55 protein-coding genes and 2 tRNA genes (1 of these 57 only partly in view) are annotated in these 55546 nt (G+C 71.8%); 34 read left to right on the forward strand and 23 right to left on the reverse strand.

What is annotated here, in order from left to right; all coding sequences use genetic code 11:
• The first annotated feature begins 101 nt into the window (after positions 1 to 101).
• From HQQ79_RS06080 to HQQ79_RS06120, 9 genes are all read left to right on the forward strand, one after another.
• The gene (locus HQQ79_RS06080; protein ID WP_027466591.1) at positions 102 to 596 is read left to right on the forward strand and encodes an HNH endonuclease; all 495 of its coding nucleotides are present in this window, start codon (positions 102 to 104) and stop codon (positions 594 to 596) included.
• Positions 597 to 766: 170 nt separating this feature from the next.
• Complete coding sequence (locus HQQ79_RS06085; protein WP_173032957.1) at positions 767 to 1663, forward strand: CPBP family intramembrane glutamic endopeptidase; 897 nt, start codon at positions 767 to 769, stop codon at positions 1661 to 1663.
• A complete protein-coding gene (locus HQQ79_RS06090; RefSeq protein ID WP_173032959.1) occupies positions 1660 to 1824 on the forward strand; it encodes a hypothetical protein in 165 nt (54 codons plus the stop codon). The genes HQQ79_RS06085 and HQQ79_RS06090 overlap by 4 nt, the downstream gene beginning before the upstream one ends.
• A 15-nt stretch (positions 1825 to 1839) precedes the next feature.
• Positions 1840 to 2496, forward strand: a complete 657-nt coding sequence (locus tag HQQ79_RS06095) for a CPBP family intramembrane glutamic endopeptidase (protein ID WP_173032961.1) — start codon at positions 1840 to 1842, stop codon at positions 2494 to 2496.
• Between the two features lie 372 nt (positions 2497 to 2868).
• Entirely contained in the window at positions 2869 to 3741 is an 873-nt protein-coding gene (locus HQQ79_RS06100) for an EamA family transporter (protein WP_173032963.1), read from the forward strand.
• Positions 3742 to 3923: 182 nt separating this feature from the next.
• Positions 3924 to 4865: a phosphate/phosphite/phosphonate ABC transporter substrate-binding protein gene (locus HQQ79_RS06105; RefSeq protein WP_173032965.1), complete on the forward strand. Its 942-nt coding sequence runs from the start codon at positions 3924 to 3926 to the stop codon at positions 4863 to 4865.
• 35 nt (positions 4866 to 4900) lie between these two features.
• A complete protein-coding gene (gene phnC, locus HQQ79_RS06110) occupies positions 4901 to 5737 on the forward strand; it encodes a phosphonate ABC transporter ATP-binding protein (protein ID WP_111032350.1) in 837 nt (278 codons plus the stop codon).
• The gene (locus HQQ79_RS06115) at positions 5734 to 7479 is read left to right on the forward strand and encodes an ABC transporter permease subunit (protein WP_173032967.1); all 1746 of its coding nucleotides are present in this window, start codon (positions 5734 to 5736) and stop codon (positions 7477 to 7479) included. The genes phnC and HQQ79_RS06115 overlap by 4 nt, the downstream gene beginning before the upstream one ends.
• Complete coding sequence (locus tag HQQ79_RS06120) at positions 7476 to 8576, forward strand: TIGR03364 family FAD-dependent oxidoreductase (RefSeq protein ID WP_128780569.1); 1101 nt, start codon at positions 7476 to 7478, stop codon at positions 8574 to 8576. The genes HQQ79_RS06115 and HQQ79_RS06120 overlap by 4 nt, the downstream gene beginning before the upstream one ends.
• 48 nt (positions 8577 to 8624) lie before the next feature.
• Here the strand turns inward: HQQ79_RS06120 and HQQ79_RS06125 are convergent, their stop codons facing one another.
• The 3 genes from HQQ79_RS06125 to HQQ79_RS06135 are packed head-to-tail and all read right to left on the reverse strand — an operon-like array spanning position 8625 to position 11501.
• Entirely contained in the window at positions 8625 to 9734 is a 1110-nt protein-coding gene (locus HQQ79_RS06125) for an alpha-D-ribose 1-methylphosphonate 5-triphosphate diphosphatase (RefSeq protein WP_173032969.1), read from the reverse strand.
• A gap of 7 nt (positions 9735 to 9741) precedes the next feature.
• Positions 9742 to 10809: an alcohol dehydrogenase catalytic domain-containing protein gene (locus HQQ79_RS06130; protein ID WP_173032971.1), complete on the reverse strand. Its 1068-nt coding sequence runs from the start codon at positions 10807 to 10809 to the stop codon at positions 9742 to 9744.
• The gene (locus HQQ79_RS06135; RefSeq protein ID WP_071244062.1) at positions 10806 to 11501 is read right to left on the reverse strand and encodes an HAD family hydrolase; all 696 of its coding nucleotides are present in this window, start codon (positions 11499 to 11501) and stop codon (positions 10806 to 10808) included. The genes HQQ79_RS06130 and HQQ79_RS06135 overlap by 4 nt, the downstream gene beginning before the upstream one ends.
• Before the next feature lie 175 nt (positions 11502 to 11676).
• On the opposite strand from HQQ79_RS06135, the gene HQQ79_RS06140 reads away from it, so the two are divergent.
• From HQQ79_RS06140 to HQQ79_RS06150, 3 genes are all read left to right on the forward strand, one after another.
• Positions 11677 to 12402, forward strand: coding sequence for a GntR family transcriptional regulator (locus HQQ79_RS06140; protein ID WP_173032973.1), 726 nt, complete (start codon positions 11677 to 11679; stop codon positions 12400 to 12402).
• A 48-nt stretch (positions 12403 to 12450) separates the two neighbouring features.
• Positions 12451 to 13554 carry an epoxide hydrolase family protein gene (locus tag HQQ79_RS06145; RefSeq protein WP_173032975.1) on the forward strand — a complete coding sequence of 368 codons (1104 nt, stop codon included), beginning with the start codon at positions 12451 to 12453 and terminating at the stop codon, positions 13552 to 13554.
• Between the two features lie 13 nt (positions 13555 to 13567).
• Positions 13568 to 13642, forward strand: a tRNA-Arg gene (locus tag HQQ79_RS06150).
• 90 nt (positions 13643 to 13732) lie between these two features.
• Here HQQ79_RS06150 and HQQ79_RS06155 read toward each other — a convergent pair.
• Positions 13733 to 14185: an HTH domain-containing protein gene (locus HQQ79_RS06155; RefSeq protein ID WP_173032977.1), complete on the reverse strand. Its 453-nt coding sequence runs from the start codon at positions 14183 to 14185 to the stop codon at positions 13733 to 13735.
• Positions 14186 to 14289: 104 nt separating this feature from the next.
• On the opposite strand from HQQ79_RS06155, the gene argG reads away from it, so the two are divergent.
• The 3 genes from argG (at position 14290) to HQQ79_RS06170 (ending at position 16800) form a co-directional block, all read left to right on the forward strand.
• On the forward strand, positions 14290 to 15732 hold the full coding sequence (argG, locus tag HQQ79_RS06160) for an argininosuccinate synthase (protein ID WP_042540079.1): 1443 nt from the start codon (positions 14290 to 14292) through the stop codon (positions 15730 to 15732).
• A 259-nt stretch (positions 15733 to 15991) separates the two neighbouring features.
• The gene (locus HQQ79_RS06165; RefSeq protein ID WP_155896891.1) at positions 15992 to 16159 is read left to right on the forward strand and encodes a hypothetical protein; all 168 of its coding nucleotides are present in this window, start codon (positions 15992 to 15994) and stop codon (positions 16157 to 16159) included.
• Positions 16160 to 16200: 41 nt separating this feature from the next.
• Positions 16201 to 16800: a copper resistance CopC family protein gene (locus HQQ79_RS06170; RefSeq protein WP_173032979.1), complete on the forward strand. Its 600-nt coding sequence runs from the start codon at positions 16201 to 16203 to the stop codon at positions 16798 to 16800.
• A 192-nt stretch (positions 16801 to 16992) separates the two neighbouring features.
• Here HQQ79_RS06170 and HQQ79_RS06175 read toward each other — a convergent pair whose 3' ends face one another.
• Positions 16993 to 18423, reverse strand: coding sequence for an MATE family efflux transporter (locus tag HQQ79_RS06175; RefSeq protein WP_173032981.1), 1431 nt, complete (start codon positions 18421 to 18423; stop codon positions 16993 to 16995).
• Positions 18424 to 18655: 232 nt separating this feature from the next.
• The gene (locus HQQ79_RS06180) at positions 18656 to 19093 is read right to left on the reverse strand and encodes a MarR family winged helix-turn-helix transcriptional regulator (RefSeq protein ID WP_027466582.1); all 438 of its coding nucleotides are present in this window, start codon (positions 19091 to 19093) and stop codon (positions 18656 to 18658) included.
• 454 nt (positions 19094 to 19547) lie between these two features.
• Here HQQ79_RS06180 and nadE point away from each other — a divergent pair, with 454 nt between their 5' ends.
• Complete coding sequence (gene nadE / locus HQQ79_RS06185) at positions 19548 to 20375, forward strand: ammonia-dependent NAD(+) synthetase (protein WP_071244153.1); 828 nt, start codon at positions 19548 to 19550, stop codon at positions 20373 to 20375.
• Positions 20376 to 20552: 177 nt separating this feature from the next.
• The gene (locus tag HQQ79_RS06190; RefSeq protein WP_071244079.1) at positions 20553 to 22010 is read left to right on the forward strand and encodes an SPFH domain-containing protein; all 1458 of its coding nucleotides are present in this window, start codon (positions 20553 to 20555) and stop codon (positions 22008 to 22010) included.
• A 33-nt stretch (positions 22011 to 22043) separates the two neighbouring features.
• Here HQQ79_RS06190 and HQQ79_RS06195 read toward each other — a convergent pair whose 3' ends face one another.
• Entirely contained in the window at positions 22044 to 22433 is a 390-nt protein-coding gene (locus tag HQQ79_RS06195; protein WP_071244081.1) for a hypothetical protein, read from the reverse strand.
• A gap of 72 nt (positions 22434 to 22505) precedes the next feature.
• Entirely contained in the window at positions 22506 to 23456 is a 951-nt protein-coding gene (locus HQQ79_RS06200; protein WP_173032983.1) for a phosphotransferase, read from the reverse strand.
• 248 nt (positions 23457 to 23704) lie between these two features.
• On the opposite strand from HQQ79_RS06200, the gene HQQ79_RS06205 reads away from it, so the two are divergent.
• Complete coding sequence (locus HQQ79_RS06205; RefSeq protein ID WP_254066170.1) at positions 23705 to 25687, forward strand: MDR family MFS transporter; 1983 nt, start codon at positions 23705 to 23707, stop codon at positions 25685 to 25687.
• Positions 25688 to 25764: 77 nt separating this feature from the next.
• Complete coding sequence (locus HQQ79_RS06210; RefSeq protein ID WP_173032987.1) at positions 25765 to 26358, forward strand: TetR/AcrR family transcriptional regulator; 594 nt, start codon at positions 25765 to 25767, stop codon at positions 26356 to 26358.
• A 222-nt stretch (positions 26359 to 26580) separates the two neighbouring features.
• On the opposite strand, the gene HQQ79_RS06215 is transcribed toward HQQ79_RS06210, so the two are convergent.
• The gene (locus tag HQQ79_RS06215) at positions 26581 to 26856 is read right to left on the reverse strand and encodes a GlsB/YeaQ/YmgE family stress response membrane protein (protein WP_027466577.1); all 276 of its coding nucleotides are present in this window, start codon (positions 26854 to 26856) and stop codon (positions 26581 to 26583) included.
• A 103-nt stretch (positions 26857 to 26959) separates the two neighbouring features.
• Positions 26960 to 27229 carry a glutaredoxin family protein gene (locus HQQ79_RS06220; protein ID WP_017888006.1) on the reverse strand — a complete coding sequence of 90 codons (270 nt, stop codon included), beginning with the start codon at positions 27227 to 27229 and terminating at the stop codon, positions 26960 to 26962.
• A gap of 74 nt (positions 27230 to 27303) precedes the next feature.
• On the opposite strand from HQQ79_RS06220, the gene HQQ79_RS06225 reads away from it, so the two are divergent.
• The 7 genes from HQQ79_RS06225 to HQQ79_RS06255 all read left to right on the forward strand — a co-directional run bounded on the left by HQQ79_RS06225 (position 27304) and on the right by HQQ79_RS06255 (position 34479).
• Positions 27304 to 28269, forward strand: coding sequence for a PrsW family intramembrane metalloprotease (locus HQQ79_RS06225; RefSeq protein ID WP_173032989.1), 966 nt, complete (start codon positions 27304 to 27306; stop codon positions 28267 to 28269).
• A gap of 42 nt (positions 28270 to 28311) precedes the next feature.
• Positions 28312 to 30021 (forward strand): adenosylhomocysteinase, encoded by a 1710-nt coding sequence (locus HQQ79_RS06230; protein ID WP_173032991.1) that lies wholly within the window; start codon positions 28312 to 28314, stop codon positions 30019 to 30021.
• The gene (locus HQQ79_RS06235; RefSeq protein ID WP_173032999.1) at positions 30018 to 31403 is read left to right on the forward strand and encodes an amidohydrolase family protein; all 1386 of its coding nucleotides are present in this window, start codon (positions 30018 to 30020) and stop codon (positions 31401 to 31403) included. Before HQQ79_RS06230 ends, HQQ79_RS06235 begins: the two co-directional genes overlap by 4 nt.
• Complete coding sequence (locus HQQ79_RS06240) at positions 31400 to 31918, forward strand: cupin domain-containing protein (protein ID WP_254066069.1); 519 nt, start codon at positions 31400 to 31402, stop codon at positions 31916 to 31918. Before HQQ79_RS06235 ends, HQQ79_RS06240 begins: the two co-directional genes overlap by 4 nt.
• Positions 31919 to 32001: 83 nt before the next feature.
• Positions 32002 to 32823, forward strand: a complete 822-nt coding sequence (locus HQQ79_RS06245) for an ABC transporter substrate-binding protein (RefSeq protein WP_027466573.1) — start codon at positions 32002 to 32004, stop codon at positions 32821 to 32823.
• Positions 32824 to 32827: 4 nt separating this feature from the next.
• Positions 32828 to 33706: an amino acid ABC transporter permease gene (locus HQQ79_RS06250; RefSeq protein ID WP_173033001.1), complete on the forward strand. Its 879-nt coding sequence runs from the start codon at positions 32828 to 32830 to the stop codon at positions 33704 to 33706.
• Complete coding sequence (locus HQQ79_RS06255) at positions 33703 to 34479, forward strand: amino acid ABC transporter ATP-binding protein (RefSeq protein WP_173033003.1); 777 nt, start codon at positions 33703 to 33705, stop codon at positions 34477 to 34479. Before HQQ79_RS06250 ends, HQQ79_RS06255 begins: the two co-directional genes overlap by 4 nt.
• On the opposite strand, the gene HQQ79_RS06260 is transcribed toward HQQ79_RS06255, so the two are convergent.
• A complete protein-coding gene (locus HQQ79_RS06260; RefSeq protein WP_173033005.1) occupies positions 34476 to 35441 on the reverse strand; it encodes an NAD(P)H-quinone oxidoreductase in 966 nt (321 codons plus the stop codon). The genes HQQ79_RS06255 and HQQ79_RS06260 overlap by 4 nt on opposite strands.
• Positions 35442 to 35590: 149 nt before the next feature.
• On the opposite strand from HQQ79_RS06260, the gene HQQ79_RS06265 reads away from it, so the two are divergent.
• On the forward strand, positions 35591 to 36043 hold the full coding sequence (locus HQQ79_RS06265) for a hypothetical protein (protein ID WP_173033007.1): 453 nt from the start codon (positions 35591 to 35593) through the stop codon (positions 36041 to 36043).
• A gap of 101 nt (positions 36044 to 36144) precedes the next feature.
• Here the strand turns inward: HQQ79_RS06265 and HQQ79_RS06270 are convergent, their stop codons facing one another.
• From HQQ79_RS06270 to HQQ79_RS06285, 4 genes are all read right to left on the reverse strand, one after another.
• Positions 36145 to 37023, reverse strand: coding sequence for an aldo/keto reductase (locus HQQ79_RS06270; RefSeq protein WP_111058093.1), 879 nt, complete (start codon positions 37021 to 37023; stop codon positions 36145 to 36147).
• Between the two features lie 76 nt (positions 37024 to 37099).
• Positions 37100 to 38347 (reverse strand): FAD-dependent oxidoreductase, encoded by a 1248-nt coding sequence (locus tag HQQ79_RS06275; RefSeq protein ID WP_173033009.1) that lies wholly within the window; start codon positions 38345 to 38347, stop codon positions 37100 to 37102.
• A 144-nt stretch (positions 38348 to 38491) separates the two neighbouring features.
• Complete coding sequence (locus HQQ79_RS06280) at positions 38492 to 38959, reverse strand: DUF6264 family protein (protein ID WP_111058095.1); 468 nt, start codon at positions 38957 to 38959, stop codon at positions 38492 to 38494.
• A 10-nt stretch (positions 38960 to 38969) separates the two neighbouring features.
• Positions 38970 to 39842, reverse strand: a complete 873-nt coding sequence (locus HQQ79_RS06285) for a CoA ester lyase (protein ID WP_017887994.1) — start codon at positions 39840 to 39842, stop codon at positions 38970 to 38972.
• A gap of 310 nt (positions 39843 to 40152) precedes the next feature.
• Here HQQ79_RS06285 and HQQ79_RS06290 point away from each other — a divergent pair, with 310 nt between their 5' ends.
• Positions 40153 to 43833, forward strand: coding sequence for an AAA family ATPase (locus tag HQQ79_RS06290; RefSeq protein ID WP_232536667.1), 3681 nt, complete (start codon positions 40153 to 40155; stop codon positions 43831 to 43833).
• Positions 43834 to 44135: 302 nt separating this feature from the next.
• Entirely contained in the window at positions 44136 to 44720 is a 585-nt protein-coding gene (locus HQQ79_RS06295) for a CDP-alcohol phosphatidyltransferase family protein (protein ID WP_051596961.1), read from the forward strand.
• 99 nt (positions 44721 to 44819) lie between these two features.
• Here the strand turns inward: HQQ79_RS06295 and mscL are convergent, their stop codons facing one another.
• From mscL to HQQ79_RS06310, 3 genes are all read right to left on the reverse strand, one after another.
• On the reverse strand, positions 44820 to 45314 hold the full coding sequence (gene mscL, locus HQQ79_RS06300) for a large conductance mechanosensitive channel protein MscL (protein WP_027466563.1): 495 nt from the start codon (positions 45312 to 45314) through the stop codon (positions 44820 to 44822).
• A 77-nt stretch (positions 45315 to 45391) separates the two neighbouring features.
• Positions 45392 to 45682, reverse strand: coding sequence for an FmdB family zinc ribbon protein (locus HQQ79_RS06305; RefSeq protein ID WP_111058097.1), 291 nt, complete (start codon positions 45680 to 45682; stop codon positions 45392 to 45394).
• Position 45683: 1 nt separating this feature from the next.
• Entirely contained in the window at positions 45684 to 46268 is a 585-nt protein-coding gene (locus tag HQQ79_RS06310; protein WP_071244110.1) for a 5-formyltetrahydrofolate cyclo-ligase, read from the reverse strand.
• A 115-nt stretch (positions 46269 to 46383) separates the two neighbouring features.
• Between HQQ79_RS06310 and galU the strand changes: the two genes are divergently transcribed.
• The 4 genes from galU (at position 46384) to HQQ79_RS06330 (ending at position 49392) form a co-directional block, all read left to right on the forward strand.
• The gene (galU, locus tag HQQ79_RS06315; protein ID WP_027466560.1) at positions 46384 to 47274 is read left to right on the forward strand and encodes a UTP--glucose-1-phosphate uridylyltransferase GalU; all 891 of its coding nucleotides are present in this window, start codon (positions 46384 to 46386) and stop codon (positions 47272 to 47274) included.
• 88 nt (positions 47275 to 47362) lie between these two features.
• Complete coding sequence (locus HQQ79_RS06320) at positions 47363 to 48022, forward strand: GNAT family N-acetyltransferase (protein ID WP_173033011.1); 660 nt, start codon at positions 47363 to 47365, stop codon at positions 48020 to 48022.
• 117 nt (positions 48023 to 48139) lie between these two features.
• Positions 48140 to 49243: a hypothetical protein gene (locus HQQ79_RS06325; RefSeq protein ID WP_173033013.1), complete on the forward strand. Its 1104-nt coding sequence runs from the start codon at positions 48140 to 48142 to the stop codon at positions 49241 to 49243.
• Between the two features lie 73 nt (positions 49244 to 49316).
• Positions 49317 to 49392: transfer RNA gene (locus HQQ79_RS06330), tRNA-Ala, on the forward strand.
• 72 nt (positions 49393 to 49464) lie between these two features.
• On the opposite strand, the gene HQQ79_RS06335 is transcribed toward HQQ79_RS06330, so the two are convergent.
• Entirely contained in the window at positions 49465 to 49848 is a 384-nt protein-coding gene (locus tag HQQ79_RS06335; protein ID WP_027466558.1) for a hypothetical protein, read from the reverse strand.
• 107 nt (positions 49849 to 49955) lie between these two features.
• On the opposite strand from HQQ79_RS06335, the gene HQQ79_RS06340 reads away from it, so the two are divergent.
• Positions 49956 to 51014, forward strand: coding sequence for an amidase domain-containing protein (locus HQQ79_RS06340; RefSeq protein WP_173033015.1), 1059 nt, complete (start codon positions 49956 to 49958; stop codon positions 51012 to 51014).
• 105 nt (positions 51015 to 51119) lie between these two features.
• On the opposite strand, the gene HQQ79_RS06345 is transcribed toward HQQ79_RS06340, so the two are convergent.
• From HQQ79_RS06345 to HQQ79_RS06360, 4 genes are all read right to left on the reverse strand, one after another.
• Complete coding sequence (locus HQQ79_RS06345; protein WP_173033017.1) at positions 51120 to 52340, reverse strand: hypothetical protein; 1221 nt, start codon at positions 52338 to 52340, stop codon at positions 51120 to 51122.
• Between the two features lie 150 nt (positions 52341 to 52490).
• The gene (locus HQQ79_RS06350) at positions 52491 to 54371 is read right to left on the reverse strand and encodes a glycoside hydrolase family 2 protein (protein ID WP_173033019.1); all 1881 of its coding nucleotides are present in this window, start codon (positions 54369 to 54371) and stop codon (positions 52491 to 52493) included.
• 104 nt (positions 54372 to 54475) lie between these two features.
• Entirely contained in the window at positions 54476 to 54931 is a 456-nt protein-coding gene (locus tag HQQ79_RS06355) for a MaoC/PaaZ C-terminal domain-containing protein (protein ID WP_173033021.1), read from the reverse strand.
• A gap of 20 nt (positions 54932 to 54951) precedes the next feature.
• Positions 54952 to 55546 carry the 3' portion of a CHAD domain-containing protein gene (locus HQQ79_RS06360; RefSeq protein WP_173033023.1) on the reverse strand. 878 nt of this gene lie beyond the right edge of the window, so the window shows 595 of its 1473 coding nt (coding positions 879–1473); its start codon lies beyond the right edge, outside the window; it ends in the stop codon at positions 54952 to 54954.

The following is a 55546-nucleotide window of genomic DNA, read 5'->3' on the forward strand; positions in this document are numbered from 1 at the left end:
TGGTTCCAGGGGTGTGAACAGGTCGTCCTCACCCGTTCGCGTCGTCGGTCCGACGCACCCGCAGCGCCTGGAAGCCGTCCAGGCACGTCGGAAGGGAACCCATGCGCACTCTCGTCCTCAACGCCGGTTACGAGCCCCTCGCGGTGATCTCGTTCCGACGAGCCCTCGTGCTGGTCATGAACCAGAAGGCCGCCATCGTCGCCGCCGACGTCGAACACCCGGTCACCGGGTCGACGTCGAGCTACGACCGTCCGTCCGTCATCATCCTCACCCGCTACGTGCGCATCCCGCACTCCAGGCTCGTGCCGGTGTCCCGTCGCGGTGTGCTGCGCCGGGACGGCAACCACTGTGCCTACTGCGGCCGGCACGCCACCACCATCGACCACGTGCAGCCACGGTCGCGCGGTGGGCAGGACTCGTGGGAGAACCTCGTCGCCTGCTGCCTGGCCTGCAACAACACCAAGGGCGACCGCACCCCGCAGGAGATGGGGTGGCGCCTCCGGTTCCCGCCGAAGGTGCCGCACGGGTCCTCGTGGGTCGTGCGCGGCATCGAGCGTCCGCAGGCGGAGTGGGACGAGTACCTCGTGGCCGCGTAGCGGCTGTCGGTACGCACCAGGAGACGGACTGGAGGCCCGTGGCGACGCCGCCACGGGCCTCCAGTCCGTCCGTCGCGCGTCCAGGGCCGCCGGAGCGTTCCGGGCTCGCACTACGCTGACGTGAGGACCATTCACCAGACGCCCCGACGACCGAGACCCGCGAGGACAGCATGGCCGCAGGAACAGAGCGCTCGACCGACACGGCAGCGGGACGGAACCCGTGGCAGCGGTTCTGGAACCGTGGCGGGTGGTGGCGCGCGGTGCTGGCCGTCGTCCTCTACCTGGCGGTCTACGAGGGGCTCGGCTGGCTGAACGCCCACACCCTCGCCAGCGGCATCACCGCGGACGAGGTGTTCGCCACACCCCGCGGGGTCATCGTGGGCGTCGCCCTGCCGATCATCGCGATGGGGCTGCTCACCCTGGTCTTCGTCCGCACGCTCGGATGGGGACGCGAGGTCTTCGGTCGCCAGCCACTGCCCGGACGCGGGTGGATGTGGATCGCCGTCGTCCTGCTGCTCGTCCCGATCGTGATCCGGCTCGTCGCGACGAACTGGTCGTCGTACTCGGTCTCCGTGGTCTTCGCGGTGCTCTTCCTCGGTCTCTGCATCGGGTTCGCCGAGGAGCTCATCGCCCGTGGCGTCGCCGTGAACCTCCTCCGACGCGGGCACCACACCGAACGCACCGTCGCGCTGCTGTCGTCGCTGCTGTTCGGGTTGATGCACGCCTCGAACGCCATCGGAGGGACACCGCTCATCACGGTGGCCGTCACGGTCGTGTACACGTTCGGTGCCGGCATGATGTTCTACCTGTCGATGCGGGTCACGGGCAGCATCGTCCCCGCGATGCTCCTGCACGCGGCGACCGACCCGACCACGATCCTGGCGACCGGTGGCATCGACACCACCGCTGCGGCCGCCGGTGACGCCGGGCTGATCGGTTTCGCGGGGATCTTCAACTTCGCCTACCCGGTGCTCGCACTCCTGGTGCTCTTCTTCATCACGGGCCGCGTCAGCAGCCCCGAGACCGGGACCTCGACCGAGACCGACCAGCAGGGAGTGGCCGCATGACCGCCCCGGTCGACGGGCGTCGCGAGGTCCCGCGGCTGTTCTGGATCGTGCTCGTCGCCTGCGTGGTCTACGTCCTCATGGCCGCCGGGGTGGGGAACCTGCTCAGCGCCGTCGTCGACGGGGAGAACCACCCGATCGCGGACTGGCTCGCCGGCACCTGAATCCCGGTCGGCATCATGATCGTCGCCGGAGTGTTCTTCGCCCGACGTTCGGGTTGGTGGAGCGACATCTGGCGAGAACCGGCCGTCCCCGTCGGCCGACCCCGGCGCTGGTGGTGGCTCGCCGTTCCGGTGCTGTCCCTCGTCTCGACAGTGATCCTGTACAGCCTCGTGCCGTGGTCCGAGGCGTCGGTCGGGATCATCGTCGTCGTGCTCATCGGTGCGCTCGGCGTCGGCGTCGGCGAGGAGCTGTTCTTCCGCGGGATACTCGTCACCGCGCTCCGCGCACACCACTCCGAGTTCGTCGTCCTCATCGTCTCCTCGGTGATGTTCGGCCTCGCCCACGTGGTCGGCTTCGTGATCGCCGGACTCCCGCCCGGCCTGGTCCTGTTCCAGGTGGCATTCCTCAGCATGGACGGAGCGCTCTTCTACGCGGCCCGCCGCGCCACCGGGAAGCTGTGGGTGCCGATGCTCCTGCACGGGCTCAACGACGCCGCGCTGTTCCTGCAGACGGCGGGCCGCAACCACGAGGGCGCCGAGCCCCCGGCAACCACCGGAGTCATCGAGATCATCCTGATCGCGCTCTCGGTCGCGATCGCGATCAGCGTGGCGCGCGAGACACTCCGCAGCCGCCGGGAACGCCACACAACCACCGGCGGCGGCGAGACCGCATGAAGTGACCGCGACTGACGGGCATCGAGCGCCGGGGGGCGTCGAACGCACCAGGTGACGGACGGGAGGCCCGTGACGGCCCCGCCACGGGCCTCCCGTCCGTCGTGCGTCGTCGGGCCGGATGCGCCACGGCGACGGACCGGAACGCTCGCAGAACGCCACCTGAACGCAGGCTCGCGCCTGTCCGGACAGGTTGGCGGCCGGGTGGGCCGCGCTGCTAGCGTCCGTCCCGACAGCGCCTAGGGTTCCGGGACTCCCCGTCCGACTGGTCCGAGCGGCGCCACGGTCCGCCACCGAACGCGGGCCGTCATCTGAACGGACAAAAGCCTGGAGGACCTCGCCCGTCGCGCCGCGCGCCGGGCAGAAGGTCCTGCCGTGACACCGCTCGCCGTCCTCCTCGTCCTGTCCGCCGCCGTCGCCCACGCGGGGTGGAACGTCATCGCCCACGGGGTGAGCCGGATCGGGATGCCGTTCCTGTGGCTCGGCGCGGTGTCGAGCGTGGTGGTCTGGATCGGTGTGGTCCCGTTCACCGGGGGACTCGGTGACGCGGGCCCCGGAGGGTTCGGGCTCGGCGTCGCCGCGTCCGGGGTGCTGCACGTCCTGTACATGCTGGTGCTGCAGCGGGGGTACCGGGTCGGGCGGCTGTCGACGGTGTACGCCACGGCGCGCGGCACCGGGCCGACGATCAGCGTCGTCCTGGCGATCGTGCTCCTGGGCGAGCGCCCGCACTGGATCGCCCTGGTCGGCGGGCTCCTGGTGCTCGTCGGTGTGGTCGCCGTCGGGCTCGCCGACCGGGGGACGACGCCGACGGAACTCCCGCGGAGGCGGATCGACCCCGGGCTCGTCGCGGGTCTGCTCACCGGGGTGGCGATCGCCGCGTACACGATCTGGGACGCCTACGTCGTCCGCGACCTGGGTGTCGCGCCGGTCGCGTTCATGGTCGGGTGCACGGCCGTCGAGGTCGTGTTCTTCGGACTCGCCCTCGGGTCGCGGCGGCGCGAGGTCCTGCCCGTGCTGCGGCAGCACTGGCCGCGGGTGCTCGCGTTCGGGGTGCTGTCGCCGCTGTCGTACATCCTCGTGCTGGTCGCGATCGGCATGGCGCCCGTGGCGCTCGTCGCGCCGATGCGCGAGGTGAGCGTCGTGCTCGTCAGCCTGTTCGGGGTGCTGGTGCTCCGCGAAGGCCGTGCGCTCGCCCGGGTCGGTGCCGCGGTGGTCGTGCTCGGCGGCATCGCGCTGCTCGCGCTCTGACAGCGGCGACGGCGACGGTGGCTGCGGCGACGGCGGCGGCCTGTCCGGACAGGTGCCAACCGAGTTCACCTGCCGTCCACGCCGCGTGTACCGGGACGGAACTCCGCTCCACCGGTCGGCTGCGACAGTTGCGGTCGTCCGCACCGGACCCGCCCCCCCCCCGAATCGCCCGAAAGGTCATCATGCCCATCTCCGCACGCAAGTCGCTCGTCGCGCTGGCCGGCGCCCTGGCCCTCGTCGCCACGCTCAGCTCCTGCTCCGCAGGCTCCACCGCCGCGACCGGTGACGGCAGCCCCGCAGGCGGCTCCGACGCCGTGCAGTACGCCGCGGACGAGAACACCATCGTGTTCGGCGTGGTCCCCGACTCCGTGGACACCGAGACGAACTACCAGCCGCTGATGGACTACATCGCGAAGGAGACCGGCAAGAAGGTCGAGTACCACGAGTCGACCGACTACGCCGCGCTCATCGAGGCGTCCGTCGCGGGCAAGATCGACGTCGCGTCGTTCTCCGGGTTCACCTACGTCACGGCGAAGAACAACGGCGCGAAGATCACCCCGATCTCCTCCATCATCACCGCCGAGGGGCAGAAGCCCGGGTACTACTCCGAGGCCATCGTGCCGAAGGACAGCGACATCGACTCGCTGAAGGACTTCGCCGGCAAGAAGGTCTGCTTCGTCGACCCCTCGTCGACCTCGGGCTACCTGTTCCCGAGCTACAACCTGCTCAAGGCGGGCGTCGACCCGAAGACCGACGTCACCCCGGTGTTCGCCGGCAAGCACGACGTCAGCGTCCAGAAGGTCGCGGCGGGCACCGAGTGCGACGCCGGGTTCGCCGAGGACAGCGAGGTCGAGAAGAACGACGACGTGCGCGTCGTCGCCAAGACGATGGTCCCCGGCGCCCCGATCGTCGTCTCCGACACCCTGCCGTCGGCCGAGAAGGAGACGCTGACGAAGGCACTGTCCGACGTCACCATCGACCAGATCATCGACGCCGGTGTCACCAGCGCCGACAGCGACGGCTTCCGCAGCGTCTTCTACGGCACCAAGCCCGTCGACGACGAGTACTACGACCTGATCCGCGACATCTGCAAGACGACGAAGTCGACCACCTGCCAGGCCTGACCCGGCGACCGCGAGACGGCAGCCCGAGGAGCACCATGACGAACCACGCACCGGTCGGTACCCCGGCCGTCGAGATCACCGGTCTGACGAAGCGCTTCGGCGACACGACGGCGTTGCGTGACGTGTCGCTGCGCGTCGGGCAGGGCGAGGTCGTCGTGCTGCTCGGGCTGTCGGGCTCCGGCAAGAGCACCTTGCTCCGGCACGTCGACGCGCTCGAGCTCCCGACGTCCGGCAGCGTCCGCGTCGACGGGACCGAGGTACACCGCCTGACCGGGCGTCGTCTGCGCGAGCTGCGGAGTCGCGTCGGGTTCGTGTTCCAGCAGTTCGAACTCGTGCCGGCGCTCACCGTGCTCGAGAACGTGCTCACCGGAGCGCTCGCGACCCTCCGTGGCCCGCGGCTCGGCCTCTGGTCGTACCCGCGCGGCCTCCGTCGCACCGCACTCGGGCACCTCGACCGCGTCGGGCTGCTCGACCGCGCCTACCAGCGGGCCGACACCCTGTCGGGCGGGCAGCAGCAGCGCGTCGCGATCGCCCGGGCCCTCATGCAGGACCCGACGGTGCTCCTGGCCGACGAACCGGTCGCCTCGCTCGACCCGGAGTCCAGCGGGCAGGTCATGCGCCTCATCCGCGAGATCGCCGCCGACCGTGGGCTGACGGTGCTCTGCAGCCTGCACCAGGTCGACCTGGCCCTGTCGTGGGCGGACCGGATCATCGGGCTCCGGCACGGCGAGGTCGTGCTCGACACCAGGACCGACGGCCTCGGCAAGGCGGAGGTCATGGAGATCTACGGGCAGGTCGCGACGAGCACCGACGAGTTCGCCACCATCGAGGCCGAGCTGCACGCACTCGACGCGGGGGAGCGGACCTCGTGACGACGCTCGACACCCGACCCGGAACCGCGGCGGCGCTCGCCGAGGACGTGGCCCGTCGGGCACCCCGCCGCCGGGTCTCGCCGGAGCGCACCGCGGCGGTGCTGACCCTCGTCGGCCTCGGCGTGCTGGCGTGCGTCGCGGTCGCGCGGGTCGACATCTCGATCCCGAACATCATCGCGTCGTGGTCGAACGCCGAGCACTTCTTCCAGCGTGTGGGGACCATTCGGTTCCCGGAAGCCCCGGTGCTCCTGCAGCAGACCGCGCTCACCGTCGGGCTCGTCCTGCTCGGCACCCTGCTCGCCGCCGCGCTGAGCGTTCCCGTCGCGTACCTGGCGGCAGCGAACACCAGCCCGGGCCGCGGATGGGTGGCTGCCGCGCGGTTCGTCAGCGTCCTGACGCGGGCCGTGCCGGACGTCGTCCTCGCGATGGTGTTCGTCCTGGTCTTCACGATCGGTCCGCTGCCCGGGATCCTGGCGATCGGCATCCACTCCATCGGGATGATCTCGAAGCTCTTCGCCGACGCCATCGAGCAGATCGACGAAGGGCCGCGCAACGCGATCCGGGCAGCCGGGGGGAGCCGTGCGCAGCAGTTCACCGCCGGGGTGCTCCCGCAGGTGCTGCCGTCGTGGGTCGCGACGATCCTGCACCGCAACGACATCAACCTGCGCGGGTCGGTCATCCTCGGGTACGTCGGCATCGTCGGCCTCGGCCGCGAGATGTCCTTCGCGTTCAAGTCGCTGGACTACTCACTCGGCATCGGGTACGCCATCGTCATCTTCGGCCTGTGCGTCCTGATGGAGATCGTCTCCAGCTCGGTTCGCGCCGCCATGCTCGGTGTGGCCCCGGCCGGCCGCGGCATCGGTGCCACCGCTGCCCGTCGGTGGATGCGTCGGCGGGACCGCCAGCGAGCCGAGGCCGTACCGGCCACGCGGCGACCGGTCGCCGCGACTATCGAGGGCACCCTCCGGCGCCCGTGGACCCCCGTCCGGGTCCGGAACGCGATCTGGTGCTGGGTCGCCCTGGCCGTCGTCGTCGGCAGTGTCGTGGTCTGCGACATCGCCTGGGGTGACCTGGTCACCGTGTGGGGCAAGATCCCCGCCGTCGCCGTGCAGTTCTGGCCGCCGTCCTTCGGCAGCTACGGCGCCGGCATCATGTTCGGCGCGATGTTCGACACCGTCGCGATCGCCCTCGCCGCGACCGTCCTCGCGCTGCTGCTCTCGCTCGTCATCGGGTCCCTCGCCGCCCGCAACGTCGCTCCCGGGCGCGGGGTCCGGGGCGGCGCACGGCTGCTGCTCGTCGTCGTCCGCGGGATCCCGGAGACGATCCTCGCGGTCGTGCTCATCGTCGTGACGGGGCTCGGTGCGCAGGCGGGGACCCTCGCCCTGGCGTTCGGTGGCATCGGGCTCCTCGGCAAGCTGATCGCGGACTCGCTCGAAGAGGTCGCTCCCGGGCCCGAGCGCGCCGTCACGGCCACCGGCGCGGGTCGCCTGCAGCGCTACGCCTCGGCGACGGTGCCGCAGGGGTTCCGCGCGATGCTCGGGCACACCTTCTACCTGCTCGACACGAACATCCGTGCGGCGACGATCCTCGGCATCGTCGGAGGTGGCGGCATCGGCTACTACCTCCTCAATGCAGCGCAGGGATCGAACTACGCGTCCGTCACCGCGATCGTCCTGCTCATCCTGGTCACGGTGCTCGTCACCGAGGGCCTGGCCATGTGGCTGCGGCGGGTGTTCCGGTGAGCGCGACGGAACGGTACGACGTCGTCGTGGTCGGCGCGGGCATCGTCGGGCTCGGCATGGCCTACGAGGCACTCCGGCAGGGCGCCCGCGTCGCGGTGGTCGACCGTGCGGCCGCGGTCGTCGGTGCGAGTGTCCGGAACTTCGGGCACGCCTGCGTCACCCCGCAGACCGGGGAGGCGGCCGGGTACGCGCAGGAGGCACGCCGCCGCTGGCTCGAACTCGCGCAGCTCGCCGGGTTCACGGCGCGCGAACGCGGTGCACACGTCGTCGCCCGTCGCCCCGAGGAGCTGGCGGTGCTCGAGGAGTACCGCGACTCCGGCGCGGACCTGCGGCTGGCCGACGCGGCCGAGATCGCCGCGGCGGTTCCGGTCGACCCCGGCTCGGCCCTCGGCGGCGCGCACCTCGCGCACGACCTGCAGGTCGACCCCCGGGAGGCGGCACCCGCGATCGCGCGCTGGCTCGCCGGGCAGGGGGTCACCTTCCACTGGCGCACCCCCGCGCTCGAGGTCACCACCGGCGCCGTCCGCACCGGTCGTGGCGTCGTGGAGGGGACCCGGATCGTCGTCTGCACCAACCACGACCTCGACCAGCTCTTCCCGGAGCTCGCCGAGTCGATCGGCCTGGTCCGCTGCCGGCTCCACATGCTGCGTGCGACGATCCCGCTCGCCTTCCCGCTCGCCACACCGCTGCTGACCGGGTGGTCGCTGCTGCGCTACTCGGGGTTCGCCGCGATGCCCGGAGCGGGTGCCCTGCGGGACCGGCTCGCCGCCGACCTGCCCGAGGGGATCCGCTGGGACCTCAACCAGATGTACACGTCGCCGCCGGACGGCAGCGTCATCGTCGGCGACACCCACGAGCGCGGGGTCGATGCGCCGCCGTTCCAGGACGAGGACGGCTTCCGGCTGCTCGTCACCGAGACCGAGCGGCTGTTCGGTGCGCCGGTCTCCGTGGTCGACCGGTGGCAGGGCGTCTACGCCTCGGCCCCGGGGCGGGAGTTCCTCATCGACCAACCGGTTCCGGGCGTCGACGTCGTGACGGTCACCACGGGCATCGGTATGACGACCGGCCTCGGCATCGCGCCGACGGTCCTCGGCTGACCCCGGCGGTCCTCGGCTGACCCCGGTGGTCTTCGGCGGGGGAGACCGTCAGTCGCGGAACAGCCGCTGCCGGCCGTCGCGCCAGACACCGACCACACGGTCCTCGCGCACGGCGACGAAGTCCGCACGGCGACCCGGTGCCAGGAGCCCCCGGTCCGGGAGCCCGACGTGTTCCGCGGGGTTCCGGGTGACCGTCGCGACGAGCTCGGCGAACGGTGCGACCCCGGCGGTGGCGGCCGCTCGCAGCCCCGGCAGCAGCGACCCGAGCTGGTAGTCCGACGCCACCACGTCGGCCCGACCGGCCGCGATCGCCGCGCGAGCGGACAGCCCGGAGCCGTGCGACCCGCCTCGCCAGAGGTTCGGGGCACCGACGACGACCCCGAGTCCGGCGTCGATCGCCGCGGCCGCAGCGCCCTCGGTGACCGGGAACTCCGAGATCCGGGCGCCGAGCCGGCGGGCCTCGAGGACGGCCTCGGGCGTCTCGTCGTCGTGTGCTGCGACGACCACACCGGCCCGGTCCGCGAGCTCGGCGACGGTCGCTCGTCGCCGGCCGATGCCCTCGGCGCCGGCGTGGAACGCCGCCAGGCGGGCGTCGAGCTCCTCGTCGTCGGCGCGGTCGAGCGCGCGGTAGGCCCGTCTCCAGGCGGCGACGGTCGAGTACTGGCCGCGACCGGGGGTGTGGTCCATGTACGAGACCAGGGCGACCCGATCCGGATGGGCCGCCACGAGCCTCCCGGCCGCCGCCACGGCGTCGTCGTGGGTGACGTCGACGCGCAGGTGCACGCGGACGTCGACCGGCAGGTCGGACGTGGCGACCGCGTCGAGGACGGCGGCGGCGTGCTCGGCGCTGCGCGCCGGAGCCGTCGCGTGCTCCACCGAGCAGCACAGCAGGGCGGTCGTCACACCGGCGAGCAGGGCGTCGGCGGCGAAGGACTCGAGCGCGTGCCCGAGCGGCACCGGGACGCCGGGGCGCGGCTGCTCGAAGCGGGACAGCGAGTCGGCGTGCAGGTCGACCAGCCCCGGCAGGACGTCGACGTCGCCGAGGTCGACCACCGGTCCGTCCGACGCCTCGACGACCACGCCGTCGCGCACGGCGAACGACGAACCCGGGGTCCCGCCGTCGCCCCGGTGGACACGGGCAGCGGTGAAGGTCGTCACGCAGCCATCACACCACGGCGACCGCGGGGTCGACCCCGCGGCGCAGGAACCCGTCCGACGGCGGTGTCGTGACGGCGTGCCCGACCGCGTCGAGGCCGACCGACCGCTCGACCAGGTCCGCGAAGGGCAGCCCGCTGCGCGCGAGGAAGGCCACCGCGGTCGCGAGGTGCCGGGGCGCGTAGTTGTGGACCCCGACGATCCGGTTCAGCCGCCGCACGATCTGCTCCGGGTCGATGGTCACCGGACGGCTCGTCGAGACCGCTCCGACGAGCACCGCGACACCGTCGACGTCGAGGGAGTCCACCGCCGCCTCGACCGCATCGGGGTGGCCGGACAGCTCGACCGCGACGTCGAAGGACCCGATCGCGTCACCCGGGGCGACGGCCCGCGCCGCGCCGAAGCAGACCGCCCGGGCACGTCGTCCGGCGTTCGGGTCGGAGACGGTCACGGTGGCACCCGCGTCGACGGCCATCGCGACGGCGGTGATCCCGAGCATGCCGGCACCGGTGACCAGGACCCGTGCGCCGTCGAGCGGTCGCTGCACGGCGTCGAGTGCCGCGGCCACGGTCGCCGTGGCGCAGGCCGCCGGCGCGGCGACGGCCGCGGGCACGTGCGCGGGGACGACCGCGATCGCCGTGCCGGGGAGCAGGACGCAGTGCGTGGCGAAGCCTCCGTTCAGCGTCCAGTCCGCGGTGACGGCCTCGTGGCCGTACTTCCGCAGGGAGCGGCACTTCTGCGGGATGCCCGACGCGCACCGGTCGCAGTCGCCGCACGACGCGGCGACCGACCACACGACGCGGTCCCCGACCCGGACCGGCTGCCCCTCGACGGTGGTCGGCGGCACGGCGTCGACCGCGACGACGCGGCCGACCTGTTCGTGGCCGAGGACACTCGGCGTCGGACCCGGACGGTGGCCGAGCGCGGTGTGCAGGTCGCTGCCGCACACGGTGGCCAGCTCGACCTCGACGAGCACACCGCCGTCCGGCAACGTCGTCGACGGCAGCGACTCGACGGTGACCTGGGCACCGACGCCGTGCCACAGGGCGTACCGGGCGTCGGCGCGCACCGGCGTCACGCCAGGACCCGGGCGGCGTCCTCGACCTCGGCGAGCACCGACGGCACCTCGGTGACCGAGTCGAGGACGTGGGTGTGCTGGACGGTCGCGAAGTCGGCGTCCTGGTGCGTCCCGGTCCGCACGCCCGCCACGACCGACGCGCCGGCACGGTGTCCCGTGAGCAGGTCGGCGACGGTGTCCCCGACGACCGCCACGTCACGGACGTCGTCGGTGCCGGTCCGGAGCACAGCGGCGAGCACCATGTCCGGGTACGGGCGCCCGCGGCCGGCGTCGGCGGGGGAGAGCGCGAGGTCGATCAGCGGCCGCCAGCCGAGCAGGTCGAGCACCGCGTCGCGCGTCGCGGGCGAGAACCCGGTGGTCAGCGCGATCCGCCGCCCCGCTGCGCGGAGTGCGACGAGCGTCTCGACGGCGCCGTCCACCGGCCGCACGCCGCGGTCGAGGGTGCGGGCGTACGCGCGCTCGAACGCGGTGTTCGCAGCCTCGGCACGGTCGCCGTCCCCGTCGAAGAGCGCCGTGAACACGGCGATCTTCGACTGGCCCATGGTGTCGACCGCGTACTGCACCGCACGGTCGTGCTCCGAGCTCCCGTGCTCGAGGCCGACGTCGGTGAGCGCTGTGCGGAAGGCGTCGAGGACGACGCCACCGTCGTCGACGGTGGTTCCTGCCATGTCGAGGCAGACGAGCGAGATCATGGGACTCCTGGGTTCGTGCCGTCACGCCGGGACCGGCGCGGTCCGACCAGCGTCGGAGCGCCCCGTGGCGGGCAGACGGTGCGCAGGTGTCCGCCAGGTGAACGACGCCGGGAGGCTCGTCACGGCCTGTCCGGACAGGCATGCGGTCCGCCAGGGGACCGGCTACAGTCCGAGCGTGCCGGAGACCCGATACCTCGACATCGCCGCCGCCCTGGAGGGCGAGCTGGCCGATCTGCCGATCGGCTCGCGGGTGGCCAGCGAGGCTGAGCTGGCGGCGCGGTTCGGCGTCGGGCGGTCCGCCGCCCGGGCAGCGCTGCAGCACCTGCAGCGGCGCAACCGCATCCGTCGGGTGAAGGGCGTCGGCAGCTTCGTCGCACGCCGCATCGACTACCTGATCGGTTCGCGGGCGGCACCGTCGTGGAGCCACACCGTCCGCGCCGCCGGTGGCAGGCCGTCGAGCGTGACGCTGTCGTGCGCACTCGTCCCCGTCCCGCCGCGCATCGCCGAGTCCCTCGAGCTGCAAGCGGGAGCGCCCGTGCACCGCCTGACCCGGCGCTCACTGGTCGACGGGCTGCCGGCTGCGTGGGGCGTGGAGTGGGTCCCGCCGGCGATCGTGCCCGAGCTCGCCGAGGCGCTGCAGGTCAGTGACTCGCTGTACGAGGTGCTCCGGCAGGTGGGACGATCCACGCCGCACCGCCGATGGGTCCGTGCGACCGCCGACGTGGTGTCCGAGGACGTCGCCCGGCACCTGGACCTCGACGAGGTCACGCTCGGCTGGTTCATCGAGAGCCTGACGTCGGACCGCGACGACGAGCGACCGCTCTGCCTGAGCGAGCGGTGGATCCGGGCGGACGCCATCCGGGTGTTGTTCGAGGCCGGTCGGGACGCACCGCTGACCTGATCGGCTGCGGGCTTCCGTTCGTCGGTGGCGCTGACTAGCGTCGCCGACATGGGCGAGACACCGCACATCGACGACGCGACCATCGACGACCTGCGCGCTCGGCTGCGTGCCACGCGCTGGCCGGACGCGCCCGCCGGGGTCGGCTGGTCGCTCGGCGTGGACCTCGACGCCCTGCGCCCGCTCGTCGAGTACTGGGCCGACGGGTTCGACTTCGACGCACACCGCGCCGAGCTCGCCGCGCTTCCCTCGCGCCGTGTCGTCGTCGACGGCATCGGCATCCACGTGCTGCACGCCCGTGCCGAGCGGTCCGACGCCCTGCCGGTCCTGCTCGCGCACGGCTGGCCGGACTCCGGGTGGCGGTACCGCAAGGTGCTGCCGATGCTCGTCGCCGCCGGGTACGACGTCGTCGTGCCGGACATGCCCGGCTACGGGTTCTCGGATGCACCGCCGCAGGTGCTCGACGCCCGGCAGGTGGCCGGCATGTGGGCGACGCTGATGACGGACCTGGGGTACGAGCGGTTCGCGGTGTCCGGTGGCGACATCGGCACGCACGTCGCCCGCTACCTGGCACTCGACCACCCAGACCGGGTCGTCGCCGTGCACCGCATCGACGGCGGGCTCGCCTGGCCGGGCCTCGATCCGTCGACGTTGTCCGCAGCCGAGCGGGAGTTCGTCGCCGCGACCGATCGGTGGCGCACCGCCGAGGGTGCCTACGCGATGCTGCACCGCACGAAGCCGCAGACCGCCGCCGTCGGGCTGAACGACTCGCCCGCGGGGCTCGCCGCCTGGATCCTCGAGAAGCTCCGGGCGTGGAGCGACTGCGACGGGGACCCGTGGTCGGTCTACACGCGCGACGAGGTCCTGGCGCTGCTCACCGAGTACTGGGCCACGGGCACGATCGGGTCGGCGATGCGGATGTACCACGCGAACGCGGCGATCCCGGCGGAGCAGCTGGAACGCCGGGTCGAGGTGCCGTCCGGGTTCTCGATCTTCCCGGGCGACATCGTGCGGGCGCCGCGCGAGTGGCTCGAGCGCACCACGAACCTCGTGTTCCACCACGAACTCGACCGCGGTGGGCACTTCGCGCCGTTCGAGCAGCCGGACCTGTTCGTCGACGAACTGCACGCGTTCCTGCAGGGCTTCCGCCGCTAGAGTGGACGGGCCAGCCTCTGTAGCTCAATGGAAGAGCAGTTCCGTCCTAAGGAAACGGTTGGGGGTTCGAGTCCCTCCAGGGGCACCAGCAGGTCGAAGGGGTTCGAGTCCCTGCAGTGCTGTCCAGGGGCACCAGTACATCGAAGTGGTTCGAGTCCCTTCCGCGCGTTGGTATCGCTCAGTGCCTCGGTGTCGCGAGGTTGACGGCGTTCACGAGGAACGAGGTCCTGGTCGCGATCGAGTACTTCACGGCAGCGCTCACCCCGGTCGGATCGTTCGTGAACGCGTCGAGGTCGGACTCCGCGATCCCGGTGAGCGACGCGATGTTCGCGACCGTCAGCCCCGAGGCCTGCGTGAGAGCCTCGAGGATGCCGCGGACGCGGTTGTCGTCGGGCACGCTCGGAGCTGCGGCCAGCATGGCTGCGAGGACGGCGAGCCGCTGCGATTCGTCGGGAGTCAGTCCGGTCCCGAGGGAGGTCAGGCCCTGGTGCTCGGTCCCTGGGCCGTCCAGGTACGCGGAGAGAGTCGACTCCGAGATCCCGGTCGTCTGTGCGATCACGTCGAGCGTGGCGGAACGGCGCTCGATCAAAGCGCGGAGCTCCGCCCGGACGTCGAGGGCATCGGTAGTCATCTCGTTCCCTTCCTGGTGTGACGGCGGGTCAGGTTGCAGGGCAGTTCTCCACAACCGTCGCCCCGGACGGTAGTCGAGCCCGCTGGCCCCGTACGATTGACCCCGTGTCCAAGGTCCTGAGCAGTCTCCCCGTCGGCGAACGAGTCGGCATCGCGTTCTCAGGGGGTCTCGACACCTCCTGCGCCGTTGCCTGGATGCGCGAGAAGGGAGCGATCCCCTGCACGTACACAGCCGACATCGGCCAGTACGACGAGCCGGACATCGACGCCGTGCCGAGCCGCGCCCACGAGTACGGCGCCGAGATCGCCCGACTGGTCGACGCGAAGAGCGCCCTGGTCGAAGAAGGCCTGGTCGCCCTGCAGACGGGTGCGTTCCACATCCGCTCCGGTGGCAAGACGTACTTCAACACGACGCCGCTCGGCCGCGCGGTGACGGGCACGATGCTCGTCCGCGCGATGAAGGAAGACGGCGTCGACATCTGGGGCGACGGCTCCACCTACAAGGGCAACGACATCGAGCGGTTCTACCGCTACGGCCTGATGGCCAACCCGCGCCTGCGCGTCTACAAGCCGTGGCTCGACTCCGAGTTCGTCGAGGAGCTCGGCGGCCGCAAGGAGATGAGCGAGTGGCTCGTCGCCCGCGGGTTCCCGTACCGCGACTCCACCGAGAAGGCGTACTCGACCGACGCGAACATCTGGGGCGCGACGCACGAGGCGAAGAGCCTCGAAGAGCTGTCGAGCGGCCTGGACATCGTCGAGCCGATCATGGGTGTCGCAGCCTGGCGTGACGACGTCGAGGTCGCGACCGAGATCGTCAGCGTCCGGTTCGAGGCCGGTCGCCCCGTCGCGATCAACGGCGTCGAGTACACGGACGCGGTGGCCCTGGTCTACGAAGCGAACGCCATCGGTGGCCGCCACGGCCTGGGTGCGTCCGACCAGATCGAGAACCGCATCATCGAAGCGAAGAGCCGTGGCATCTACGAAGCTCCGGGCATGGCGCTGCTGCACATCGCCTACGAGCGCCTGCTCAACGCGATCCACAACGAGGACACGGTCGCCTCGTACCACAACGAGGGTCGCCGTCTCGGTCGCCTGATGTACGAGGGCCGCTGGCTCGACCCGCAGTCCCTCATGCTCCGCGAGTCGCTGCAGCGCTGGGTCGCCTCCGCCGTCACCGGCGAGGTCACGCTGCGCCTGCGTCGCGGCGACGACTACACGATCCTCGACACCACGGGCCCCGCGCTGTCGTACCACCCGGACAAGCTGTCGATGGAGCGCGTCGGCGACGCCGCCTTCGGCCCGGACGACCGCATCGGCCAGCTCACCATGCGCAACCTCGACATCGCGGACTCCCGTTCGCGGCTCGAGCAGTACGCCGCCGCCGGCCTCATCGGTGGCGCGACGGCCGAGCTCGTCGGCGAGCTCGAGGCGGGCGAGGCCGAGGAGATCCTCGGCGGCGCGATCGTCGCCTCCGACGCCGAGGACGCGATGGGTCGTCGGACGGACCTCGCGTCCGAGGGCGCGGCCTTCGACTCCGGCACCGACTGATCGAGCGGATCCGCGCCCTGGGCGCGACCCCCTTAGGACGGGAGGCCCGGTGCCAGCTGGCACCGGGCCTCCCGTCCGTCCGTCAGCCGCGAAGCGCATCCGCCTCGACGGCGATCCGGCCCGACCGTATCGTTGCGGTACCGGGTCAGTCATCAGGGACTCGTCGTCACGATGCTCCTCACGATCTGTGGGGTCTGGCACAGCGGGTCGACCCGGGCGGATCCGAGATGCGCATCATCTCGACGAAGGGCTGGTCGCCATGACCGCCACCATCCAGAACGCGTGGCACCGCCACGGGCTCCGTTCGCCCGAGGACCTCGCCGCCCTCGTCGCCGAACGCCTCGAAGGAACCGGCCACCAGCTCGTCAGCGTCAGCGAAGCGCGCTACGAGCCCACCTACGCGGACTTCCTCGGCGAGCAGCTCTGACCCCCAGCGGGCTGCCGCTCGGCCGTCGGTAGAGTCTGCGCATGCGCACAGCCCGAACCACCGCGGCGGCACTGGCGATCGTCGCGGCGGGACTGCTGACGCTCGTCGGTGTCCAGCCCGCGTCGGCCCACTCGGCCCTGACCAGCAGTACCCCGGCGGACGGGGCGGTCGTCACCGAACCGCTCGAGTCCGTCGACCTGACCTTCTCGGAAGCGCCGCTCGCCGGCCTCGACGCCGGACTCCGGATCCAGGTGACGGATGCCTCCGGTGCCGACGTCGCCACGGGTGACGTGAGGGTCTCCGGGACGACCATGCGCCGCGCGGTCGACCTCGACCAGGGCAGCTACACGGTGCTCTGGCGGTACGTGTCGCCGGACGGCCACCCGATCGAGGGCACGCTCGCGTTCGAGTACCGGGCCGCAGCCCCGGCGTCGACCCCGAGCGCGAGTGCCACCCCGGCCCCGACGGCGAGCACGGCTCCCACGCCGAGCGCCACCGCGACGGCCACCGGAGCCTCGGACGGTGCTCCGTCCTCGTCGCCGGGCATCGCGCCGGGCGTGTGGATCGGCCTCGGCGCCGGAGCCGTCCTGGTGGCCGGCGCGGTCGTCGTGCTGCTGCTGCGGCGGGGCCGCAGCGCGTAGCGCGCGGGCGCCGCCGCGTCGCGCACTTCGTGAGCAGAAGCGGTCGGGTCGCACGCGCGCATCCGACCGTTCCTGCTCACGAAGCGCACGCGGCGCACGGAACGCGACCTCGCGACGGACGGGAGGCCCGGTGCCGGACCGGCACCGGGCCTCCCGTCCGCACGTGGTGCGTGACGCCGGGGGCGACGCGCCTCACGCCACCGGGGTGGCCTCCAGCGCGGCGTCGGCGCGTGCCGCGCTGCCCTCGGCCAGGCCTCGGGTGATGCGGCCCCGCGTCGCCAGCCAGAGGACGACGGCGGCGACGAACACGATGCCCTCGGTGACGGTGAGTGCCCAGATGATCCCGGAGAGTCCGAACCACAGGTTGCCGGCGATCACGATCGGGATGAACAACACGCCCTGCGCCATCGACAGCACCATCGCGGGCATGACCATCCCGGTCGCCTGGAACAGCGAGGTGAGCAGTCCCGTGAACCCGTTGACGACGGCGGCGACGAGCTGTGCCGTCAGGATCGTCATGCCGATCGCGAGCACCGAGTGGTCACCGGAGAAGATCGTGAAGACCTGCTCGCGGAACACGAACACGGTGCCGGAGAAGACGAGCGCGATGCCGCCGACGGTCAGGGCCGCGGCGCGCAGGCCGGAGCGGAGTCTATCGGCGTCGCCCGCGCCGAACGCGTAGGCGAGCAGCGGCAGCACGCCGATGGTCACGCCCATCACCAGGAACTCCGGCACCTGGGCGATGCGGACCGCGACGCCCATCGCTGCCAGCGGGTCGTCACCGTACGCGGCCGCGAGGTTGTTGAGGACGAGTGTCGTGACGATGAGGAATGCGGACTGCAGCAGCTCGCCGACGCCGATGCCGAACACGGGCTTCAGGATGTCCGCACGCAGGGTGAACCACTTCGGCGCGAAGCTGACATTCTCGCTGTTCCGCTGCAGCCACGTCACCCAGTAGGCGATCGAGACCACGTTGGCCAAGCCCACCGCGAGTGCGGCGCCGCCGACACCCCAGTGCAGCCCCAGGATGAACAGGACGTCGAACACCAGGTTGCCCACCGTGGACAGGACCAGGCCGATCATCGCCTGCCGAGCGGCACCCTCGGAGCGGACGATCTGCTCGAGCGCGAAGGACGCGGCGAGGACGGGGACGAACGCGAGCATCACGGCGACGTACTCGCTCGTGGCGGGGACCGCTGCCGCGTCGGCACCGAGGACGGCGACGAGCGGGCGGAGCAGCAGGAGTCCGACGACGCCGAGCACGGCGCCGGTCACCACGGCTCCCCACAGGGCGAACGAGGCGACGTGCTTGATGTCCCGCGCCTTGTCGGGATCGTGTTCCGATGCTCCGAGCAACCGGGACATCAAGGCGCTGCCGCCGACGCCGAACACCCCGCCCACGGCCATCACGAGGCCGAGCAGCGGCGTGCCGAAGGTGATCGCGGCGAGCAGGGACGTGTCGTGCTGGGCGCCGATGAAGCCCGCGTTGATGACGTTGTACAGGGCGCTGACGACCATCGCGGCGGCCATCGGCACACACAGGTGCACCAGGGCTCGGGCGATCGGCGCAGCGGAGAGGTACCAGCGGTTCGTCGCCGCAGCGGTGGTGGTGGTGGAGGACATGACGGTTCCCTTCCGGGCATGACGGTGGGCGCGCCGACGGACGCCGGCACGGCAGGGGGGGGAGCGCGACCGGCGGGGTCGCGAAGTCGCGGGATCGCGGGGTCGCGGGATCGCGGAGTCGCGAGGGCGCACCGGCGGATCCGGCCGGGAGGCGCGTCGTGCCTGGAGCGGGTCGGTGCGGTGGCGCGGGTGGTGCGGTGGCGCGGGTGGTGCGCTGGTGCGGGTGGTGCGGCTAGCGGGTCGGCGGCGCGAGTTCCGCGGTCACCTTCTGCAGCAGCCGCCGCAGGGTGGCGCGTTCGTCCGCGTCGAGCGGTGCGAGCAGGGAGTCGTCGAGGGCGACCATCGCGTCGGTGAACCCGGCGATGAGGTCGATGCCCGCCTGGGTGGCGTGCACCGTCTTCGTCCGCCCGTTCGTGGCGTCCGGTCGTCGTTCGATCAGGCCACGCCGCTCGAGTCCCTGCAGGAGACTCGAGACGCTGGCCGCGCTGGTCCGGGTGGCCTCGGCGATGTCCCGCTGGATGGCGCCGGGGTGTTCCTGCAGGTACCCGAGCACGAAGGACTGCTCGTGGGTGAGGTCGCGCTCACGGACCCACTCCTCGGCGCCCTTGCGCTGTGCCCATCCGATCCACCGCATGAGCTGGAGCGGTGTCGTGAAGTCCGGTGCCTGCATGATCAGGACTCTAACTGTTAGACATCAAACTGTCAACGATGCCGAATCGGATCATGCCCCCACAACGGGGGTGTCGAGTCCTGCCCGGACCCTGATACCTTCCACAGCAAGCGGCCTCACCAGCCGCCTCCGGCCCGTTCGACGGGCCCCACATCCCCTGGCTGACCACCGGGGGCGGATCAGCGGCGGAGACCCCGTCGGAGGAGGGGGCACCGTGCCACACCACGGATCACCCACCGCGATCCCGGCGCGACGAGTTCGTCGCGCCTGACCAGGACGGGCGCCGGCGGGTACCGGCGTCCGCCTCACCGGGTCCGCGACGCGTTCGGGTCGTCGCGGATCCCCGGGGCGGTGGTGATCGGGTCACCGCCGCCCCGGGACCTCCCGGTTGATCCGATGGACGTCTTCGGGAACCTGCCGGTCCACGGAGCCGGATCGGCGTGATACTGGGGTGGTGCGTGAACTCCAAGCCGCCATCGCAGCGGACCTCAACGTCCAGCCGACCATCGACCCGGAGCAGGAGGTCGCCCGTCGTGTCGGGTTCCTGCGCGACTACCTGCTGACGACCGGGGCGAAGGGGTACCTCCTCGCCATCAGCGGCGGGCAGGACTCCACCCTGGCCGGCCGCCTGACCCAGCTCGCGGTCGAGTCGCTCCGAGCCGAGGGGCACCCGGCCGAGTTCACGACCGTCCGCATGCCCTACCGGGTGCAGGCCGACGAGGACGACGCCCAGCTCGCCCTGCAGTTCATCGCTGCCGACCCGGGCGTCACCGTGAACATCGAGCACGGGGTCGACGGGGTCATGGAGGACACCGCGGCCTCGGGCGTCGAGCTGAGCGACTTCGTGAAGGGCAACGTCAAGGCGCGCATGCGGATGGTCGCCCAGTACGCGATCGCCGGGCAGCGCGGCCTGCTGGTGGTCGGCACGGACCACGCGGCCGAGGCCGTCACGGGCTTCTTCACCAAGTACGGCGACGGCGGCGTCGACCTCACCCCGCTCACCGGGCTGTCGAAGAGCCAGGGGCGGCAGCTGCTCGAGCACCTCGGCGCACCGGCCCGCCTGTACGAGAAGGCGCCCACCGCCGACCTGCTCGACGAACTGCCCGGGCAGACCGACGAGGCGAACCTCGGACTCACCTACGCCGAGATCGACGCCTACCTGCAGGGCCACGACGTGCCGGTCGAGGTCGCCGAGGCGATCGAGTCGCGCTACCGCGCGACGGAGCACAAGCGCCAGGTGCCGGCGACGCCCTTCGACGAGTGGTGGCGTGCGGGCGCGTAGGCGCTGACGCAACCCCGGACGGGAGGCGCGGTGCAGGTGATCCTGCACCGCGCCTCCCGTCTGTTGTCCCCAACCCTCCCCAGCGTGGCCCCGCTGTCCGCGTGCGCTCCTAGGATGGGAGCCAACGGAACAACAGATGCGGAATCCAGGCTGGCGCCTGGTCCTCAAGGGGGAGTCATGGAAGTCCTGTTCGCGCTCGGAGCCGTCCCGCTGATCATCGTGGGGATCATCGTCCTCGCCGTGATCGCGCTGATCTACGCCAAGGTCGTGTACCGCAACGCCGGTGCCGACGAAGCGCTCATCATCACGGGCAAGCGCTCCCGCAAGGTCAAGAACGCCGACGGCACCGAGACCGTCGAGTCCGGCATCAAGGTCGTGCTCGGCGCCGGCGTGCTCGTCCGCCCCTTCTTCGAGAAGGTCGCGAAGCTGTCGCTCAGCTCGCGTGCGATCGACATCAACGTCAACGCGCAGGACTCCCGCGGTGTCACCATCGACGTCGAGGCCGTCGCGCTCGTCAAGGTCGGCGAGACCGACGCCTCGATCCGGGCGGCCGCACAGCGGTTCCTCGGGCAGGAGAAGAAGATCGACGACTTCGCGCGCGAGGTCCTGTCCGGTTCGCTCCGCGCCTCGATCGGTGCGACCGACGTGTCGACCATCATCCGCAAGCGCGATCAGCTCACCGTCGCTGTGCTCGACGTCGCCAAGGACGCGCTGCACAGCCAGGGGCTCGACGTCGACTCGTTCGAGATCAAGGGCATCTCGGACCGCAACGAGTACATCAGCGACCTCGGCCGTGCCGAGCGTGCACGCGTGCGACTCGAGGCCGAGAACGCCGAGGCCCAGGCCGACCGTGAAGCGCGAGAAGCCCGCGCGACCGCCGACCAGGCGATCGCCGAGGCCGAGAACACCCTGGCCATCCGCCGTGCCGCGCTGCAGCTCGACGCCGACCGTGCGTCCGCCGAAGCCGCTGCCGCCGGCCCACTTGCCCAGGCGCGTGCGTCCCAGGGTGTCGTCGAGCAGGAGCAGATCACCGCGCAGAAGCGTGCCGAGCTGCGCCGTGCCGAGCTCGAGTCCGAGGTCTCCGCCGTCGCCGAGGCTCAGGCGCGCAAGACCCGCGTCGAGGCCGAAGCCGCCGCCGGGGCCCAGGTCGAGACCGCACGCGCCCAGGCCGAGGCCCGTCGGATCTCCGCGGAGGCCGTCGCGGCCGAGGCGAAGGCCGAGGCGGACGCCCGCAAGCTCGCTGCCGACGCGTCCCGCGCCGAGGGTGAGGCCGCCGCCGACGCGATCCGTGCGAAGGGTCAGGCCGAGGCCGATGCGACCAAGGCGCAGGCCGACGCGCTCGCCCAGCACTCCGAGGCCGTCCTGCGGGTCAAGGCGATCGAGACGCTGCCGAGCATCGCCCGCGAGCTCGCGGCGCCGATGAGCAACATCGACACGCTCACCGTGGTGTCCTCCGAGGGCGCCGGTGCCCTGTCGAAGAGCGTCGTCAGTCAGTTCAGCGAGGTCGACGCGTTGCTCGGCGCCACCGCCGGGTTCACCCTGAGCGACATCGTGAAGAGCACCACGACGGGACAGGCGGCTGCCCGTGCCGTCGTGCGCGAGCAGTCGGTGCCACAGGTCGAGCCGGCCGAGTAACCGAGCGGGTGCCTGCAGCGGGCGCGACGGGGATCAGCCCTCGTCGTGCCCGTTCTCGTTCTGCGGGTCGCGCTGCTGCGCGCCGGCGTCCTCACGCTCGTCCGCGAGCCGCTGCTGCCACACGACACTGCGGGCCGCACCCTCGAGCACGTCGTCGACGCTGCGACCGCTCTGGGCGGCGAGGGCGCCGCTGAGTCCGGCGGTCAGGGTGCCGCCTGCCGCGGCGAGCCGCTCGACGACCTCCTCCTGCCGAGGGGTCAGGGGTTCGTCGACCAGTTCGTCGATCGTGTCGCGGATGTTCTGCTCGCTCGCGTCCAGTGCCGCCTCGTCGCCGGACTGCAGGGCTGCTGCCTCTCCGACGACGACGAGACCGAGGCGCGCGGCGTCGTCTTCCGGACGCGGGGTGCGGTGCTCGTCAGTCATGCGGTGGACCGTACGCTCCGGTGCGCTGCGCTCCCTGGACACCACGCGTCCCCCGCTCGGGCGGATGCGCTGTCAGGCGGCCCAGCGGCGGAGCAGCCACTCGGCGGCCGCCACGCCCTCGCGCCGTTGGAAGTCGCGGATGGTGGGCATGTTCGGCGGAGCCGGGGGCAGGGCGTGCTCGAAGAACAGTCCGGCGAGCCCGGCCAGCACGGCGTCGATCGTGGCGGCGGGCACCCCGGCGAAGACCGGGTGCGTGGCGAGGTGGTGTTCGACGTCGTCGTCCTCACCGCGGACCAGCGTGTCGAGCAGGTAGGTCAGCGGGTCGAGCCAGTGCGCGCCCACGCTCGCCCAGGGCCAGTCCACCACCCAGACGCGCCCGGCGTCGTCGACGAGCAGGTTGTCCGCTCGGCAGTCGGCGTGCACGAGGTGCTCGCCGTCGACGAGGTCAGCTGCCCCCGACGCCGCGCGGGCGATCGCGGGGCCGGCGTCGAGGACGTGCGGCGGGACGACCTCGGCGACGCGGACGGCGTTCGAGCCGGCAGCCAGCATCCGGTCCCAGGCTCCGAACTCACCGCGCAGGTCCTCGGCGATGCGGGGGAGCGTCGCCAGCCCATCGGTCGCGAGCGGCAGTGTGTGGAGTGCGTCGAGCACGGCCGTCGTGTCCGATCCGTCGAGGTGCTCGCCCGGGTGCTGCCCTGCGACGTCCTCGAGCACGAGCGCGACCCAGTCGTCGCCGTCGACCGTGGCGTGCAGCGCGTCGAGCAGCCGCGGTGCCTGCACGGTGGTCGGCAGCTGGGCCATGACCTCGGCCTCGCGGCGGTGCAGGTCGAGGGCGGCCTCGTTGCGCGAGCGCGACACCGTCTTCACGAAGGCTCGTTCCCCCGCCGCGGTCGTCACCCGGTCGGCGCTTCCGGGCGACCACCCGCTCGCCTGGGACTCGGCGGTCACGACCGGACCGCCCAGCACCCCCTCCACCTGCTGCCGCAGCGTCGTCGGTACGTCGGTCCAGGTGGTTCGCCCCATGCGCCGACGCTACCTGAAAACCCGTACACGAACGTGCACGCTCGGCAACTTTGCGTTGGCGGCAAAGGTGCTGACGGTGTAAAGTTGCAGAGCCTGCAAGGTTGACCCTCGTTCGGGGGTCCCGACCAGGCCGACGACCACCACGCCACATCCCCTGTGAGGAACCCCGAATGTCCACTGCCACCGCACCCGTCGAGGTGTCGCGCGGACGACAGGACTCCCCGGCGAGCACGCCGGGCAAGCCGATCATGTCGCACCGCCAGATCCTGCTCGTCATCTACGGCCTGATGGCGGGCATGTTCCTGTCGTCCCTCGACCAGACCATCGTCGGCACGGCGATCCGCACGATCGGTGACGACCTGCACGGCCTCGACCAGCAGGCCTGGGTCACGACGGCCTACCTGATCGCGTCGACCATCACCACGCCGATCTACGGCAAGCTCTCCGACGTCTTCGGCCGTCGCCCGCTCTACATCTTCGGCATCGCGGTCTTCATCCTCGGGTCGCTGCTCTCGACCCTGTCGACGTCGATGACCATGCTCGCCGCCTTCCGCGCGTTCCAGGGCATCGGTGCCGGTGCGCTGATGTCGCTCCCGCTCGCGATCATGGGCGACATCCTCGCGCCCCGTGAGCGTGCGAAGTACCAGGGCTACTTCCTGGCGGTCTTCGGCATCTCGTCCGTGATCGGCCCGCTCATCGGTGGACTGTTCGCCGGTGCGAGCTCGATCGTCGGCATCACCGGCTGGCGCTGGGTGTTCCTGATCAACGTGCCGATCGGCGTCGCCGCGCTCCTCATGGTGATCGCGTTCCTGCACCTGCCGAAGTTCGGCGAGGCCAAGGCCAAGCCGCGCATCGACTGGTGGGGCGCGACCTCGGTCATCGTCACGCTCGCGCCGCTGCTCCTCGTCGCGGAGCAGGGCCGCACGTGGGGTTGGGGTTCGGCCAGCGCGATCGCCTGCTACGTCATCGGTGCGCTCGGCCTCGTCGCCTTCCTGGTGATCGAGACCCGCATGCAGGACGACGCGATCATCCCGCTCAAGCTCTTCCGCTCGAGCACGTTCTCGATGGCGACCATCCTGGGCTTCCTGGTCGGCTTCGCGATGTTCGGCGCGATGCTCACCATCCCGCTGTACCTGCAGATCGTCACCGGCCTGACGCCGACCGAGTCCGGCTTCGCGACGCTGCCGATGATCGGTGGCCTGATGATCGCCTCGATCGCCTCGGGGCAGATCGTGGCGCGCACCGGCCGCTACCGGATCTTCCCGGTCATCGGCACCGCCCTGGTGTCGCTCGGCTACGTCGTCCTGACGTTCATGACGATCGACAAGCCGCTCTGGTTCCTGATGATCGGCATGTTCCTGATCGGCCTCGGGCTCGGCCAGCTCATGCAGAGCATCACCCTGGCCTCCCAGAACTCGGTGCAGCCGCGTGACATGGGTGTGGCGACGTCGTCCGCCACGTTCTTCCGCCAGATCGGTGGCACGCTCGGCACCGCCGTCCTGCTGTCCGTCCTGTTCTCGCTCATGCCGACGAACATCCTGCACGCCACGGCGGACGAGTCGAACCTCAAGCCCGCCCTCAGTGCGGCGCTCGACCCGGAGGTCGCCAGCGCCAAGGCGAACCAGGGCGTCATGGACCAGATCTGGAACCCGATCGTCACCCCGCTCCAGAAGCAGGTGCAGTCCGGCCTCGACACCGCCACCGACCAGGTGACCCAGGCCACCGCAGGGGCTCCCGACGCCGTGCAGCAGCAGGCGCTCACCGCCGCCGCCGACAAGGCGCACGCCAGCGTGCAGGACGGCCGGCTCGTCGTCGACTGGTCGGACTCGGCGCAGCGCACCTACTGGGTGGACCAGCTCGCACCGGAACTGTCGAAGCAGATCGACAAGGGCGCGAACGACTCGAGCGACTCGAACGCCGAGACGAGCGACACGTCGTACCTCAACGGTGCGGACGCTGCTCTGACCCGGCCGTTCATGTCCGGGTTCAACGCCTCGGCCGTGACCGTCTACTGGGTCGGCTTCGCGGTGATCCTGCTCGCGTTCGTCCTGAGCTTCTTCTTCAAGGCGCCGCCGCTCCGCAAGAGCTCGGCCCTGCAGGAGCAGGCGGACGACGCCGGCACCGCCGACGACCTCGAAGCGCAGGCCGTGCGGGCCGCGGACACGATGGGCTCGCCCACCGCCCCGGTCACCGGTTCGATCCCCGTTCAGGGTGGTCGGGCGCAGGTCTGAGTCACGCCGGGCCTCCTCGTCACAGGACGCGGGGGCCCGGCGTCGCACCAACCCGAGAACAAGACGGAGCGCAGCACGTGCACCAGCCGACCACCACCGAGGCCACCGCCCTGACCGACTGCGGCCTGCGGGAGCGCAAGAAGCAGCAGACCCGGGCCGCCATCCACCGGTCGGCGCTCGCCCTCGTCACCGACCACGGACTCGCCGGGGTGACCGTCGAGCAGATCTGCGCGGACGCCGGGGTCTCCCCGCGGACGTTCTTCAACTACTTCCCGTCGAAGGCCGAAGCAGCCCTCGGATTGCCGGCGACGACGGTCCCGGACACGGCACGCGCAGCGTTCCTCGGTGCCACGGGGCCGCTCGTGTCGGACCTCTGCGACCTCGTCGCGCACACGGTCACCCTGCCGCAGGACCGCCGGCGCATGAAGGAGCTCGTCCGAGCCCGCCCCGAGATGGTCCCGGCGATGATGCAGTGGATGGCGCACGCGCGGCAGACCGTGCTGGCGGTCGCCGCCGAGCGCGTCGACGAGGACACTGCGCGGACCGCGACCACCCTCGTGATGGCCGCCGTGATCGAGTCCGCCCACCGATCAGCGGACGGCTCCCGCGACGAACTGGCTGCGCGGCTGCGCGCGGTCGTCGGCGAGATGGGGCGGCTCGCCACCGCCTGATCAGCGTGACCATCGCGTCGCCCCCGGCGCAGGGGCGACCACGGCCTGGAGGCGCGGTGCCGGGCCGACCCACACCGCGCCTCCAGGCCGTGGCGGACGACACGACCCGGTCGCAGCCCGCAGCGCGCAGTCGGCCCGCACAAGCAAAGTCACCCCGAACCACGTGGAAACGCGGTTCGGGGTGACTGTGGTTGTTCGCCGGTCAGACCGGCAGCGTCGTGCCTAGCGGCGCGAGCCGCGGCCCGCGACGCGGGTGTAGATGAACAGCACAATGATCGCGCCGATGATCGAACCGATGATGCCGGCCGGCTGGAAGAAGCCGTCCATCGGGTCGTGCTGGAAGATCAGGAACCCGAGGAACCCGCCGACGAACGATCCGACGATGCCCAGGACGATCGTCATGAGGATGCCGATGTTCTGCTTGCCGGGGATGATGAGCCGGGCGAGAGCGCCGGCGATGAGTCCGATGATGATCAAGCTGATGATGAGACCGAGCACGGTGTCCTCCTCGTGGGTGCGGTTGCCGCGGCATGGTTGCCGGAGTCAGGGCCGACATCCGACGAAACTCCGGGGTTCCTGGGAGGACTGTCGGGTTCGCCGATCAGACGACGCCGGAAGCCTCGAGCTCGGCCCGCAGCTCGGCGTCCGACGGCTCGACGAAGTGCTTGCCGTTGGGCAGCACCACGACGGGGATGTTCTTCCGGCCGCTGATGGCCTCGGCGCGGTCGGCCGCGGACAGGTCCTGCTCCACGTCGACGTACTCGTAGTCCACGCCGAGGGTGTCGAGCAGCGCCTTGGACCGACGGCAGTCGCGGCACCAGTCGGCACCGAACATGGTCACGCGGTCGGGGGCAGTCGTCGCATCGCTCATGTGCAGAGAGTACGTCGGAGCGCCCCCGGGCATTCCCGTGACACCCCTCGCCCTGCCCGGAGCACGATGTGCCCATGAGCCTGCCCTGGGACACGCCCGTCGCACACCCCCACCACCGCCACGGCTGGTGGTGGAAGACCCTGCTCGTCGGCTTCGTGCTGTGGGTCGTCACGATCATCGTCACGGTGTCGACGCAGAACACGAACCTCGTGCCGACGATCATCCTGCTCGGCAGCTTCCTCGTGCCGTTCACCGTCGTGCTGTTCGTGATCGAGCGGGTCACCGGCACGGTCAGCACCATGCAGCTCGTCACGGCGTTCTTCGTGGGCGGGATCCTCGGGGTGCTCGGGGCGTCACTGCTCGAGGCCGACCTGGAGCAGGGAGCCGGGCTCTACCTGGTCGTCGGCTTCGTCGAGGAGTTCGTGAAGGGCGTCCTGCTCGTCGTCGTGGGGTGGCGCGTCCGCCCGAAGACGGCGAGGCAGGGTGCGCTGCTCGGCGCGACGATCGGTGCCGGGTTCGCCGCGTTCGAGTCCGCGGGCTACGCCTTCAACGCGGCGATCACGGCCCGGGGGATCGACCTGGCGTCGCTCCTGCAAACCGAGGTGGTCCGCGCGGTGCTGGCGCCGGTCGGGCACGTGCTGTGGACGGCGATCCTCGGTGCGGTGCTGTTCGGCGCAGCCACCGGACGCGCTCGCTTCCGCTGGTCGTGGCCGCCGATCGTGGCGTACGTGGTCGTCTCGGTGCTGCACGGGCTGTGGGACGCGAACGGCACGATCGCCACGCTGATCGCGTTCGTCGTGTCCGGGGTCCCGTTCTCGGCCGCGCAGTACGGCATGGTGCCGGCGGCGGTCGGCGGGATCGTGACGACCGTCTACGTGATCGGGCTCGCGATCGTGAGCCTCATCGGCGTCGCCGTGCTGGTCGGTGTGCTCCGGCACCACCGCGGACGCACGCAGGCCCTGTCGGCCCCCGGCGGGCGGGACGCGACGCAGGCACCCGCCGGGTGGGACGGGACGCCCGGACCCGACCGCCTGCGCTGACCCCCGCCGGAGCGCCGCTGCCGCTCGCCCTACGATTGGCACATGCCGCCAGCACCCGACCCCGCGACGCTGGCCTGGGCCTCGGCGGCCGTTCGGCGCTTCGCCGCGGCGACCAACCTGCTCGTCGCCGCCCGCCGGTTCCGCATCGTCGGCGGTGACCCCCGGGATGCCGCGGCGCTGCGGCACCTGCTGACCGCACTCGGCGCGCGCGAGGCCGAGCAGCCGAACCACCAGCACCAGCCGTCCGACCTCGTCGACCAGCTCTGGTGCCTCGGCACGCCCGACGAATCGACCCCCGCGGTCGAGCAGGCCGCCGCCCGCCCGCGCGGCACCACCCTGGTCGTCATCGACGCCGGCCGGTACCTGCCCGCCGTCGACGAGGACGCCTTCGGCCCCGTCGCACCCGCCCGCCCCGGCGTGCTCGCCGTCCCGATGCTGTCCGACGACGTCTTCCTGGTGTCCACCGGCCGCGACCCCGAGGAGGACCCCGCGGCGGACGCCCGCCTGCGCTGGGCACGACGGTCGATGCCGGTTGCCCGCTCGGTCGCCGCGGAGCTCCGCGACGGCGGACTCCTGCGCGGCACACGCATCGGTGTCGCGATGTTCCTCGAGCCAAAGACGGCGGTGCTGAGCCTGCTGCTCCGTGACGCCGGTGGCGAGGTCGTGGTCTACGCCCACGCCGACGAGACCGACGACGCCGTCGCCGACGCACTGCGGTCCGCCGGCCTGACGGTGTTCGCGAGCAGCACGGCGACGCTCCCCGAGCAGAAGCAGCTGGCCCTCGCGATGCTCGACACCGCGCCGCACATCCTGCTCGACGACGGCTCGCACGTCATCCGGCTCGCCCACCAGGAACGCCCCGACCTGCTGCCGACGATGCTCGGCGCCGCCGAGGAGACCACGAGCGGCCTGCGGCCCCTGCGGGTGCTGGCAGCGCGCGGCGAGCTCGGCATCCCCGTGATCGCGGTGAACGACGCCCGCACCAAGACGTTCTTCGACAACCGGTACGGCACCGGGCAGTCGACCGTGTTCGCGGTGCTCGACCTGGTCGACGGGCTCGCGTCCGGCACACACCGGGTGATGCCGGGAGGCGCGGCGGTCGTCGCCGGGTTCGGGCACGTCGGCGAGGGGGTCGCCCTGGTGCTGACCGCCCTCGGGTTCCGGGTGACGGTCGCCGAGACCGACCCGGTCCGCGCCCTGCAGGCGCGGTTCGCCGGGTACGCCGTGGCCCCGCTCGTCGAGGCGGTGCGCGACGCCGACCTCGTGATGAGCGCCACCGGGGTGCCGGACACCATCGACCTCGAGGTGCTCCGTGCCTGCGCGGACGGTGCGGTCCTCGCCGTCGCGGGTGGGGTCGACCAGGAGATCGCCATCGACGACGCCCTCGCCGCCGGGGCCCGGCGCCAGGACGTGGGGCCGAAGGCCGAGCGGTTCGTGTTCCCCGGGGCCGACGGCGGGCCGATCGTGCTCGACGGCGGCGGCTGCATCAACATCACCGCGGCCGAGGGCAACCCGGTCGAGATCATGGACCTGTCGTTCGCCGTGCAGCTCGGCGCCGTCCGGATGCTCCTGGAACGCGGCGACGAGCTGGAGCGTGCCGTCGTGCCGATCGACCCCGCGGTCGACGACGTGACCGCCCGCGCGGCGCTCGCCGCCTTCGGGAGCCGACCCGTGGGCCCAGGCCTTCCCGCTGAGCACCCGGCGGACCGCGAGCCGGACGTCCGGACCCACCGTTTCGGAGACCCGGCATGATCGCTCGTCCACACCCGGTCACCGTGCACTCGGCGCGCGTCGTCGTCCCGATGACGGCGCCGCCGATCGCCGACGGCGCGGTGGCCGTGCAGGACGGCCGCATCCTGCACGTCGGCGACCGGTCGTGGGTCATCGACCAGCTCACCGGGTCCGGCGCGACCTTCACCGAGCGGCAGTGGCGCGGCGCGCTCCTGCCCGGACTCGTGAACGCGCACTCGCACCTCCAGTACACCGGCATGTCCGGTGTCGGCCGACGTCAGTACAACGGGTTCGAGGACTGGGCCGCGGCGTTCAACGTCGACTACGCCGAACCGCACGACTGGCGGGCCGAGGCCGCGGACGGTGCACGGGCGTCGATCCTGGCCGGCGTCACGAGCATCGCGGACATCGTCACCGACATCGAGGCCTCGACCGCGCTGCAGGACGCCGGGCTCGGTGGCATCGCGTACTGGGAGGTGATGGACTGGGAGAACGACGCCTGGCAGACGCACGGTCGCGACCAGGTGCTCGACGAACTCGACCGCATCCCCACGACACCCGGTGCCGGCCTGTCGCCGCACGCGCCGTACTCGCTCGAGGTCGCTCCGCTGCTCGAGCTCCCCGACATCGTGCGGCAGCGCGGCCTGCGGCTGCACCTGCACCTCGGTGAGGCGGCGTTCGAGGGGGAGCGCACCGCCCTCGGTCCGGTGCCCGGGCTCGACGGGGTCGACGGCGTCGGCCACGGGAACGACTGGCACCTGGCGAACGTGCCGTCGTTCCGGGCGCTGCGAGCCCTGGGCTTCGGTGCCAGCGCGACCGCGTTCGTCGACCGCCTCGGCGTGCTCGGGCCGGACTGCCACATCGCCCACGGCGTGTACATGACCGCCGCCGACCGGGCGCTCCTGCGCGCCCGTGGCACGGCGGTGGCGCTGTGCCCCCGCTCCAACGCCGTCATCGGCCTCGACCCGCCGCCCGTCGCGGACTACCTGCGCGAGGGCAGCCCGATCGCGATCGGCACCGACTCCCTGTCGTCGTCGCCGTCCCTCGACCTGATGGCCGACGTCACCGCGCTGCACCGCATCGCCCGCGCCCAGGGCTACGGGCACCGTGACCTGCACGAGCGACTGCTCGCAGCGGCGACCCTCGGCGGTGCGCACGCGATGGGGCTGGCCGTCGGACCGGACCGCATCGGGCACCTCGCCGTCGGGGCGCGCGCCGACCTGGCGGTCTTCGACGTCGACGCCCGCACGGTGCCGGACGCGCTCGCCGAGCTCGTCGAGGACGGCGCCGGGCGGGCGGCCGCCACCGTGATCCGCGGGGTCGTCCGCGCGGCGGCGGGCGTCGTCACCGAGGCGGCTTCCCCGCACATGGACACCCCCGCACCGCACCAGGAGGAACGATGACCGAGTCCGCACCCCACCCCGGCATGGCCGCACGCCGAACCGTCACCGGTGAGCTCATCGAGTGGCTCGACGTGCCGAAGCGCGCGATCGCCCTCGGCATGGAACCGCACCCCGAGGGTGGCTGGTACGTCCGCACCTGGACCTCGCCGGCGACGGTCGCCACCCCCGCGGGGGAACGTCCCGCCGCCACGCTGATCCACTTCCTGCTGCCCCCGGGCGAGGCCTCCGCCTGGCACCGGGTCACGAGCGACGAGATCTGGATGTGGCACGGGCCGGACACCGTCGACCTGCAGCTCGGCGGCGACGGTGACGTCCCCGAACCCGGCGCGACGATCACCCTCGGCCCGGACGCCGGACGCGACCGGGTGAACGACGCGCAGGCGTTCGTGCGCGGTGGCGTGTGGCAGCGGACGATCCCGGGCGACGGCGAGGTGCTGCTGAGCTGCCTGGTGTCGCCGGGCTTCTCGTTCGACGACTTCACGATGGCCGACGACGGGGACCCTGCCGCCGAGTAGCACCGCGACACCGTTTCGCGTTGGTATCCCACCGCGAAGTACACTTCGACCTGCCCCCACACCCCTCGCACGAAGGCCCGACCGTGACCCGTCACCTCCGCTTCACCCTCGCCGTCGCCACCGCCGCGGTCGCCGCCCTCGCCCTGTCGGCCTGCTCCGCCGGGGGCAGCAGCAACGCCGACGGCACCGTGACCGACGGCAAGCTCACGATCGCCACCGGCGACCCGGCGTACTCGCCCTGGATCGAGGACAACAAGCCCGAGTCCGGCAAGGGCTTCGAGTCCGCCGTGGCGTACGCCGTCGCGAAGGAGATGGGCTACGGCAAGTCCGACGTCGTCTGGAAGCGCAGCACCTTCGACAGCGCCATCGCACCGGGGCCGAAGGACTGGGACCTCAACGTCCAGCAGTTCTCGATCGACGCGAAGCGCAAGAAGGCCGTCGACATGTCGAGCGCCTACTACACGACGACCCAGGCGGTCGTGACGACGTCCGGGTCGAAGGCCGCCGACGACACCACGATCGCCGCGCTCAAGCAGGACGCCATCGGCGTCGCGACCGGTTCGACGAGCATCGCGAGCGTCAAGGACGTCCTCGGGGTCACGCCGCAGGTGTTCAACTCGAACGACGACGCCGTGCTCGCGCTCAAGTCCGGGCAGATCGACGCGATCGTCACCGACCTGCCGACGGCGTTCTACATGGCCTCGGCGCAGCTCGACGACGGCACCGTGTCCGCGCAGTTCCCGTCCGACGGCAAGGGTGACGAGTTCGGCTTCGTCCTGCCGAAGGACTCGGAGCTCACGAGCAAGGTCGACAAGGCCCTGAAGACCCTCGACGACGACGGCACCCTGCAGGACCTGCAGACCAAGTGGCTCTCGTCGGAGACCGGTACGCCGGTCTTGAAGTAACCGGATGACCCTGCCAGCAGGGGCCGGCACCCCGGTCGCCGCACCCGCGCCGAGCCAGGTCGAGCTCGAGCGTCGGCTCTACCGTCGCCAGCGTGGCCGTCGCTCCGTCGTGGTGTCGGTCGTCTCCACCCTGGTCGTGCTCGCCATCGTGTACTTCGGCGTCGTGAACACCCCCGGGTGGGCGGCGGTGCAGCAGTCGTTCTTCGACCCGGAGACCGCGGTCGACACGTTCCCGGACATCCTGCTGGGCCTCTGGTTGAACGTCCGGATCCTGTTCTTCAGCGCCATCGGCGTCGCCGTCTTCGGCACGCTGCTCGCGGTCGTCCGAGGCCTGCGCAACCCCGTGTTCTTCCCACTGCGGATGCTCGCGACCGGCTACACGGACCTGTTCCGCGGCCTGCCGCTCATCATCGTGCTCTACCTGGTCGGCTACGGCATCCCCGGGCTCGGGGTGTTCCCGCGGCTCCCCGCCGAGGTCTGGGGCACGATCGCGATCACCCTGACCTACTCGTCCTACATCGCCGAGGTGCTCCGGGCCGGCATGGAGGCCGTGCACCCCTCCCAGCGCCTGGCCGCCCGGTCGCTCGGACTCTCGCACGCCAAGACGCTGCGGCTCGTGGTGCTGCCGCAGGCGATCCGCAAGGTCACCCCGGCGCTGATGAACGACTTCGTGTCGATGCAGAAGGACGTCGGTCTGGTGTCGATCCTCGGGGCCGTCGACGCGGTCCGCTCCGCCCAGATCGCGCAGGCCGAGACCTACAACTTCACGCCGTACTTCGTCGCCGGGCTGCTGTTCGTCGTGATCAGCCTGCCGCTGATCCGCGTCACGGACGCGATCGCGCGTCGCCAGCAGCGGCGCGAGCAGATCGGAGGGACCGTATGAGCGAGGCCGGCCTGGAGGCCCGTGGTGCGTCCGGTACGGACGCCGCGGTCCTCGAACTGCGCGGGTTGCGCAAGGCGTTCGGCGAGCACGAGGTCCTGCGCGGGATCGACCTGACGGTCCACCGCCACCAGGTCATCTGCGTCATCGGGGCCTCGGGCTCCGGCAAGTCGACGCTGCTCAAGACGGTCAACCTGCTCGAGGGCATCGACGACGGCGAGATCCTGCTGCAGGGCACGGACATCGCCGACCCGCGCATCGCCGTCGACGCCGTGCGGGCGCGCATCGGTGTGGTGTTCCAGCAGTTCAACCTGTTCCCGCACATGAGCGTGCTCGACAACGTCACGCTCGCCTCCCGCCAGGTGCACGGCATCGGACGGGCCCAGGCCGAGGACACTGCTCGCCGGCTGCTCGACCGGATCGGGCTCGCCTCGTTCGCCGATGCGTACCCCGACCGCCTGTCCGGCGGGCAGCAGCAGCGCGTCGCCATCGTCCGGGCGATCGCGTCGGACCCGGAACTCCTGCTGCTCGACGAGGTCACGAGCGCCCTCGACCCGCAGCTCGTCGGTGAGGTGCTCGACCTGGTCACGGAGCTGAAGCGACAGGGTTCGACGATCCTGATGACGACGCACGAGATGCACTTCGCGCGGAACGTCGCCGACCGGATCGTGTTCCTGCACCGCGGCGAGGTCGTCGAGCAGGGTTCCCCCGCCGACGTCCTCGACCACCCGCAGCACCCGGCGCTCGTCGAGTTCCTCGCCCGCGTGCACGCCTAGGGCGTCAGCAGCACCTTGCCGATGACCTCGCCGTCGCGCACGCGGCGGTGGGCCTCCTCGACGTCGGCCAGGGGCAGCACCGAGTCGATGACCGGGCGCACCCGGCGATCGGCGACCAGTGGCCAGACGTTGTAGCGGACCGCCTCGACGATGGCGGCCTTCTCGGCGAGCGGCCGTGCGCGCAGGGTCGTGCCGCTGATGGTCGCGCGCTTCCGCATGAGCACCCCGAAGTCGAGCTCGGCGGTGCGGCCGCTGCCCGAGGCGATGACCGCGACGTGCCCGTTCGGGGCGAGCGCCTGCAGGTTCCGCTCCAGGTAGGACGGTCCGACGACGTCGAGCACGACGTCGACGCCGACACCGTCGGTGAACGCCATGACGCGTTCCACGAAGTCCTCCGTGCGGTGGTCGATGACCAGGTCGGCGCCGAGGTCACGGGACGCGGCGACCTTGCGGTCGCCGCCGCTCGTCGCGATCACCGTCGCACCGAGGGCCTTCGCCCACAGCACCGCGTGCGACCCCATGCCGCCCGTGCCCCCGTGCACCAGGAGCGTCTGCCCGGGGCGGAGTCCGGCGAGCATGCCGATGTTGGAATAGACCGTGCACGCGGCTTCGGGCAGTCCGGCCGCCTCGACCAGGTCGACGCCCTCGGGGACCGGCAGCACCTGGGTGACCGGCGCGACCACGAGTGCCGCGTACCCGCCGCCGGAGAGCAACGCGCACACCCGGTCGCCCACCGCCACGGTCGTGACGCCCGCGCCGACGGCCCGCACCGTGCCGGAGACCTCGAGCCCGAGGATCTCCGACGCCCCGGGCGGCGGCGGGTAGTTCCCGGCGCGCTGCTGCAGGTCGGCGTTGTTGACGCCGGCCGCGGCGACCTCGATCAGGACCTCGTCCGTGCCGGGTTCGGGGTCGGGCAGGTCGGTGACGGACATGGAAGCGTCGTCGAACGTGATGGCTCGCATGCCCTCGACGGTACGCGCCACCCGCCTCCGGCCGGCTGCCGGTCGCCCACAACCGCCGCCGGTGTCCCTGTGGAGGTTCCCTGTACGCTCGACGACGGATCTGCACCTCATCCGGGGGAGTGCGGACAGATCGAGGGGGACTCTCCACCATGCCCAAGAAGCTCATCGCGCTGGCCACCGCCGGCCTCGCACTCACGCTGCTCGCCGGTTGCTCCGGCGGCGACTCGGGCTCGTCCAGCGCACCGTCGGCCTCGAAGACCGCCGCCGCGGCACCCGCCCAGACCAAGGGGGAAGCCTGCTCCCTGCTCGAGAACGAACTCGCGTCGTTCCTCAAGGAGCAGGGTTCGAGCTCTGCCCCGGCCGACCCGAAGGCCCGTGCGGCGCTCGTCGACGAGTTCGTCCAGCGCATCGACTCGGCTCTGAAGAAGGTCTCGAACGACCAGGTCCACGACACGTTCGAGGACTTCTCCGGCGCGGCGAAGGGCTACAGCTCCGCCATCCGCTCCGGTGCGGCCGAGGACTCCGCCGAGGTCAAGAAGGCCCAGACCGAGGTGCAGACCACCCTCGACCAGGTCTCGGCGGTCTGCCCCGCCAAGAGCTGAGCGGTCCCACGCGCAGCCCCGCACGTGACGACGCCCCGCCGCTCCTGGACCAGGAGCGGCGGGGCGTCGTGCGTCCCCCGTCGGGGGACGGGGGACGGGCGTCAGACCGCCGCGGGCTGCGAGGCGTCGAGGCGTGCGACGTCCTCCGGCCGCAGCCGCACGGTCGGCGCCGTGATCGAGTTCAGGATCGACTGCGGCCGCGACGCACCGGGAATCGGCACGACGACGTCGCTCTTCTGCAGCTCCCACGCCAGCGCGATGACCTGCGGGGTGACCCCACGGTCGCGGGCGATGTACGCGAAGTCCTCGAACGCCGTCCCGAGGTCCGCCGCGCTCCCGATGCCACCGAGGGGGCTCCACGGCAGGAACGCGATGCCGAGCTCGTCGCACAGTTCGAGCTCCGGCTCACTCGACCGGAACTTCGGCGAGTACTGGTTCTGCACCGACGCCAGGCGTCCGCCGAGCACCTCGTTCGCGGTGCGGATCTGGTCCGGGTCGGCGTTCGAGATGCCCGCCATCCGGATGACGCCCTCGTCGAGCAGCTCGGCGAGCGCGCCGATCGAGTCGGCGTACGGCACGGCCGGGTCGGGGCGGTGGAACTGGTACAGGCCGATCTGCTCGACGCCGAGCCGCTTCGCCGAGGCCTTCGCCGCCTCCTTCAGGTACTCCGGGTGCCCGTTCTGCGCCCAGTTGCCGGCCTCGGGGCGCAGGTGTCCGCCCTTCGTCGCGATGAGCACGTCCGAGGTGTCGGCGTGGAACTCCCGGACGGCCCGCGCGATGAGCTCCTCGTTGTGCCCCACCTCGTCGTGGCCGCCCAGGTGGTACGCGTCGGCGGTGTCGATGAGCGTGACACCGTTCTCGAGCGCTGCGTGGATCGTGGCGATGGACTGACGCTCGTCCGGCCGGCCCTCGATCGACATGGGCATCCCGCCCAGACCGATGGCACTGACGGACACGTCTCCGATGACTCGTTGCTTCATCGGCCCAGCATGCGCCCGGCCCCGACGCCGACGCCCAGTTCCCGCACGACGAGGCGCCCGCACCGACGAGCCCCGGTCACCGACGAGCCCATTCCGGCGCGTGCTCAGGCAGCGGACCGAACGCGATGCCGCGGGCGTAGAGGCCCCGGACCGGCGGGACCCAGCGGGCGAGCAGCACCGGGAGCAGCGGCGGACCGTCCTGCAGGTGGCCGGCGAAGGCGCGTTCGAACACGACCCGGTGCAGCACCGCCTGCGCGGCCTGCACCAGGGCTGCGGGCGGGGTCCGACGACGCTGGACTGCTGCGAGCGCCCGGTCGAGGCCGCCACCGCGGAGCCCCCGTCGGAGCGCCGGCACCAGGATCGTCGCCGTCGCCACCGCGTCCTGCACCGCGAGGTTGATGCCGACCCCGCCGGCGGGCGACATCGCGTGTGCGGCGTCCCCGATGCAGAGCAGCCCCGGACGCCACCACCGGCGCAGGCGGTCCATGCGGACGTCGAGCACGTGCACGTCGTCCATCGAGGCGATCGCGTCGACCCGGTCCGCGAAGTCCGGTCGGAGCCGCGCCACCCGGGCACGGAAGGCCTCAACCCCCGCGGCGCGTAGGGCCGCGTCCGAGCCCTTCGGCGCGAAGTACGCGACCTGGTGGTAGTCCGGCCGCGGGAAGCTGAGCAGCACGTCCCGGTCCGAGAACGCGGGGGTGAGGGCGCTCGCCGCGTCCCCGGGGTGCCGAGGCAACCGGAACCACCAGGTGTCGAACGGCACCCGGAACGCCCGTGGCATGAGCCCGGCGGCGCGACGCAGCACCGAGTTCCGTCCGTCGCAGGCGATCACGACGTCGGCGCGGAGTTCCTCGGGCTCGCCGGCCCCGTCCCTCGGCCGCAGGTGGACCCCGGTCACGACCCCGTTCTCCTCGATGAGTCCGGTCGCCGCGAGCCCCATCGAGACGCGGAACGACGGTTCCCGACGGGCGGCGGTCACGAGCAGGTCGAGCAGGTCCCACTGCGGCACCATCGCCACGTGGTCGTACGGCGGTGCGAGACGCGAGAAGTCACCGAGCAGCAGCCGCGAGCCATCGGGCATCGGCAGCGAGAAGTCGTCGAGGCGTGACTGCGGCAACGCCCGGAACGCTGCACCGAGTCCGAGTTCGTCGAGCAGCCGGATGGTCGAGGCGTGCACCGTGTCGCCCCGGAAGTCCCGGTTGAAGTCGTCGTGCCGCTCGAGCACGCGCACGTCGACGCCGGCGCGGGCGAGCAGCAGCCCGAGGACGACCCCTGCGGGGCCGCCACCGACCACCGCGACCGTCGTCCGCGACACCGTCACCATGCCCGGGACGCTACCCCGGTCCGGACCGGAGGCGCGTGGCGGCCCCGACCCGCGCCTCCAGGCCGGAACGCACACGCGTTCGCAGGCCCGACACGCGGCGGACGACCGGTGTCCGGTCGGAAGGGTGGTGTCCGTGCGCGTCGGTCAGGCGCTGGCGGACACCGACGACGATCCGGACCCGCTGTCGACGGCGTTCACGAAGACGACCCCGCCCCAGGCAATGACGACGATCGCGAGCACGAAGCCGATCGCCGCGATCCACCACGACGGCTTCCGTCGGATCCACGCGCCGATCGACAGCACGATCGTGGCGACCCCGATGACGAAGGCGCCACCGACCGCGATGGCCGCGCCACCGAAGTACCCACCGGGTGTGCACCCGGCCGAGGCGTCGCACTCTGCCGTGGCCGAGGCGATCGCGACGATGCCGACGACCGCCGTGATCGCGGTCATGACGGCACCGAACACCAGGAGCAGCACCGTCGAGATCCGGTCGGCGAGCTTCGCCGGCGGGAACAGCGTGGTGCCACCGCGCTCCCACGCCGCGCGCTGCGCGTCCGTGGGGCCGGAGGAGGACTGCGGCGGAGGGCCGGGGACGTTGGACCAGGTCATGCGTGCAGTCCTACCGCGCCTCGACCCCGAACGCCTGTGCGAGCCGCTGGATCTTCTGCGCCCGACCCAGCCGCGGCAGGTCGGAACCGTCGCGGATGACCCGGCCGCGGGCCTCGAAGTCGTCGAGGAAGTCCTGCGCCCAGGCGACGTCGGTCGGCGTGGGGGAGATGACCTCGTTGATGACGGGGAGCTGCTCGGTGTCCAGGCACAGCTTGCCGGTGAGGCCGAGCGACACGGCCACCTGCGACTGCTCGCGGAGGATCGGGTGCGACGACCCGACCGTGGGGCCGTCGATCGGACCCGGCAGGTCGCCGACGCGCGAGGCGACGACCAGCTTCGACCGCGGGTACGCCATCGCGAGCGTGTCGGCGCTGGTCCCGGTGTCACGGCGGTAGTCGCCGGAACCGAAGGCCAGGCGGAACGCGCCCTGCGCCTTGGCGATCGACACCGACTCCTCGATGCCCAGGGCCGACTCGACGAGGGCGATCACCGGCGTCTGGCCGCCGAGCCGGTGCCAGGTGTCGGTGACCTGGGCGGGGGACTCGGTCTTGGCGAGCATGACGCCCTGCAGCCCGGGCAGGCCGCGGAGCTCCTCGACGTCGTCCGCCCAGAAGTCCGTGGTGACGTCGTTGATGCGCACCCAGGCCTCGCCGCCGCCTGCGAGCCATGCGGCGACGCCCTGCCGGGCCGAGGGCTTCGCGGCGGGGTCGACGGCGTCCTCGATGTCCAGGATGATCTGGTCGGCGCGGGAGCGCTGGGACTTGTCGAACCGGTCGGTGGCGGTGCCGGACACCAGCAGCCACGACCGTGAGATCTCGGCGGGGACCGATCGACGCCGGTTCGGCGTGGGGGCGGACGGAGCGGTGCGGTCGTCGATGGCCATGCCCCGTTGGTACCACACCGGACGGGGCCGCCGTCGGATCGGACGCGCCGCACGTCGGGTCTGACGCCGGTCAGGTCCGTGCGGAAACCCCGAAACCTCGGTTCATTGCCAGAGAGGCCGTCCGGTTCCGCCTACAGTGTCGGATGTGTGGCGAGCGGACAGGGTGACCGACGGTGAGGACGACGTGAACGACGACGTCCCCGTCGAGGGTGCCCGCGCGCGCCCCGACGACGATCGAGACGAGCAGCAGGACGTGGACCAGGAACGGACCGACGACGAGCCGGACCGCACGCTCCGCCCGGAGCTGCAGATGACGAGCCCGCAGGCGATCAGCCTCGGCGACCCGCGGTTGCAGGCCGGCAACGCGGCCGAACCGACGTGGGACGGCTGGCGCACCCAGTTGACCGGTGTCGGCGGCACGAGCCCGCTCACGCACTTCAGCGACCACCCGCGCGCCCGCATCGAGCTCTCGACCACCCACCCGGGCGGTCTCGCGCAGTTCATCACCGGCAAGACGACCCTGCTGTCCAGCCTGATCCGCGACGAGGTGGCGCTCCGTGCCGCCCGCGTGGCCGCCGGACACGTCGAGGCCAAGGGCACCGAGCTCGCCACCGTGCGCGGCATCGACGCCGTGAAGCTCGGCATCGGCATGGCCGACTGGAAGCACGGCGACGAGCAGTTCCGCGGCCCGGTGCTCCTGCGCCCCCTGGCGATCCGCCGGCACGGACGCGACTTCGAGGTGCGCCTGCTCGGCGAACCGGTGCTCAACCCGGGCCTCGCCGACGCGCTGCACGAGCAGTTCGGGGTCATCCTCGACGCGCAGTCCTTCGTGGCCCTCGCGCAGCAGGACGGCTCCTTCACGCCGAACCCCGTCATCGACCGCCTGCGTGGCCTGACCGCGCACATCCCCGGCTTCTCGGTGCACGCACGCCTCGTGGTGTCCACCTTCGCCGAGGTCGCGACCGGCATGGTCGAGGACACCGGCGACCTGTCGCACCCCGTGCTCGACGCCCTCGCCGGCAACCCGAGCGCGAAGTGGCAGGTCGAGCAGTCCTACCACCCGGTCGAGCAGACCCCGTCGGACGAGCGCAGCCCGGAGACCGACACGCTCCTGCTCGACGCCGACGACGAGCAGGAGAACGTGATCGCGCAGATCACGGCCGGCAACTCCATCGTCGTGAAGACCCTTCCAGGCACCGGTGGCACCCAGACCATCGTGAACGCCCTGGGTGGCCTGGTCGCCGCGAACAAGCGCGTGCTCGTCGTGAGCCCGCGCCGCGCGACCCTGCGGGGCATCGCCGCTCGCTTCGGTGAGGTCCAGCTGCCCGGGGTCGCTGTCACGCCGTCGACCCTGCGCCGCGACGTCGTCCGTGCCATCGCCCGGAACGAGAAGGCCGCGCGTCCGAACCTCCGCGAGGTCGACGACGCACTGGTCCGCCTGCGCAAGGTGCTGAAGGACTACCGCGGATCGCTCACCCGCAAGGACCCCGACTTCGGCGTCTCGGTGCTCGACTGCCTGGTGGAGCTGTCGCGCCTGTCGCTGCTGCCCGTCGCCCCCTCGACCACCGCGCGCCTGTCGAAGCAGTCCGTCGCCTCGATGGTCGACGGCCGTTCGCGGGTCGCCGAGACGATGGTCAGCGCCGCGAACCTCGGTGAGTTCCGCTACGGCCCCGACGACTCGCCCTGGTACGGCGCGAAGTTCGGTTCGAGCGACGGTGCCCAGCGTGCGCACCGCATCGCGAAGGACCTCGACGCCGACGGCCTGCCGACCCTGCTCCGCCGCGCCCACGACCTGGTGAGCTCGACGCACATGCGCCAGTTCACGACGATCAACGAGCTCGGCATCTACCTGCGCCTGCTCACCGAGATCCGTGACACGCTCGACCGCTTCCTGCCGGTGGTCTTCGACCGCTCGGTGTCCGAGCTCGTGGCCGCCACCGCCCCCCGCGGCGAGGGCGCCCCGATGTCGTCGACGAACCGTCGCCGGCTCAAGAAGCTCGCCCGCGAGTACGTCCGCCCGGGCGTGCACGTGTCCGACCTGCACGAGGCCCTGACCCGCGTCCAGCAGCAGCGGGTGCTCTGGCAGCGCTACGTCGCCGCCGGTGTGAACCCCGAGGTGCCCACGGGCATCGCCGACGTCCAGGTGCTGTTCTCGAACGTCGCCGAGGACCTCGCGCGCCTCGACGAGCCGCTGGGCCGCACCGAGCGCGATCGCCAGCTCGCGAACACCCCGGTCGACCAGCTCGTCCCGACCATCGCCGAGCTCGCCGCCGAGTCCGACGTCCTGCACAACCTGCAGGAGCGCACCGAGCTCATGCAGACCCTGCGCGACCTGCAGCTCGAGCCGCTCATCACCGACCTGGCGAACCGGCACGTGCCGGACGTGCAGGTGCCGGCCGAGCTCGAGCTCGCCTGGTGGCAGTCCGCCCTCGAGACCATGCTCGAGTCCGACCGGGCACTGCTCGGCGCGAACACCGACATGCTCGACCGGGTCGAGGCCGACTTCCGCCTGGTGGACGACGCCCACGCGGCCGGGGTCTCCCAGGGCCTCGCGTGGCAGCTCGCCGAGAACTGGAAGGTCGGTCTCGTCGACTGGCCCGAGGAAGCGACGGCGCTCAAGACCCAGCTCCGCGACGGCGCGATCACCTCGCGTCTGCTGCAGGACTCCGCACCGCACCTGTCCCGGTCGATCGCGCCCGTCTGGCTCGCCAGCCCGTACGAGGTGCCGCAGATCGCCGACACGATGCCCTTCGACACCGTGATCCTGGTCGACGCCGGCGCCGTGACGATCGCCGAGACCGTCGGAGCCGTCCGTCGGGCCCGGCAGACCGTCGTGTTCGGCGACCCGGTCACCCAGACGCCGTCGCCGTTCCGCATCGCCGTGGACCCCGAGCACCGGGCGCTGCAGGTCGACGAGGGCACGCTCGACGCGTTCCACGCCGACTCCGCCCTGGCGAAGCTGTCCACCCTGCTGCCGACCCTGTCGCTGTCGCGGTCGTACCGCGCCGGCGGCGAGGACCTCGCCGAGCTCGTGAACCGTCGCTTCTACGGCGGCAAGATCGAGTCCCTGCCGTGGGCCGGCTCGTTCCTCGGCCACGGGTCGATCGCGCTCGACTACGTCAGCGACGGCAAGGCCGTCCCGGACCCCGAGTCCGGTGCCGTCGAGAGCGTCGACGCCGAGGTGGACCGCGTGGTCCGGCTCGTCATCGACCACGCCCGCACCCGTCCGACCGAGTCGCTCATGGTCATCACCGCATCGGCGAAGCACGCCGTGCGCGTCGAACAGGCCGTGCTGACCGCCGCCCAGGGCCACAAGGACCTGACCGAGTTCGTGATCGGCGACCGTGCCGAGCCGTTCATCGTGGCGACGCTCGAGCAATCGGTGGCGCAGAGCCGCGACCGCGTCGTGTTCTCCATCGGCTACGGCCGCACCCCGCACGGCCGCGTGCTGCGCGACTTCGGTCCGCTCGGCAAGCCCGGCGGCGAGCGGCTGCTGGCGGTCGCCATGACCCGCGCGCGTCGCTCGATGGTCATCGTCACCTGCTTCCAGCCGTCGGACATCGAGGCCGAGCGCATGGGCCACGGCACCGTCGCCCTCGCCGAGATCCTGGCCGAGGTGCGTGCCCGGACCACCGCCGAGTACGTGCCGGACGACTCCGACCCGCTGCTCGTCGACCTGGCCCGGCGCCTCGAGATGCGTGGCATCCCGGTGGCGCTCGGACACCGCGGCAAGCTCGGCCTCGTCGCCGCGCACGGCGGCGTGTGCGTCACGATCGAGACCGATGCGTCGCTGGTCAAGGGATCGCTGCGCGAGTCCCTGCGCCTGCGTCCCGAGGTGCTCCGCCGACTCGGCTGGCACTACGTGCGCGTGCACGCGTTCCAGCTGTTCTCCGACCCGGACCGCGTCGCCGACACCGTCGCCGCCGTGCTCGGGGTCGACCGCGGCGCCACGCAGGAGATCTCGATCCCCCCGATCCCCGCCCGCCGATGAGCCGCCGCGCCTCGCGGCCCGCCGGTCCGGTGACGCCGGAGACGGACCAGCTGGTGGGCACGTGGACGCGGGCCGACGACGCGTCGTCAGCCGCGCCTCCCGGCCCGGCAGCGTCGTCCGGACGCGAGACGGCGGACCAGCCGGGAGGCCCGGCGCGCCGCCGCAGACGCGTCACCACCCAGCCGGTGGCGGGCTACGACCCCGCGCCGCCGCCGGAACCGGCGCGGCACCGCGACGGTGAGAACGACGACCAGCTCCGGCGCGACGTCCCCCCGCACTGGTAACCGGTAGCCTGGCCCGTGATGACTGACACCGCGCGACAGCGCCCCGACTGGCAGACCTGGCCGAACCTGATCACGCTGTTCCGCCTCGTGCTGATCCCGGTGTTCATCGGCCTCGTCGTCGCCGGCCACCCGGGGTGGGCGCTCGTCGCCCTCGTCGTGATCGGCGTGAGTGACTGGGCGGACGGCTTCATCGCCCGCAAGTTCGACCAGGGGTCCAAGCTCGGCAAGGCGATCGACCCCGTCGCCGACCGCCTGGCCATCATCGCGATCGTGCTGTCCCTGGTGCTCGTCGGCCTGCTGCCCTGGTGGGTGGTGGCGGTCGTGGTGCTCGTCGACCTGGTGCTCGTCGTCCTGTCGAGCGTGCTGTTCCACGGCAACCCGGACCTCGACGTCACGTGGACGGGCAAGATCCGCTCGGCCCTGCTGTTCGTCGGGCTGCCGGTGCTGCTGTTCTCCGCGGTGCACACCGTCGACGAGAACGCACCGTGGGTCCGGGTCGTGGCCCTGGTGTTCGTGTACCTCGGCACCGCGGGCCACGTGCTCGCCGGCGCCCAGTACGCCGTCGCGATGTTCGCGAAGCGCCGCGCGGTCCCCGCCGCCTGACGCGGCCGCCCGCTCCGCAAAACACCGGTGTTCACGCTGCGCACCGCGGTTTGCGGGTGTGCAGCGCGCGAACACCGGTGTCTTGCGACGGCGCCGGGGCTAGAGCTTCGTCGAGCCGCCGATGCCGGGCCCCTCGGGAGCGTTCGACGGGGCGATGTGCGCGCCCGCGCTCGTGGCGCCGCCGGTCTGCGGGCGGAGCAGGTCGCGGATCTCGAGCAGCACCTCAACGTCGGTCGGGGGCACGTCCTGCGGGGTCTGCTCCTCGTCGTTCTTGACGCGCTCGAACGCCGCCTTCTTCAGGTGGTTGACCGGCACGACGAGCGCGAAGTACACGACCGCGGCGACGATGACGAAGTTCAGGACGGCACCGATGATCGCGCCGAACTTCAGTTCTGCGTCACCGCCGGAGAACGTGGGGATCGCCACGACCAGCGCCTTGTCGAGGCTCGAGGCGTTGAACACCGCACCGATGAGCGGGTTGATCAGGGCGCTGACGATCGTGCTGACGATCGCGGTGAACGCCGCACCGATGACGACTGCGACGGCCAGGTCGATGACGTTGCCGCGGAGCAGGAACTCCTTGAAGCCCTTCATGCGAGGGTCTCCTTCCGGGTCGAGGACGGCCGCCGGGTGGCGACGCGCCCCAACCTATCCGGAGAGCGCAGGCCGCGTCAGGACGCGGCGGGCTTCGAGCCGCTGGGCTTCGACTCGGTCTTCTTCGCCGGCTCGGACTTCTTCGGCTCGGACTTCGCGGGAGTGCTCGACGAGCCCTCGGACTTCGGGGCCGGACGCGAGTCGGTGCGGTAGAAACCACCACCGTTGAAGGTCACGCCGACGGGGGAGAACACCTTCCGCAGGACGCCGCCGCAGACCGGGCACTCCGTCAGGGTGGCGTCGGAGAAGGACTGCTTGATGTCGAACGCGTTGTCGCACTCGGTGCAACGGTACGAGTAGGTGGGCACGTCAGCTCCGGAACGTGATGATGCGCGACGGCGTGATGATGCCGTCAACGGGTTCGTCGTGGGGTTCGCGCGGGACCTCGTCGAGGTACTCCGCGTCGAAGATCACAGCATAGACGGGCGGGCGGTTCGCCATGGACCCGAGGGTCTTGTCGTAGTAGCCGCGGCCCCAGCCCATGCGGACGCCGTCGTGCCCGACCGCCGCCGCCGGGGCGAGGATCGCGTCGACGTCGTTGATCGCGAGCGGGGACAGCACCTCGCCGACCACCTCGGGCAGGCCGAGCAGGCTCTCGGTCTCGCTCTCGCCGTCGCCGACGGCCCAGTCGAGCAGCCCGTCCTCGCGGGTGACCGGCAGCAGCACGCGGATGCCCTGCCCGAACGCCCAGTTCAGGAACGGGCGGACGTTCGGCTCGTCCGGTGCGGACAGGTACAGGGCGAGGGACGTCACCTGGCGTTCCTCGACGAAGCGCTGCAGGGTCGCGGTCAGGGTCTGGGTGTCCGCGTCGCGTTCGGTCGTGGTCCGGGTGCGCCGCCGCTGCCGGAGTTCGGCTCGCAGGGCGCGCTTCTCGTTCCCGAGATCGGCGATCATGGGCAGGAGTCTACCGAGGGGGCACGGTTGCGGCTTCCCGCCGGGAACCCGCGGGGTCCCGTGTCCCCCGGAGCGACGACATGCCCTCGAAAGGGGGATCGGATACGGTCTGACCATGGGCTTCCAGATTTCGAAGGCGGTGATCCCGGCCGCAGGGCTGGGTACCCGCTTCCTCCCCGCGACCAAGGCGATGCCGAAGGAGATGCTCCCCGTCGTCGACAAGCCGGCCATCCAGTACGTGGTGGAAGAGGCTGTCGGTGCCGGGCTGACCGACGTGCTGATGATCACCGGGCGCAACAAGAACGCGCTCGAGAACCACTTCGACCACGTGTCGGAGCTCGAGGAGACCCTCCGCAAGAAGGGCGACCACGAGAAGCTGCAGAAGGTGAACCAGTCGACGGACCTCGCCGACATGCACTACGTGCGGCAGGGCGACCCGCTCGGCCTCGGCCACGCGGTGCTCCGCGCGAAGATGCACGTCGGCCGCGAGCCGTTCGCCGTGCTCCTCGGTGACGACATCATCGACGCCCGTGACCCGCTGCTCCAGCGCATGATCGAGGTCCAGGGCGAGAAGAACGCCACCATCGTGGCCCTGCTCGAGGTCCCCGAGTCGCAGACCCACCTGTACGGCATCGCCACGGTCGAGCCGACCGACACCGACGACGTGGTGAAGATCACCGGGCTCGTCGAGAAGCCCCCGCAGGGCGAGGCGCCCTCGAACCTGGCCATCATCGGCCGCTACGTCATCCGTCCCGAGGTCTTCGACGTCCTCGAGAAGCAGGAGCCGGGCAAGGGCGGCGAGATCCAGCTGACCGACGCGCTCATGAAGATGGCGAGCGCCGAAGAGTGGACCGGCGGCGTGTACGGCGTCGTGTTCCGTGGACGCCGGTACGACACCGGTGACAAACTCGACTACATCAAGGCGATCGTGCAGCTCGCCTCGGACCGCGATGACCTCGGCCCCGACCTCAAGTCGTGGCTGAAGGAGTTCAACGCGGGCGAATAGTCGGCCATCCCGCCCGGGTCCGTCACATGACGGACCCGGGCGGGACACCCCGTCCCGCACAGCGGCGGGACCCCGGAGGAACCCAGCGATGACGACGATCCCGACCCTGTCCCACGGGCGGGTCACCATCCGGCCCCTCCGGCTCCGCGACACCCGCGACCTCGACGCGGCACTCGCGACGAACCGCTCGTGGCTCCGCACCTGGGAGGCCACGAACCCCTCCGGACACGTCTCCACCGACGTCCGCGGCAGCATCCGCGCGCTCCAGGCCAACGCCCGCGCGGGACTCGGACTCCCGTTCGCGATGGAGCTCGACGGCCGCTTCGTCGGTCAGCTCAACGTCTCCGGCATCTCCTACGGCTCGCTCGCGAGTGCCTCCATCGGCTACTGGGTCGTCGAGGACGCCGCCGGCCACAACGTGACGCCGATCTCGGTCGCCTTGGCCGTCGACCACTGCTTCCGGTCGCTCGGCGTGCACCGGATCGAGATCTGCATCCGGCCGGAGAACGCCCCGAGCCTGCGCGTCGTCGAGAAGCTCGGCTTCCGGTACGAGGGACTCCGTCGCCGCTACATCCACATCAACGGGGACTGGCGCGACCACTTCTGCTTCGCGCTGGTGGCGGAAGAGGTCCGCGGCGGCGTCCTCGAGCGCTGGGTCCAGGGGCAGGTGCCTCCCGGTGTGGGGACCGTGCCGCTCCCCGCACGCGACGAGGCCGCCATGCCGCTGGACACCACGCCCCGCATCTGACGGGCCACCGCTGACGGTCTGGAGGCGCGGCTCGCCCTCCGCAGATTCGCCCCCGACACGCGCAACACGCGTCCGGCAATGACGCGGCGCGGGAACCGCCGCCCCTACCGTGTTCGCATGGCAGGAATCGGCTCGTGGGGTGGCGGCATCGTCCTGCTCGTCGCGGCCGTCCTCTGGCTCGTCTACCTGATGCCGTCGTGGGCCGCCCGCCGCCAGTACCTGGCCACCGAGCGGAACGCCATCCGGCTGCAGCAGACCCTCCGGATCCTCGCGCAGACCGCCGAGCTGCCGGACGAGGTCCGCATCGAGATGAACGCGAAGTCCCTCGCCCAGGCGCAGCGCGTCGCCCGGTCCGAAGAGGCCAAGCGCACCGCCATCGTCCGAGCCCACGAAGCGGCGCGGCAGCGTGAGATCACCCGCCGCCTGGCCGAGCAGGCCCCGGTGCTGGAGCGGGCGTCCGCCGTGCCGGCCCTGACCGCGATGCGCATGCGTCGTTCCCGACTCGGGGCGACCCTGTTCGGCACGCTCGGCATCGTCGTGGCCCTCGTGGTGTTCGTCGCGGCACCGTCGCTCTGGCTCGTCGGTGTCGCAGGCCTGGTCGCCGCCGGTGGGTCCGCAGCGGTCCTGGCCCAGCTGCACCAGGTGGCGACGGCGCGGAAGCAGCGTCTCGCGGCCGGCGAGACGGGCGCGACCCGCGCCTCCCGGCCGGCCACCGCCTGGACCGACCCGGCCCCGCCCCTGTCGACCGAGCAGCCCGCTGCACCCGCTGCGGACCGCTCGTGGACCCCGAACCACGTGCCCAAGCCCCTCTACGTGGAGCGGCCGAGCGCACCGGCTGCATCGCCCGAGTCGTCGGCGGAACTCGCCGCGCGGTTGAAGGAGCGCGTCGCCGCGGCCAAGGCGGAAGCCGAGGCCGAAGCGGCGGCGATCCGGGCGGGGGAGTCCGACCCGTCGCTGGCGCGGGTCTCGCGGATGCGACCCGAGCTCGAGGAAGCTGCGGCATCGCTGTCCGCGCACGACCAGGGGCGTCTGGCCGAGCGGCTCGGGCTGCGGGCGCCCGCTGCTCCTGCTGCCGCTGCCTCCGCTGCTGCTCCCGCTGCCGACGAGCCCGCCGCTCCCGCCGGTCCGCCGAGCAAGTGGGCCGGCATGGGGGTCCTCGACGACGACGCCTACCAGCAGGCCGACCTCGACGCGATCATGCGACGGCGCCGCGCGGTCTGACCCGCGGCACGCCCGACGGGCCCCCGGCGATTTCGGCTGGGCCGACCGAGGGTGCTAATGTGATCGAGCACTTGGGGCTATGGCGCAGTTGGTAGCGCGTCTCGTTCGCAATGAGAAGGTCAGGGGTTCGAATCCCCTTAGCTCCACCAGGTAGCACCACGAACGGCCCGGAACCCACAGGTTCCGGGCCGTTCTGCCGTGGTCGGGCTGTTCGTCGTGCGTCAGCCCGCGATGCTCTCCGTCAGCACGCCGGACTGCGCGAAGGTGGTGTGGATCGCGTTCGCGGCCTGCTCGAAGGCCCGGTTGCCGCGCGAGATGCCGAGCGCTCCGCCCTTGATCGCGGACTTGCCGGAGCCGCGCAGCAGCCGGGCGACGGTGCGGCCGTCCGGGGCGATCATGATCTGCACGTCCAGGCGGGTGTGGAACGTGCGGTCGTTCGCCATGCCGCCGATGAGCAGCGTCAGGCCGAGGCTGCCGCGGGTCGCACGGAGTGAACCCTGCTCGGCGTCGTCGACGGTGTAGCCCTCGCGGGACAGGGCCTCGCGCACCTGCGCACGGGCGGTCTCGGGGTCGGTCGCGACGAAGAAGTCGTGGCTCTCGGGCATGTGTGTGTTCCTTCCGAACGGGTCCGCTGGGACACGGAGGACGCTCGCCCCCGAAGACGATCATGCCGTGTCGGAACGACGGAGGTGTCGCTTACGCTGGTCGTGTCATGACTGCCTCGATGAACCGCCGCGCACTCCTGTCCCTCGCCGGCGTCGCCGGGATCGGGCTCGCCGTCGCGGCGTGCTCCTCCGGCAACGACAAGGGCGGCGACTCGGGCAAGGGCTCGGGCGGCGGGCGCGGGAGCTCCGGTGGTGGCGACAAGACGTCGACGACGACCGCGAAACCCGTCGCGAAGTCCCTCACTCCGGCGCAGGTCCCGCTCGCCGGTGGCGTCACGGTCACCGTGACGGGGACCGGACTCGCCGCCGTCAAGGGCGTCACCGTCGGCGGAGTCGCGGCGCGTGACGTGCGGGCCACCGCGTCGAAGGTGACCTTCACGGCCCCGCACCAGGCGATGTACACCGCCGGTGACGCAGAGGTCGCACTCTTCACGTCCGCGATCGAACCGACCCCGTCGGCGAACCAGTCCTCCGACGGCAACGGCAGCGCCGCGAACGACGGGCAGAGCGGCGCCACCCAGGACACCGCGACCGCATCACCGACGCCGACCGCCGCAGCGACGCCCGCTGCGGGCAGCGCGGTCGCCTCGACCACCCTCGCCTACGCCGCACTGACCGACGTCGACCGGCAGCTCGCCTACGCGATGCGGTACTGGAAGGACTACAACCTCGCCGAGTACGGCACGATGAACCCCATCGGTGGCGACTGCGCGAACTACGTCAGCCAGACCCTCATCGCCCGTGGGTGGGAGCAGCGGTCCGACTGGTACAACCGGGCCGCCGGTGCCGAGCACAGCGCGACGTGGACCTACTGCCCGACGATGGACCCCTGGCTCGCGGACAACGCGGGCGAGTTCGGGCTCACCCGGCGTTCCTCGGACGAGCGCGACAAGGTCAAGGTCGGCGACATCGTGTTCTTCGACTGGAACGCCAACGGCTCACCCGACCACACCACCATCGTGTCCGAGGTCTTCACCGAGCCCGACGGCACCATCCGCATCAAGTCGGCGAGCCACAACCAGGACGGCCCCTACCGCGACCTCGACGAGATGATCACGGTGCAGCACCCCGGCGGATCGGCCTGGTTCCACACGTTCGACGCGTAGCGCTCACCAGGCCCGCAAGACACCGGTGTTCGCACGTCGCACCGCGGTCTGCGCGTGTTCAACCGGCGAACACCGGTGTCTTGCAGAAGCGCGGACCAGCACCGCTCACGGGTACCCGAGGAACCAGAGCAGCACGATCGCGACCGGCTGCAGGCACACCCCGACGACCAGCCACGTCACCGCCCGCCGCCGCGTCCCCACGAACACGTCCGCCCCGAGCAACGGCGCCATCGGCATGAGCAACCGCGGCAACGACTGCTGCGGCAGGAACACCGCCACCAGGTACAGCCCGTAGGACGCCGTGAACGCGAGCACGTCGGTGCCCAGAGCCCGCGTGCTCCTGCGCGAGAAGAACCACACCGCGCCGGCGAGGACCACCACGACGAGTCCGATGCCGAGCGGCCCGAGCCACGTCGACGCCATCGTGAACCACGGCGTCAGCGGCGCGAAGTGCCGGCGGCCGACGAACCCCACCCACCACGACAGCTCGGTGTCCAGGTACGCGTTCGGTCGCCCGGTCACGGCCGTCGCGATGACGGGCCACGCCAGTCCCGCAGCCGCGACGACCATGCCGGTCACCACGATCGCGATCCGGTCGCGCCACGGGAACGCGTCCTGCTGCCGGCGCCAGGCCACCCACCGCAGGACCAGGTGCACGGCCAGTGCCAGCGCCAGCGCGAGGACCCCGGGCTTCGTGAACGCCGCCACGACACCGAGCGGGGCGATCACCCAGTACCGTCGCCGGACCAGGGCGAGCAGGGCGCCGAACAGCAGCACGAGCAGCAGACTCTCCGCGTAGGCGACCTGCAGCAGGAACCCCGTCGGCGCGAACGCGAACAGTGCGGTCGCCCAGCGGGCCCGGTGCGAGCACCCGACGGCGAGCACCAGCCGGTACAGCAGCACGCAGGCGCCCGCTCCGGCGATCGACGCCACCACGACCCCGGCGACCCAGAACGACGCTCCGGTCAGCGTCATCACGACCCGCACCACCGCGGGGAACACCGGCAGGAACGCCCACGCGTTCGGCAGGACGTGCCCGGAGTCATCGGTCGGCAGCGTCGCCGGGTACCCGTGCTCGGCGATGATCCGGTAGAACGAGGCATCCCACGAGCCCGAGAACGTGAAGAACGAGGGATCGTGCCGGTACGAGGCGAACGGCCAGCCGTTCGCGGTCGCCAGCAGGTACACGGTCGCCAGCAGCACGGTGCTGACCACCCGCGAGCCCGCCCAGATCAGCAGCGGTGCGGTCCAGGCGCTGCGCCGTCCGGTCAGCAGGCTGCGGAACCCCCGCCTGGAGGCCCGGCTCGCTTCCGCCACGTTCGTCACCCGCCCGATCCTCCCAGACCGCGGGCCGCGCCCCGCATCGCGGGCCGTCCCGCGTCCGCCGCGAGGCAACCTGTGTGCATCGTGAGCAGTAATGGTCGGGTCCGTCTGCCGGACCCGACCATTCCTGCTCACGAAGTGCGGGCCTCCCGGCTAGCGCCCCGTGACCGCGCGACGGATCTGCTCGATCGGCACCTTCGGCGACCGGTCGGCGTTGAGCAGGCCGTTGGTCTCCTGCATGGTGTCGGTGAGCTGCGTGTAGCAGGACCCGGCGAGGAACGAGCTCGCACGGATCGCGTCGTACAGCGCGGTGATGCGGGCGACCCAGTCGTCGCCGTCAGTGGCCGACGTGTAGCCCCAGCCGTCCTCGCGCTGGACGCCCGGCTGGTAGTTCACGCCCCCGAACTCGGTGAGCATGACCGGCTGGCCGAGGTCCTCGGCGCCGCCGACCAGGATGCGGCGATCCGCCGGACCGATGCCACCGAGGAGTCGAGCCCGTGCGGTCTCGTCCGAGTAGGTGGCCGCGAGCCGGGGGCCGTCGCCCTCGTAGTCGTGGATCGTGACGACGTCGGAGTTCGTGTGCTCCCACCCGTCGTTCGAGATCACCGGACGCGTCGGGTCCAACGCCCGCGTGACGTCGGCGAGGGCCCGGGCGTAGGCCTGCTGGGCCGGGTCGGTGGCGATGTGCTGCACGCCCCAGCTCTCGTTGGCGGGCACCCACGTGACGATCGACGGGTGCGAGGCGTCACGCTCGACGGCGTCCATCCACTCGCGCATCAGACGCTGCACGGCGCGGGGGGAGAACGCGTAGGCGCCGGGAGCCTCACCCCACACCATGAGTCCGAGTCGGTCGGCCCAGTACAGGAACCGCGGGTCCTCGATCTTCTGGTGGTTGCGAGCCGCGTTGAAGCCGAGCTCCTTGATGAGTTCGACCTCGCGGCGGAGTGCCTGGCGGGACGGGGCGGCGATGTGCGACTCGGGCCAGTAGCCCTGGTTCAGGACGCTGCGGACGTCGTGGCGTCGGCCGTTGAGCAGGAACGCGCCGCCGTCGACCCCGACCGTCCGGATCCCGAAGTAGCTGGCGACGGCGTCGAGCGCGCCCGTGCTCGCTGTCGTGGCGTTGCCGGCGCTCGGCAGCAGCGTGACCGTGGCGTCGATCAGCCGGGGCGTGTCCGGCGTCCAGTGCAGCTCGTCCTCGGCCTGCCCGTTCGTCTGCCGCGCGATCGGCACGACCACGTCGAACTCGTCGCCGGTCTCGCCGACGGTGGTCTCGATCGTGGCGAGGTGCTCGTCGCGGTCGTCCCAGCGGGCCTCGACGCGCAGGCGCTCGCCGCCGGTGCGGTGACCGTCGAGCCGGACCGTCAGGCGCATGGTCGCGTGGTCGACGTTCGTCCAGCGCAGGGACGCGATCGAGGCGGTCGGCACGGCCTCGAGCCAGACGGTCTGCCAGATCCCGGTGGTCCGGCGGTACCAGATCGCGTGCGGGTCCTCGTGCCAGTCCTGCTTGCCGCGCGGCTGGGTCAGGTCGTGCGGGTCGTCCTCGGCGCGGACCACCAGGGTGTGCACGGCGTCGGGGTCGGCGGCCAGCGCTTCCGTGACGTCGAAGGAGAACGAGGTGTGGCCGCCCTCGTGTCCGCCGATGAACTGCCCGTCGATCCAGACGCGGGCACGGTGGTCGACGGCGCCGAAGTGCAGGACGAGTCGAGGGGCGCCGTCGCCGAACCCGGCGGCGTCGAGCTCGGATCGGGTGATCGCACGGGAGTACCAGACCACGGGGTGGAAGCCGGGCTCGTCGATGCCCGAGGCCGGGGACTCGGGCGGGAACGGGACGACGATGTCCCGTGCGTCGGCGAAGCCCGTGTGCCAGGCGGGGTCGTCGCCGTCGTTCCGGAACGACCACGTGCCGTCGAGGTCGGCCCACGCGGTGCGGAGCATCTGCGGCCGGGGGTACGTGCCGTCCTGCCGCGAAGCGAGGGGGAGGCCGGGAGCGGAAGCGGAGTCAGGTGCGGCCACGGTGCCGTCGAGCGTGCTCATGCGTCCATGCTCCCGTGCCGGTACATCGTTGTAAAGGGCTCGTTGTGAACAGGGAGCCGGGATTGCGCGGAACAGGTTCCGCGGGGCTCTCGTCGAGCGGTCGCTCAGTCGATCGCGGCGTCGCGGGTGAGCACCATGACGTCCATCCGTCCCTGCTGGACGACCGCGCCGTGCTGGTTCCGCAGCGCCACCGCCCGCTCGACGATCCCGGTCGTGCCCGAACTCGTCAGCCTGGTGCCCAGTATCTCGACGGTGCAGGTCACGGTGTCCCCGATGAACACGGGCTCGGTGAAGCGCCACTGGTCGATCCCGAGCAGTGCCACCGCGGACCCCTCGAACACGCCCGTGCGCGCGATGAGCCCGAGGCACAGCGAGGTGCCGAGCAGCCCGTGCACGATCCGCTGCCCGTACCGGGTCTTCCCGGCGAACTCGACGTCCGTGTGCACCTGGTTGTTGTCGTTCGTCCACGAGGCGAACGACACCACGTCCGCCTCGGTGATGGTGCGCCCCGGTGTGGTGAAGGTCTGTCCGGCAGCGAGGTCCTCGAAGTAGTGCGGCACGGCCCGATTCTCGCACCCGGTCAGAGTCGGGCGAGCAGCTTCCGCGATCGGTGCAGGCCCTGCGCACTGGCCGCCCGCTCGGTCGTCGCCAGGACGCCGTACCCGAACGTGTCCTCGCCGTGCTGCGCTGCCACAGCGGCCAGCCCTCGGTACGCATCGGCTGCGTGCGCGGCGTCGAGCGTCTCGCCCAGGGTCTCCTGCACCCGTCGCAGCCGTCCGAGCCGACGCTTGCCGACGTCGGGCAGGTCCCCGGCCGCCTGCAGTGCGTAGCGCAACCGGCGCGCGGCCTTCCGGACCTCGTGCAGGGTGTCGAGGTCGTCGCTGGGATCGCCCAGCAGCCGACCGACGCGTGCCCGCTCGTGCCGGATGCGCCTGGTGACGAACGCGGCTGCGTCGTCGTCCGCGTGCGGGCCGGCCGGTGCCCGCAGCAGCAGGTCGTCGAGGGCGTCGAGCGTCCGGAACCAGGCGTCCGAGCGCAGCGCTCGCCGGAGCTCAGCAGCGGCGACGCTGCGACGTTCCGCGGTCGCCGAACCGATGCGGTCCAGGGTCTCGGCGTCCACGTACCCGTCGGGGGCGCGTGCCGTCGACCGGGACAAGCCGGCGTGCAGCACCTCG

This window comes from Curtobacterium sp. VKM Ac-2852 (assembly GCF_013205045.1).
Taxonomy (GTDB): domain Bacteria; phylum Actinomycetota; class Actinomycetes; order Actinomycetales; family Microbacteriaceae; genus Curtobacterium; species Curtobacterium flaccumfaciens.

Coding starts and splice junctions, on each gene's coding strand:
- HQQ79_RS06250 (WP_173033001.1), top strand. CDS start 32,828: ATGACCCTGCCAGCAGGGGCCGGCACCCCGGTCGCCGCACCCGCGCCG.
- HQQ79_RS06195 (WP_071244081.1), bottom strand. CDS start 22,433: ATGACTGACGAGCACCGCACCCCGCGTCCGGAAGACGACGCCGCGCGC.
- HQQ79_RS06175 (WP_173032981.1), bottom strand. CDS start 18,423: ATGTCCTCCACCACCACCACCGCTGCGGCGACGAACCGCTGGTACCTC.
- HQQ79_RS06290 (WP_232536667.1), top strand. CDS start 40,153: ATGACGAGCCCGCAGGCGATCAGCCTCGGCGACCCGCGGTTGCAGGCC.
- HQQ79_RS06145 (WP_173032975.1), top strand. CDS start 12,451: ATGGGCGAGACACCGCACATCGACGACGCGACCATCGACGACCTGCGC.
- HQQ79_RS06165 (WP_155896891.1), top strand. CDS start 15,992: ATGACCGCCACCATCCAGAACGCGTGGCACCGCCACGGGCTCCGTTCG.
- HQQ79_RS06220 (WP_017888006.1), bottom strand. CDS start 27,229: ATGAGCGATGCGACGACTGCCCCCGACCGCGTGACCATGTTCGGTGCC.
- HQQ79_RS06260 (WP_173033005.1), bottom strand. CDS start 35,441: ATGCGAGCCATCACGTTCGACGACGCTTCCATGTCCGTCACCGACCTG.
- HQQ79_RS06180 (WP_027466582.1), bottom strand. CDS start 19,093: ATGCAGGCACCGGACTTCACGACACCGCTCCAGCTCATGCGGTGGATC.
- HQQ79_RS06105 (WP_173032965.1), top strand. CDS start 3,924: ATGCCCATCTCCGCACGCAAGTCGCTCGTCGCGCTGGCCGGCGCCCTG.
- HQQ79_RS06230 (WP_173032991.1), top strand. CDS start 28,312: ATGCCGCCAGCACCCGACCCCGCGACGCTGGCCTGGGCCTCGGCGGCC.
- HQQ79_RS06155 (WP_173032977.1), bottom strand. CDS start 14,185: ATGACTACCGATGCCCTCGACGTCCGGGCGGAGCTCCGCGCTTTGATC.
- HQQ79_RS06340 (WP_173033015.1), top strand. CDS start 49,956: ATGACTGCCTCGATGAACCGCCGCGCACTCCTGTCCCTCGCCGGCGTC.
- HQQ79_RS06235 (WP_173032999.1), top strand. CDS start 30,018: ATGATCGCTCGTCCACACCCGGTCACCGTGCACTCGGCGCGCGTCGTC.
- HQQ79_RS06190 (WP_071244079.1), top strand. CDS start 20,553: ATGGAAGTCCTGTTCGCGCTCGGAGCCGTCCCGCTGATCATCGTGGGG.
- HQQ79_RS06240 (WP_254066069.1), top strand. CDS start 31,400: ATGACCGAGTCCGCACCCCACCCCGGCATGGCCGCACGCCGAACCGTC.
- HQQ79_RS06090 (WP_173032959.1), top strand. CDS start 1,660: ATGACCGCCCCGGTCGACGGGCGTCGCGAGGTCCCGCGGCTGTTCTGG.
- HQQ79_RS06335 (WP_027466558.1), bottom strand. CDS start 49,848: ATGCCCGAGAGCCACGACTTCTTCGTCGCGACCGACCCCGAGACCGCC.
- HQQ79_RS06320 (WP_173033011.1), top strand. CDS start 47,363: ATGACGACGATCCCGACCCTGTCCCACGGGCGGGTCACCATCCGGCCC.
- phnC (WP_111032350.1), top strand. CDS start 4,901: ATGACGAACCACGCACCGGTCGGTACCCCGGCCGTCGAGATCACCGGT.
- HQQ79_RS06170 (WP_173032979.1), top strand. CDS start 16,201: ATGCGCACAGCCCGAACCACCGCGGCGGCACTGGCGATCGTCGCGGCG.
- HQQ79_RS06085 (WP_173032957.1), top strand. CDS start 767: ATGGCCGCAGGAACAGAGCGCTCGACCGACACGGCAGCGGGACGGAAC.
- mscL (WP_027466563.1), bottom strand. CDS start 45,314: ATGAAGGGCTTCAAGGAGTTCCTGCTCCGCGGCAACGTCATCGACCTG.
- HQQ79_RS06200 (WP_173032983.1), bottom strand. CDS start 23,456: ATGGGGCGAACCACCTGGACCGACGTACCGACGACGCTGCGGCAGCAG.
- HQQ79_RS06225 (WP_173032989.1), top strand. CDS start 27,304: ATGAGCCTGCCCTGGGACACGCCCGTCGCACACCCCCACCACCGCCAC.
- HQQ79_RS06275 (WP_173033009.1), bottom strand. CDS start 38,347: ATGGTGACGGTGTCGCGGACGACGGTCGCGGTGGTCGGTGGCGGCCCC.
- HQQ79_RS06080 (WP_027466591.1), top strand. CDS start 102: ATGCGCACTCTCGTCCTCAACGCCGGTTACGAGCCCCTCGCGGTGATC.
- HQQ79_RS06280 (WP_111058095.1), bottom strand. CDS start 38,959: ATGACCTGGTCCAACGTCCCCGGCCCTCCGCCGCAGTCCTCCTCCGGC.
- HQQ79_RS06350 (WP_173033019.1), bottom strand. CDS start 54,371: ATGAGCACGCTCGACGGCACCGTGGCCGCACCTGACTCCGCTTCCGCT.
- HQQ79_RS06295 (WP_051596961.1), top strand. CDS start 44,136: ATGACTGACACCGCGCGACAGCGCCCCGACTGGCAGACCTGGCCGAAC.
- HQQ79_RS06135 (WP_071244062.1), bottom strand. CDS start 11,501: ATGATCTCGCTCGTCTGCCTCGACATGGCAGGAACCACCGTCGACGAC.
- galU (WP_027466560.1), top strand. CDS start 46,384: ATGGGCTTCCAGATTTCGAAGGCGGTGATCCCGGCCGCAGGGCTGGGT.
- HQQ79_RS06255 (WP_173033003.1), top strand. CDS start 33,703: ATGAGCGAGGCCGGCCTGGAGGCCCGTGGTGCGTCCGGTACGGACGCC.
- HQQ79_RS06310 (WP_071244110.1), bottom strand. CDS start 46,268: ATGATCGCCGATCTCGGGAACGAGAAGCGCGCCCTGCGAGCCGAACTC.
- HQQ79_RS06285 (WP_017887994.1), bottom strand. CDS start 39,842: ATGGCCATCGACGACCGCACCGCTCCGTCCGCCCCCACGCCGAACCGG.
- HQQ79_RS06270 (WP_111058093.1), bottom strand. CDS start 37,023: ATGAAGCAACGAGTCATCGGAGACGTGTCCGTCAGTGCCATCGGTCTG.
- HQQ79_RS06095 (WP_173032961.1), top strand. CDS start 1,840: ATGATCGTCGCCGGAGTGTTCTTCGCCCGACGTTCGGGTTGGTGGAGC.
- HQQ79_RS06205 (WP_254066170.1), top strand. CDS start 23,705: ATGTCGCACCGCCAGATCCTGCTCGTCATCTACGGCCTGATGGCGGGC.
- HQQ79_RS06325 (WP_173033013.1), top strand. CDS start 48,140: ATGGCAGGAATCGGCTCGTGGGGTGGCGGCATCGTCCTGCTCGTCGCG.
- HQQ79_RS06265 (WP_173033007.1), top strand. CDS start 35,591: ATGCCCAAGAAGCTCATCGCGCTGGCCACCGCCGGCCTCGCACTCACG.